The sequence below is a fragment of the Bartonella taylorii 8TBB genome (assembly GCF_902825155.1).
GTDB lineage: Bacteria > Pseudomonadota > Alphaproteobacteria > Rhizobiales > Rhizobiaceae > Bartonella > Bartonella taylorii_A.
The window spans coordinates 1-55,278 of the sequence record NZ_CADEAG010000010.1; the positions used below are offsets into that span (position 1 = coordinate 1).

General features: G+C 39.2%; 39 protein-coding genes, 1 tRNA gene and 1 riboswitch. Of the genes, 21 read left to right on the plus strand and 19 right to left on the minus strand.

Annotated elements, in window-relative coordinates; all coding sequences use genetic code 11:
- The first annotated feature begins 302 nt into the window (after positions 1-302).
- From J7R13_RS07480 to J7R13_RS07490, 3 genes are all read left to right on the plus strand, one after another.
- Positions 303-701 carry a Fur family transcriptional regulator gene (locus J7R13_RS07480; RefSeq protein ID WP_208438136.1) on the plus strand — a complete coding sequence of 133 codons (399 nt, stop codon included), beginning with the start codon at positions 303-305 and terminating at the stop codon, positions 699-701.
- 153 nt (positions 702-854) lie between these two features.
- A complete protein-coding gene (locus J7R13_RS07485) occupies positions 855-1,952 on the plus strand; it encodes an HlyD family secretion protein (protein WP_208438137.1) in 1,098 nt (365 codons plus the stop codon).
- 21 nt (positions 1,953-1,973) lie between these two features.
- The gene (locus J7R13_RS07490; protein ID WP_208432875.1) at positions 1,974-3,545 is read left to right on the plus strand and encodes a DHA2 family efflux MFS transporter permease subunit; all 1,572 of its coding nucleotides are present in this window, start codon (positions 1,974-1,976) and stop codon (positions 3,543-3,545) included.
- Positions 3,546-3,911: 366 nt separating this feature from the next.
- On the opposite strand, the gene J7R13_RS07495 is transcribed toward J7R13_RS07490, so the two are convergent.
- The 3 genes from J7R13_RS07495 to trhO form a co-directional block, all read right to left on the minus strand.
- Positions 3,912-4,496 (minus strand): GNAT family N-acetyltransferase, encoded by a 585-nt coding sequence (locus J7R13_RS07495; protein WP_208432874.1) that lies wholly within the window; start codon positions 4,494-4,496, stop codon positions 3,912-3,914.
- A 42-nt stretch (positions 4,497-4,538) separates the two neighbouring features.
- A complete protein-coding gene (locus J7R13_RS07500; protein ID WP_208438138.1) occupies positions 4,539-5,672 on the minus strand; it encodes a type III PLP-dependent enzyme in 1,134 nt (377 codons plus the stop codon).
- A gap of 1,051 nt (positions 5,673-6,723) precedes the next feature.
- The gene (gene trhO, locus J7R13_RS07505; protein WP_208438139.1) at positions 6,724-7,641 is read right to left on the minus strand and encodes an oxygen-dependent tRNA uridine(34) hydroxylase TrhO; all 918 of its coding nucleotides are present in this window, start codon (positions 7,639-7,641) and stop codon (positions 6,724-6,726) included.
- Between the two features lie 111 nt (positions 7,642-7,752).
- On the opposite strand from trhO, the gene eda reads away from it, so the two are divergent.
- The gene (gene eda, locus J7R13_RS07510; RefSeq protein ID WP_004861107.1) at positions 7,753-8,418 is read left to right on the plus strand and encodes a bifunctional 4-hydroxy-2-oxoglutarate aldolase/2-dehydro-3-deoxy-phosphogluconate aldolase; all 666 of its coding nucleotides are present in this window, start codon (positions 7,753-7,755) and stop codon (positions 8,416-8,418) included.
- Here the strand turns inward: eda and J7R13_RS07515 are convergent.
- On the minus strand, positions 8,388-9,218 hold the full coding sequence (locus J7R13_RS07515) for a ferredoxin--NADP reductase (protein ID WP_208438140.1): 831 nt from the start codon (positions 9,216-9,218) through the stop codon (positions 8,388-8,390). The genes eda and J7R13_RS07515 overlap by 31 nt on opposite strands.
- 329 nt (positions 9,219-9,547) lie before the next feature.
- On the opposite strand from J7R13_RS07515, the gene alr reads away from it, so the two are divergent.
- Positions 9,548-10,666, plus strand: coding sequence for an alanine racemase (gene alr / locus J7R13_RS07520; protein WP_208438141.1), 1,119 nt, complete (start codon positions 9,548-9,550; stop codon positions 10,664-10,666).
- A gap of 179 nt (positions 10,667-10,845) precedes the next feature.
- Here the strand turns inward: alr and gcvP are convergent, their stop codons facing one another.
- Genes gcvP through gcvT form a run of 3 tightly spaced genes read right to left on the minus strand, consistent with a single transcriptional unit; the run spans position 10,846 to position 15,139 of the window.
- Positions 10,846-13,641: an aminomethyl-transferring glycine dehydrogenase gene (gcvP, locus tag J7R13_RS07525; protein WP_208438165.1), complete on the minus strand. Its 2,796-nt coding sequence runs from the start codon at positions 13,639-13,641 to the stop codon at positions 10,846-10,848.
- A gap of 5 nt (positions 13,642-13,646) precedes the next feature.
- Positions 13,647-14,015, minus strand: a complete 369-nt coding sequence (gcvH, locus tag J7R13_RS07530; protein ID WP_004861099.1) for a glycine cleavage system protein GcvH — start codon at positions 14,013-14,015, stop codon at positions 13,647-13,649.
- Positions 14,016-14,020: 5 nt separating this feature from the next.
- The gene (gcvT, locus tag J7R13_RS07535) at positions 14,021-15,139 is read right to left on the minus strand and encodes a glycine cleavage system aminomethyltransferase GcvT (protein WP_208438142.1); all 1,119 of its coding nucleotides are present in this window, start codon (positions 15,137-15,139) and stop codon (positions 14,021-14,023) included.
- Positions 15,140-15,276: 137 nt separating this feature from the next.
- Positions 15,277-15,376, minus strand: a riboswitch (glycine riboswitch).
- A gap of 473 nt (positions 15,377-15,849) precedes the next feature.
- Here gcvT and J7R13_RS07540 point away from each other — a divergent pair.
- From J7R13_RS07540 to J7R13_RS07555, 4 genes are all read left to right on the plus strand, one after another.
- Entirely contained in the window at positions 15,850-16,512 is a 663-nt protein-coding gene (locus tag J7R13_RS07540) for an LON peptidase substrate-binding domain-containing protein (protein ID WP_208438143.1), read from the plus strand.
- 31 nt (positions 16,513-16,543) lie between these two features.
- The gene (locus tag J7R13_RS07545; protein ID WP_208434452.1) at positions 16,544-16,750 is read left to right on the plus strand and encodes a Trm112 family protein; all 207 of its coding nucleotides are present in this window, start codon (positions 16,544-16,546) and stop codon (positions 16,748-16,750) included.
- A gap of 835 nt (positions 16,751-17,585) precedes the next feature.
- A complete protein-coding gene (locus J7R13_RS07550; RefSeq protein ID WP_208438144.1) occupies positions 17,586-17,942 on the plus strand; it encodes a helix-turn-helix domain-containing protein in 357 nt (118 codons plus the stop codon).
- 416 nt (positions 17,943-18,358) lie between these two features.
- Positions 18,359-19,390, plus strand: coding sequence for an aspartate-semialdehyde dehydrogenase (locus J7R13_RS07555; protein WP_208438145.1), 1,032 nt, complete (start codon positions 18,359-18,361; stop codon positions 19,388-19,390).
- A gap of 87 nt (positions 19,391-19,477) precedes the next feature.
- Here J7R13_RS07555 and J7R13_RS07560 read toward each other — a convergent pair whose 3' ends face one another.
- A complete protein-coding gene (locus J7R13_RS07560) occupies positions 19,478-20,104 on the minus strand; it encodes an SH3 domain-containing protein (RefSeq protein WP_208438146.1) in 627 nt (208 codons plus the stop codon).
- Positions 20,105-20,619: 515 nt separating this feature from the next.
- Between J7R13_RS07560 and J7R13_RS07565 the strand changes: the two genes are divergently transcribed.
- Genes J7R13_RS07565 through J7R13_RS07575 form a run of 3 tightly spaced genes read left to right on the plus strand, consistent with a single transcriptional unit; the run spans position 20,620 to position 23,148 of the window.
- A complete protein-coding gene (locus J7R13_RS07565; RefSeq protein WP_208438147.1) occupies positions 20,620-21,438 on the plus strand; it encodes a MetQ/NlpA family ABC transporter substrate-binding protein in 819 nt (272 codons plus the stop codon).
- A gap of 23 nt (positions 21,439-21,461) precedes the next feature.
- Positions 21,462-22,496 (plus strand): methionine ABC transporter ATP-binding protein, encoded by a 1,035-nt coding sequence (locus J7R13_RS07570; RefSeq protein WP_006590382.1) that lies wholly within the window; start codon positions 21,462-21,464, stop codon positions 22,494-22,496.
- Positions 22,489-23,148, plus strand: a complete 660-nt coding sequence (locus J7R13_RS07575; RefSeq protein WP_208438148.1) for a methionine ABC transporter permease — start codon at positions 22,489-22,491, stop codon at positions 23,146-23,148. The genes J7R13_RS07570 and J7R13_RS07575 overlap by 8 nt, the downstream gene beginning before the upstream one ends.
- A gap of 197 nt (positions 23,149-23,345) precedes the next feature.
- Here the strand turns inward: J7R13_RS07575 and J7R13_RS07580 are convergent, their stop codons facing one another.
- Positions 23,346-23,825 carry a MaoC family dehydratase gene (locus tag J7R13_RS07580; protein WP_004861063.1) on the minus strand — a complete coding sequence of 160 codons (480 nt, stop codon included), beginning with the start codon at positions 23,823-23,825 and terminating at the stop codon, positions 23,346-23,348.
- A 164-nt stretch (positions 23,826-23,989) separates the two neighbouring features.
- On the opposite strand from J7R13_RS07580, the gene J7R13_RS07585 reads away from it, so the two are divergent.
- A complete protein-coding gene (locus J7R13_RS07585; RefSeq protein WP_208438149.1) occupies positions 23,990-25,324 on the plus strand; it encodes an NAD(P)H-dependent oxidoreductase in 1,335 nt (444 codons plus the stop codon).
- Between the two features lie 232 nt (positions 25,325-25,556).
- Here J7R13_RS07585 and J7R13_RS07590 read toward each other — a convergent pair whose 3' ends face one another.
- Positions 25,557-25,904 (minus strand): hypothetical protein, encoded by a 348-nt coding sequence (locus J7R13_RS07590; protein ID WP_208438150.1) that lies wholly within the window; start codon positions 25,902-25,904, stop codon positions 25,557-25,559.
- Positions 25,905-26,611: 707 nt separating this feature from the next.
- Here J7R13_RS07590 and J7R13_RS07595 point away from each other — a divergent pair.
- From J7R13_RS07595 to J7R13_RS07605, 3 genes are read left to right on the plus strand one after another with little or no spacing between them, the layout of a single operon-like run.
- Positions 26,612-27,355, plus strand: coding sequence for a creatininase family protein (locus J7R13_RS07595; RefSeq protein WP_208438151.1), 744 nt, complete (start codon positions 26,612-26,614; stop codon positions 27,353-27,355).
- A gap of 12 nt (positions 27,356-27,367) precedes the next feature.
- Positions 27,368-28,396, plus strand: a complete 1,029-nt coding sequence (locus tag J7R13_RS07600; protein ID WP_208438152.1) for a CobW family GTP-binding protein — start codon at positions 27,368-27,370, stop codon at positions 28,394-28,396.
- A gap of 10 nt (positions 28,397-28,406) precedes the next feature.
- Complete coding sequence (locus tag J7R13_RS07605) at positions 28,407-29,378, plus strand: WD40 repeat domain-containing protein (protein ID WP_208438153.1); 972 nt, start codon at positions 28,407-28,409, stop codon at positions 29,376-29,378.
- 706 nt (positions 29,379-30,084) lie between these two features.
- Here the strand turns inward: J7R13_RS07605 and J7R13_RS07610 are convergent.
- The 9 genes from J7R13_RS07610 to J7R13_RS07645 form a co-directional block, all read right to left on the minus strand.
- A complete protein-coding gene (locus tag J7R13_RS07610; RefSeq protein ID WP_208438154.1) occupies positions 30,085-33,339 on the minus strand; it encodes an autotransporter outer membrane beta-barrel domain-containing protein in 3,255 nt (1,084 codons plus the stop codon).
- A gap of 165 nt (positions 33,340-33,504) precedes the next feature.
- Positions 33,505-36,081, minus strand: coding sequence for an autotransporter outer membrane beta-barrel domain-containing protein (locus J7R13_RS07615; RefSeq protein WP_208438155.1), 2,577 nt, complete (start codon positions 36,079-36,081; stop codon positions 33,505-33,507).
- A gap of 231 nt (positions 36,082-36,312) precedes the next feature.
- A complete protein-coding gene (locus J7R13_RS09700; protein ID WP_246786318.1) occupies positions 36,313-36,780 on the minus strand; it encodes an autotransporter outer membrane beta-barrel domain-containing protein in 468 nt (155 codons plus the stop codon).
- A 104-nt stretch (positions 36,781-36,884) separates the two neighbouring features.
- Positions 36,885-37,805, minus strand: a complete 921-nt coding sequence (locus tag J7R13_RS09705) for a hypothetical protein (RefSeq protein WP_246786320.1) — start codon at positions 37,803-37,805, stop codon at positions 36,885-36,887.
- Entirely contained in the window at positions 37,766-38,035 is a 270-nt protein-coding gene (locus J7R13_RS07625; RefSeq protein WP_208438156.1) for a hypothetical protein, read from the minus strand. The genes J7R13_RS09705 and J7R13_RS07625 overlap by 40 nt, the downstream gene beginning before the upstream one ends.
- 148 nt (positions 38,036-38,183) lie before the next feature.
- A complete protein-coding gene (locus tag J7R13_RS07630) occupies positions 38,184-38,366 on the minus strand; it encodes a hypothetical protein (RefSeq protein ID WP_208438157.1) in 183 nt (60 codons plus the stop codon).
- 249 nt (positions 38,367-38,615) lie between these two features.
- A complete protein-coding gene (locus tag J7R13_RS07635) occupies positions 38,616-41,429 on the minus strand; it encodes an autotransporter outer membrane beta-barrel domain-containing protein (protein ID WP_208438158.1) in 2,814 nt (937 codons plus the stop codon).
- Positions 41,430-41,785: 356 nt separating this feature from the next.
- The gene (locus J7R13_RS07640) at positions 41,786-45,037 is read right to left on the minus strand and encodes an autotransporter outer membrane beta-barrel domain-containing protein (protein ID WP_208438159.1); all 3,252 of its coding nucleotides are present in this window, start codon (positions 45,035-45,037) and stop codon (positions 41,786-41,788) included.
- Between the two features lie 677 nt (positions 45,038-45,714).
- Entirely contained in the window at positions 45,715-51,027 is a 5,313-nt protein-coding gene (locus J7R13_RS07645) for an autotransporter family protein (protein ID WP_208438160.1), read from the minus strand.
- Between the two features lie 194 nt (positions 51,028-51,221).
- Between J7R13_RS07645 and J7R13_RS07650 the strand changes: the two genes are divergently transcribed.
- From J7R13_RS07650 to J7R13_RS07670, 5 genes are all read left to right on the plus strand, one after another.
- Complete coding sequence (locus J7R13_RS07650) at positions 51,222-52,157, plus strand: siderophore ABC transporter substrate-binding protein (RefSeq protein WP_208438161.1); 936 nt, start codon at positions 51,222-51,224, stop codon at positions 52,155-52,157.
- 94 nt (positions 52,158-52,251) lie between these two features.
- Positions 52,252-53,208 carry an ABC transporter permease gene (locus J7R13_RS07655; protein ID WP_208438162.1) on the plus strand — a complete coding sequence of 319 codons (957 nt, stop codon included), beginning with the start codon at positions 52,252-52,254 and terminating at the stop codon, positions 53,206-53,208.
- Positions 53,201-54,151, plus strand: a complete 951-nt coding sequence (locus tag J7R13_RS07660) for an iron chelate uptake ABC transporter family permease subunit (protein WP_208438163.1) — start codon at positions 53,201-53,203, stop codon at positions 54,149-54,151. The genes J7R13_RS07655 and J7R13_RS07660 overlap by 8 nt, the downstream gene beginning before the upstream one ends.
- Positions 54,148-54,906, plus strand: coding sequence for an iron ABC transporter ATP-binding protein (locus J7R13_RS07665; protein ID WP_208438164.1), 759 nt, complete (start codon positions 54,148-54,150; stop codon positions 54,904-54,906). The genes J7R13_RS07660 and J7R13_RS07665 overlap by 4 nt, the downstream gene beginning before the upstream one ends.
- 88 nt (positions 54,907-54,994) lie before the next feature.
- Positions 54,995-55,068: transfer RNA gene (locus tag J7R13_RS07670), tRNA-Gln, on the plus strand.
- The last annotated feature ends 210 nt before the right edge of the window (positions 55,069-55,278 follow it).

Below are 55,278 nucleotides of genomic sequence, written 5' to 3' on the forward strand. Positions count from 1 at the left end.
CAATCGCTGCGTATATGGTAAATCTTAATTCAAATACAAGGACAAAACCAACCATCGCAAGCAGAAACTGCCCTCGTTACTCCTCGCTATATAGACCTCTTTCCCATAAAGAGTCAATATCATTTTTGCCTATTTTTAAAAAATAAATACCACCGTTATAACGTGTATATACCAAAAAATGCAGCAAAATATTTGAAAAATATAAAAACTTCATTACTAAAGAGAACACATATTCTATATTCACCATTGCACAAATATCTCACACACTTTATGCTCTTCCGTGGAGCAAAAGGAAGGTGTCAATGTCATCTAAACTTACGCGTAACCAAACATTGGTTCTGAACACTTTAAAGAATGCACAAGGACCTCTAAGTGCCTATGCGATTCTTGATCATTTACGCGAAGAAGGATTTCGTGCACCTCTCCAAGTTTATCGTGCATTAGAAAAACTTGTCCAATTAAAATGTATTCATCGTCTTGAAAGTGTGAATGCTTTTATGGTCTGTCTACATCCTGAAAATTGTCAACACGAACTCACAACTTTCATCATTTGCAAAAACTGTGGCAAAGTAAACGAAATACAAGATAGAACGATTGTATCCAGCCTTAAACAAATGGTTCAAGCGGTTGACTTTCAAGCACACAGAAGCACCCTAGAAATACGAGGCATTTGTAAAAAATGCGTATGCGCAACAGGCTAATATTCCTACACTTGCAAGTTTATATGTTTAGCATTATGTAGTATTATTTGCTCATTGCATAAAAAATTCTTACTCCCCTGCTGCATATATCGCTTTCTTGTTCTTGTGTAGCGATGAGGTCATTTTATTCATTGAATTGAAAGTATAGAATCCATGTCCAGATCTGAAGCAAAGATTTCAACAAATAAGTCCTTTAATAAGATAAAAAAAAAGAAAGTCATTAATGCTCTTCTTATCGTCTTTGCACTTTTTGTACTTTGGTTTAGTTATAAGTGGATAACACAATGGCGTTATATGCTCACAACAGATGACGCTTATGTGCAAGGAGACATAACCGCCATTGCGCCTAAATTAAGTGGGTATATCAAAGAGATTTTTATTAAAGCCAACCAAACAGTAAAAAAAGACGATGTCTTATTTCACTTAGATAATGGCGATTATCAAATAGCCTTGAAACAGACAGAAGCCCGTCTCAACACACAACAAAAAACTCTTCTCCGTATTGATGCGCAAATTACAGCTGCTCACAGTGCTTTAGATGATTCGCAAGCACAAAAAGCTGCTGCTTCAGCCATAGCAACCCATGCACAACTAACTTTAAAACGCACCACAGAACTTAAAGCGAGTCGTTATGCCCCTCAATCCGATGTTGATGATGCCAAATCAGCTTATGAACAAGCCATTGCGAATGTTCACCGTGCAGATGCACAAATAGCTGCGGCACGTGCGAATATCCAAGTTCTACAAGCGCAACGCAGTGAAACGGAAAGCCAAACAAAGAGCTTAGAACTCACGCGTGAAAAAGCACAACGTGATCTTGATTCAACCATTATCCGAGCTCCGTTTGATGGCGTTATTGGAAATTTAACCGCAAAAGCGGGGGATTTTGTTATGAATGGCCAACGTCTTGCGGCATTAGTTCCCATACATGCACTTTATATTGAAGCGAACTATAAAGAAACACAGTTACAAAATATTCATGCTGGACAAACTGCTTATATTGCTGTTGACGCCTTCAAAAAAGACGCGTTTACAGGTACAGTGCTTTCTATTGCCCCTGCAACAGGATCTGTTTTTTCTCTCTTGCCCCCACAAAATGCCACTGGCAATTTCACCAAGATTGTCCAACGCATTCCTGTACGTATCTCTATTCCAGAAAAAATATTAAAAACCGGACGTATTCGAGCAGGAATGAGTGTTTCAGTAGAGATTGACACTCGTACAAAGCCGCAGGATAAAAATCTCCTATAACAAAAAGCAAATGACCTTACTATGACATCTCCCATACCAGAATCTACACATTCTCAAGAGCGTACAGAAATCCGTAAAATCGTAGTTTTCATTGCTATGGCCTTTGGCATGTTCATGGCTATTTTGGATATCCAAATCGTTTCTTCCTCTTTAGCGGAAATTCAGGCTGGTCTTTCAGCAAGCTCTGAAGAGATTTCATGGGTTCAAACTTCCTATCTCATCGCTGAAGTCATCATGTTGCCCCTTTCTGGCTTCTTAGGAAGATTGCTCTCAACACGCGTTTTCTTTAGCATATCAGCTGTAGGGTTTACGATTACCTCTGTCCTTTGTGCAACAGCAACATCTATTGAAGAGATGATTGTGTACCGAGCACTCCAAGGTTTTATTGGAGGAGGAATTATCCCCAGCGTTTTTGTCGCCTCTTACATACTTTTTCCTCCTTCCAAACGCCCAATTGTTACGCCTATCGTAGGACTGGTAGCAACGTTAGCGCCCACTATTGGTCCAACAGTGGGAGGCTATCTTTGTCATATCTTATCATGGCACTGGCTCTTTCTCATCAATGTACCCTGCGGGATTATTATCTCAATTCTCGCTTGGAAATTGATTGATTTTGATAAAGCTAATCCCTCTTTAATGGCTAAATTTGACTGGCTAGGCCTCATTTCTATGGCTGTTTTTCTGGGGACTTTGGAGTATATTCTAGAAGAAGGTGCGCGTCATGATTGGTTAAATGACGATCTCATTCTAACTTTGTTCGTTATCATGATCTTTTCTGCAAGCTTATTCTTCTGGCGCGCTTTTACTGCTAAAGAACCCATCGTTGATCTCTCAGCTTTTTCTAATTTCAATTTTTCAACCGCAGCAGTTTTTTCTTTTATGCTTGGAATCGGTCTTTATGGACTCACATATCTTTATCCTGTCTATTTGAGCCAAATCCGTCATTATGATGCACTCATGATTGGAGAAACATTGTTTCTTTCAGGATTCGTCATGCTATTAACTGCACCCCTTGCCGGATTTCTTTCAGCACGAATTGATGCACGTTTGATGATGGCGATAGGACTTTTTGGCTTTGCATTAGGAACTTGGATGGCTAGCTCTATCACAGACAACTGGGATTTTTGGGAGCTCTTTTGTCCTCAAGTTTTCCGTGGCGCTTCTATTATGTTATGCATGGTCCCTGTTAATGACATTGCACTCGGATCACTGCCAACAGACCGAATGCAAAATGCCTCTGGACTTTTTAATCTTACACGTAATCTTGGCGGTGCCGTGGGACTTGCTATTATCAGCACCCTTATAACAAAACGCACAGACCTGCATTATGAACGAATAGCCGAAACAGTCCAACACGGAAATAACCAAGCAACCGAAATGCTTTCAAGCCTTACTATGTACTTTAACTCCACAACTTTTGATCCGCATACTCTTGCTCTCTTCCAACTTTTTAATATGGCACGCGTCCAAGCAATGGTTATGGCTTTTAGCGATATTTTCCTTATAATAACCATTATCTTTGGCGTCTTGACATCCCTGACTGTTTTTCTCAAAAAAACACCACCTCTCACCGATGCTCCTGCAAACCACTGAGCTTAACTGTATGAAAGTCGAAGAGTATTTTTCTTTTCAAACGTTCCGTATCCCCTAAACATGTTAGAACAAAACTTTACATTGAATCATTGTCTCTAAACGCAATCTTGCAAAATGCAAAACTTGCTATACTTCCGATAATACCCATCATAAATTTTATCAAAATCGTTTTAAAATTAAGAAAGTTATTGGTACTCTCAGTGGATAACAAAAATTATTACAGAAAATAAATTCAAGATAAAAGAGAAACCATACTACGATATAAATCTATTCTAAAACCTTATATCATATAAAAACACCTGACCACAAACAAAGATGATGTGTAAAGCCTTCAATTTTTGAAAAAAGAACGAAGAGAAGAGAGCTTTAAGCCACTTTATGACACTGAAAACGGCTCAAACCTTCCCGCTCTCCGCTAGGGGCCAAAACACCATGACATTCGGAAAGATACTTTGGTATCAATTCCAACGCTTGAAAACGATGTTTTTCATAAGGACCGGGCATCGCCAAATTTTCTGTTAAGCTGTTTGAAAAACCAAAACGCTGATAAAACTCAGTATCACCGACAAGTAAGATAGCGCCGTAACCCTGTTTTTTCGCCGTTTCAATTGCATGCTGCATAAGAAACGATCCTATTCCCACACCGGAACACTTCGCTGAAACAGCCAGAGGCCCCAAAAGCAAAGCCTGCTGTGTTCCATTTTTCCCTTTGTTAAATCGAACATGCCAAAGACGTACACTGCCCACAAGCTCTCCAAGCGCATTTTTGACAACAAAAGAGAGTCCACACGCAGCCAACTGTCCACGACGCAAAGTTTCTGAAGACTTACGCTTACGCCCCTTCCCTAGAGCTAAATCAAGTAAGCGTTCGCGATGTGGTTTATCAATGTTTTGTTCACCTGAAAGTGTAAAAAATGCGCCATCTTTGGTTTGAAAATGTATCATATTCATCTTTATCACACGCCCCACTCTATCTTCATCATAAAGAAAAATTCAAATCACGTAGGAGCGCAAAGGCTCAAAACCATTAAAGGCAACAGATGCATAAGTTGCCGTGTAAGCACCAGTACCATGGATCAACAACTCATCCCCTATCGTAAGAGACAAAGGTAACATATAAGGTGTTTTTTCATAAAGAACATCTGCTGAATCGCATGTTGGACCCGCTAAAATACAAGGCTCCATTGCCTTATCACCATGAGGTGTTTCAATAGGATAGCGAATTGCTTCATCCATAGTTTCAGCAAGACCATTAAATTTTCCAACATCAAGATAAACCCATCGGACATTATCATTGTCTGCTTTTTTAGATATCAGAACAACTTCTGTACGAATAACGCCAGCATTACCGACCATCCCACGCCCAGGTTCGATAATGGTCTCAGGAATACGATTGCCAAAATATTTCTTTAATGAATCAAAAACAGCCGTACCATAAGCTTGTTCTGTAGGAACATCTTTCAAATAACGCGTTGGAAAACCACCCCCCATATTAACCAACTTCAATGAAATTCCCTCTTGCTCCAAATACCTAAAAACTGTAGCCGCGTCCGATAAAGCACGATCCCATGCGCTAAGATCTGTCTGCTGAGACCCTACATGAAAAGAAACGCCATACGCTTGCAAGCCTAATTGATGTGCCCGACGTAAAACATCAACCGCCATAGCAGGAACACAGCCAAATTTGCGTGACAATGGCCACTCTGCACCTTTTCCATCGGTAAGAACGCGGCAAAAAACACGAGCTCCTGGAGCAGCACGCGCAATTTTTTCTACTTCTTCAACACAATCAACCGCATAAAGTGAAATACCCAATGCGTATGCATGCGCAATATCACGCTCTTTTTTAATAGTATTCCCAAAAGAAATACGATCACACGTCGCCCCCGCTTTTAAAGCCATTTCAATTTCTGCAACAGAAGCCGCATCAAAAGACGAGCCTAAAGAAGCAAGCAAACTTAAAATCTCAGAAGCTGGATTTGCCTTTATCGCGTAGAAAATACGAGACTGTGGAAGAGCTTTTTCAAAATTTAAATAATTTTCACGGACAACATCAAGGTCAACAACCAAGCATGGACCATCAAAACAATGTGTTGCAAGAAAATCGCGAATACGTTGCGTCGCCATCTATCAATTCTCCTAGGGAAAAAAATCCCTACCCTACGCCTAGACAGCATAGAGCCGCCAACAGCCAAAGTACAAAATACACACAATGACTATCCCCATTCTGATTACTGAAATAACCAGAAATTAGCATTGCATACAGCGAAAAAACAGCGCGCAAACCGCGTTGCTTTACTTTATCTGCCTTTTTGATTGGAGTTGAGAAACCACTTCCGCACTGAAGGCAATGAGGTGTGCCTCTATAGTTATCCCAGCATTTGGACAGCTGGAAGACACCAGAAAGGCCCGCACCGTCGTTGCTTCAAGATGTCCTCACTCTTTCGGTTGGCCGTAAGAGTGACTGGAGCGGTTAGTTCCAGGTACCGTACCGGTTAATCTCACCATTTGAGAACCAGCGGACACCCACAGGCACGTGCGACTTTGGGCAAGACTCCATATAAAACGAATTCTTATTCATTTCAATCATTTTTTTTATTTTAAACATTTTTTAATTTTTAACGATAAGATGATGTAAAAAAGCAACAATGCCCTCATGCAAATAAGTCACCTTATCCGCTTTAACGGGGTGTAACCTTCACGAAATCCCCACACCATTATGTTACTAATTCACAATCTTGCTTTAAAAGAATCTCTTTACTTGAGCGCCCTTGTTTCCCCCAATACCACCTAGAAAGTATAACGCAAGATCTATGAAATATGACAATCTTTACGTTATGAAATTAATAGCACATTAATCGTATGTTTCAGTCTATTTTAAAACAGCTTTTCAAATCACACGTTCGCCTTGAGGCTATCTCCCTCATTGGACTACCATAGCACTGTTTTTACTGTTTCAGAATTAAAAGTATTTGAAATAACTGAGTATTATAACATCAAGAATATCGGCTCAAAACGCATAGTGCTAATATATTTATAAATAAATTGCTTAATTTTTTACACAAAACAAAAAACCAAGCAAAAATCAGCTTTATAAAATACTTTCCCACCGCCTCCGAAAACTTTTCTCTCTTAACAAGAAAAAAACTAAAGTTTTAAGCCCTAAAATACAATGCCTTTAAGACTCTTGATGAGAATCAATCGCACGCAATTTTGTTAATTGAAACTGCTTATGACGTTCGCGAAAACGCTGCCTATCAGCGTCACTTTTCGTATTATAACAAGCATCACACGAAACACCCTCCTCATAATGAACCGATAATTTGCTTTCAGCATTAAGAGGAGAACGACATGCATGACATAATTCGCGCCCGCATTCCTCAAGACCATGTTTAACAGAAACACGCTCATCAAAAACAAAACACTCGCCCCACCACAAACTTTTTTCCTTTGGAATTTTTTCCAAATATTTCAGAATCCCACCTTTTAAATGGTAAACCTGATCATAACCAAGATCACGCACATAAGCTGTTGATTTTTCGCAACGAATCCCACCTGTACAGAACATGGCAATTTTCTTTTTCTTCTTTAAATCAGCTTCGTGCTTGAGCACCCACTCAGGAAATTCCCGAAATGTCTTAATACGCGGATCAATCGCTCCTTGAAAACTTCCGAGCGCATATTCATAATCATTACGCGTATCAATGAGGATTGTCTCTTCATCTTGAATAAGGGCATTCCAATCTTCAGGATCGACATAAGTACCAACAGCCTTTAACGGATTAACGCCTTCAACCCCCATTGTGACAATCTCTTTTTTCAACCGCACTTTCATGCGATGAAAAGGCATTTTTGATGCCCATGAATATTTAATCTCCGGCGTTTGGAATGCGGGCTCAGCTATAATAAAACTGACCAACGCTTCAATCGCAGCACAAGATCCTGCAACAGTTCCATTGATTCCTTCTTGTGCTAAAAGCAGTGTCCCTTTGATACCCTTTGCTTGACATAAATCTAGCAAAGGTTTCTGTAATTGACAATAATGCTTCAAATCAGCGAAGCAATAAAGTGCAGCAACTTTAAAATTCTTTTCCATAAGTCTCGCCATAACGCGCGTTTCATTCAATTTCAAGATCTATTCATCTACTCTTTAACATATTGTGCTTAATCACACTATACTAACAACACACTCCTAGAGAAAAAAACCATGTGCCAAAAAATAAATCACCTTTTAACACTTCTCCAAGCACAAACTGTCATACCTGTTTTGCACATTGACGATCTTCAAATTGCTGTACCCTTAGCACGCGCTCTTGTTAAAGGTGGATTGAAAAGAATGGAGATCACATTGCGAACATCCAATGCATACGATGCAATAAACGCAATTACACAAGAAGTGCCGCAAGCAATTGTTGGAGCAGGAACAATTCTCAACACTATACATTATGAACAAGCCGAACGCGCAGGAGCAAAATTTATCGTAAGCCCTGGATTATCAGACGAATTGATCGATTGTGCAAAAAACAGTGAAATCCCCCTTCTCCCCGGTGCAATAACACCAAGTGAATTAATGCAAGCATGGAATAAAGGCTATTCATATTTTAAATTTTTCCCTGCTGAAGCGGGGGGAGGCATGGATTTTATCCAAGCCTTAGCAGCCCCTTTCTCTGAAATCAGATTTTGCCCAACAGGCGGCATTACACAAAAAAATGCAGCTCAATGGCTCCAACTTTCTAACGTCTTCTGCGTTGGCGGTTCTTGGATAGCTCCCAAACAGCTTATTACAGCAAATGATTGGGATGCAATCAGCGCATTAGCACATATAGCAGCACAGCTCCCCTCTTATCCGACAAAAGCACGTTCCACAACATAAGTCGCTGGTGCATTATTTGCACCTTCAACAAGACCAAAGGATTCACACATCCTTGCACAATCTTTCAGCATTGCCATCGAACCACAAATCATCACACGATCTTCATCAGGATGAATTCTTGGCAAACCTGTCGTTTCAAAAAAAGTGCCACTTTCCATAACCGTCGTAATGCGACCCATATGTTCGGAAGGTTCACGAGTGGTCATAGGATAAAATTTCAACTGTTGTATATATTCACTAATCAACGGATCTTGTTGTAAAGAAACAATAAGATCTTTTGCGTAAGCAAGCTCATCTCGCTCACGGGTTGTTTGAATAAGAACCACTTCTGAAAATTTTTCATAAGTTTCAGGATCACGAATAAGGCTTGCAAAGGGAGCAACTCCCGTCCCTGTTGAAAGCAGATAAAGACGTTTTCCAGGAATAAGAGCATCAAGAACCAATGTTCCAGTAGATTTCTTACGCATGAGAACAGTATCACCAATTTTAATTTTTTGGAGATGTTCGGTTAATGGCCCTCCCGGAACTTTGATCGAAAAAAACTCAAGCTGTTCATCCCAAAATGGACTTGCTATCGAATAAGCACGATAAATTGGCTTTTCTGCGTTTGGCAAACCAATCATAACAAATTCACCGGAACGAAAACGAAAACTTTCTGGACGATTCAGACGAAATTTAAACAAACGGTCTGTATAATGATAAACTTCTTGGACGGTAAGCGCGAATACATTTTCAGGAATTGGAAAGTTTGATGCAACGTTGCTAATGTTCAACTGATCCTTTGTGGCAGACGTATTCATAAAACTCTTCCTTATCTCTTTCTTGAACATGGACTCAAGATTCCCAAAATGATATAATGCTTGTGCAATCATCTGCCAATATTTCTCTTAAAACATAAACCTTTATTTAACAGACATTTAACCTCCTCTAGAAAACAACTTTCCTCATTGTATCTAGAGTAAAGCATTTTACCTCAAAAGATTGCTTTCATGACACATAATCCAATATAAATTGTTAATAATGTTAACAATAACCGACCATACACACATCCTTTCCATATATCATAGAAACCTATATGAAATCACCAAAGGGAACTTCGTGTCTCACTGACTCGAGAGAGGATTGTAAAATGAACAAATCCGTTAATGATGAAGCAAACGCATTACTTCCTTATACAGCTGTAGCAACCATCGATGTGCGTGCTATTGTTGCAAATTACACAGCTTTAACAAAACGTGTTGCTCCCATTGAATGTTCTGCGGTTGTAAAAGCGGATGCCTATGGGTTAGGTGCTGACAAAATTGCCCCTGCACTCTATCAAGCTGGTTGCCGCACTTTTTTTGTAGCTCAAATCGAAGAAGCACTCCAATTAAAAAATATTTTACCAGAAAATGTCACACTTGCTCTCCTTAACGAACTTCCACACAATACAGAAGAGCTTATAGCTCAAGCAGGAATTATCCCTGTTCTAAACTCTTGGGATACACTTGAAAGCTGGCAAACACTTTGTCAAAAAAAGGATAAAAAGTTTCCCGCAATTGTTCAAATCGATACCAGTATGAACCGATTAGGACTTGATAAAAAAGAATTACAAAAACTTATCAAAAAACCTACAATTTTTGAAAAAGCAGAAATAAAATATATTCTCAGTCACCTTGCAAATGGAGATAATGCTACAGATTCATACAATTATACACAATTGGCTACTTTCAAAACCATACTTGCACAATTGCCTACCTGTAAAGTTTCATTTGCCAATTCTGGAGGCATTTTTCTTGGAAACGATTTCTATTTTGACCTTGTTCGCCCAGGCATTGCACTTTACGGTGTCGACCCTCACGGAAAATACCCAACACCTCTTAAACCTGTTTTAAAACTTGAAGCCCAAGTTTTACAAAGCCGCTTTATTGACGCAGGAGTACCTATTGGTTATGGAGGAAGCTTCATTACCCGCAGACCGAGCACTCTTGCAACCATTTCTATCGGCTATGCAGATGGTTGGCCACGTATTCTTTCGAATAAGAGTGCAGTTTATTTCAATGGGCAAAAACTTCCTATTGTTGGACGCATTTCTATGGATTCCACTATCGTGGATGCTACCGATCTTGATAAAAAACCTCAAAGAGGCGATTGGGTGGAACTTATTGGCCCCCATCAAACACTTGAAAAAGTATCGACAGATGCCAACACCATTCCTAACGAAATTCTGACATCTCTAGGGAAGCGCTATAAACGCATTTACATCTAAAACTCTCTAAAGAAACAAAGTGATAAAAATCATCAATGGCTTTCGGTACACCAGAAAAACAATACGAACTAGAAGAAAGCAATATCACTCATTATTACTAATCATATGGATTACTAATCATATGGACAAGGCAAAAGCCCACACAAAACGTGTAGGCTTTTTCCTTCATGTAAATAAATTTAATACGTATTCCCCAATGGTGGGCAAGAACAAATAAGCATTCTATCTCCCGAAACATTATCAATACGCGAAACAGGAGGCCAATATTTATTTGCTGGATCAAGATGAGGATTGGGAAAAGCCGCCTCTTGTCGTGAATAAGGTCGCATCCAAGCATCATCTAAAGTATCCACCAATGTATGTGGTGCATTTACCAAAGGATTATCTTCTTTAGGCCAAACACCGCTACCGACTTTCTGAGCTTCTTCAGCAATAGAAAGCAAAGCATCACAAAAACGATCAATTTCTGCTTTTGGTTCTGATTCCGTTGGTTCAATCATCAAAGTTCCAGCAACAGGAAACGACATCGTCGGCGCATGAAACCCGTAATCGATCAAACGTTTTGCAATATCATCAACACTCACCCCATACTGCTCTTTCAGCACGCGAGTATCCACAATACATTCATGTGCAACACGCCCATACTTGCCCCGATAAAGAATGGAATAAGCTTTTGAAAGACGCGCAGCGATATAATTGGCATTCAAAATTGCTGTTTGTGTTGCATATTTCAAGCCATCGGCGCCCATCATCCGAATATACATCCACGTAATAACAAGAATAGATGCACTTCCATAAGGAGCTGCTGAAACCGCATGTGTTGACCCATCTTCTTCATGACCTGGTAAAAAGGGCTTCAAATGTGTTGCCACACCAATTGGCCCCATACCAGGACCACCACCACCATGGGGAATGGCGAATGTTTTGTGAAGATTCATATGACAAACATCCGCCCCAATATCTGCTGGACGAGCAAGCCCAACAAGCGCATTGAGATTAGCACCATCAAAATAAACTTGCCCACCATTTTCGTGGATAATAGAGCAAATCTCTTTAATGTTTTCTTCATAAACGCCATGAGTTGAAGGATAGGTGATCATGAGAGCTGCCAATTTATCCTTATGCAATTGTGCCTTCATTTTGAGATCATCAACATCAACATCACCATCACTTAAGCATTTCACCACAATGACTTCCATACCCGCCATATGAGCTGAAGCTGGATTGGTACCGTGAGCAGAAGCAGGAATGAGACAAAGTGTGCGTTGATGGTCTCCCCGTGATTGGTGATATCGGCGGATCGCTAAAAGCCCCGCATATTCACCTTGTGCACCAGAATTTGGCTGGAAAGAAACTTGCGAAAACCCTGTGATTTCACACAACCACGCATTTAATTGGTTAATCATTTCCAAATACCCTACCACATCCTCTTTAGGTGTGAAGGGGTGTATATTAGCTACCGTAGGCCAACTCACAGGCATTAACTCAGCTGCTGCATTAAGTTTCATCGTACAAGAACCAAGCGGAATCATTGCCCGATCTAATGCTAAATCTTTGTCGGCCAAATGACGCAAAAAGCGCATCATATCCGTCTCTGAATGAACTGCATGAAAAAACGGCTGTGAAAGAAAAGCAGTATCACGCCTTTTCCCCATAAGCCTTGGAGAAACTTGATCAACTAATTGTGCACCAAAAAGCTGCGCTAAAGCATAAGCATCTTCTTGTGTTGATAATTCATCAAAATTGATCACAACTCGATCATCATCGAGAACACGAACAAGACGCCCACCTGCTTTCGCTTGACGCGCAATCTCTCGAGATTTTCCCTTAACAACAATGCTTACACAATCAAAAAAAGCTTCTCCTTCACAAAGAATACCCGCTGCCTCTAAACCAGCAACAAAGCGACACGTTAAATGATGAATTCGCTGAGCAATTTCCTGCAAGCCTTGCGGTCCATGCCAAACGGCATAAGCCGTTGCCATATTTGCCAACAAAGCCTGTGCTGTACAAATATTCGACGTAGCTTTATCACGCCGGATATGTTGCTCACGTGTCTGCAATGCCAAACGAAAACCAACGCGTCCTTTTGTGTCAACGGATTGACCTACAATACGTCCTGGAATGAGGCGGGTTAAAGCTTCGCTTACCGCGAGATAACCAGCATGGGGACCACCAAATCCCATAGGAACGCCATAACGTTGCATGGAACCTACAACAATATCAGCCCCCCATTGCGCTGGTGGTTCCATCAGGGTAAGTGCCAAAGGATCAGCAACAACGATCACCAGAGCCCCTTTTGCCTTTGCCTCTTTAATGACGTCAGTGTAATCGTTAAAAGAGCCTTTTGTATCTGGCCAAGACAAAACAATCGCAGCTGTATCAGAACAAATTTCGCTCTTTTCGCTTATATGAATCCCTTGTGTTTCAGCACGCGTTTGTGCAACACTTAATGTCTGGGGATGCAAAAGACTTTGAACTGAAATTTTTGTCTTTTTCTCACGCGCAAAACGCACAGCCAGCGCGTTGGCTTCAGCTAAAGCTGTTGCTTCATCAAGAAGTGAAGCAGCTGCAACAGGCAAACCAGTGAGTTCACTCACCAATGTCTGAAAATAAAATAAAAGCTCCAAACGACCTTGGCTAATTTCTGCCTGATAGGGTGTATAAGCGGTGTACCAAGCTGGATTTTCAAAAAGATTCCGCAAAATAACGGGAGGCACATAGGTTCCATGATATCCCTGCCCAATAAAACTTTTGTGCACATGGTTACGTTCCATCATCTTGGATAATTCTTCCAAGGCTTGCCCTTCACTTGCAGCCTTTGGGAGATTAAGCGAACGCCCCAAATGGATAGAATGCGGAACAGCTTGAGAAACCAGTGTGTCAACACAATCTAGCTCTAAAACATCAAGCATTTTTTGTGTTTCATGAGAACGAAGTCCAATATGGCGAGAAAAAAAATGACGCTCCAACATAGCACTCATCCAATCAGTGCTTTATAAGCAGCCTCATCCAGCAACCCTTCAAGTTGCGTTGCATCCTGCAATGTCATTTTCCAGAGCCAACCTTCTTTTTCAGCCTTTTGGTTGACCAGTTCAGGATTATTTGCCAATGCCTCATTCATTTCAACCACTTCACCATCAAGAGGAGCATAAACATCTGAAGCCGCTTTCACTGATTCTACAACAGCAGCAGAATCCCCCTTAGAAAGCTGCGTCCCCTTCTTTGGCAAATCAACAAAAACCAAATCCCCTAACTGTTCTTGAGCATAATGTGTAATCCCAACAGTAACCACTTGTCCTTCAACACTGAGCCATTCATGATCTTGTGTAAAATAAGTTTTAGACATAAAAATTATCCTTTAAAATAACGTTGTTCAACAAAAGGAAGTGAATGGACAGACAGTGCAATCTTTTTGCCACGCAACTCCGTAAAGACTTCCGTTCCTTCCACTTTCCAATCAACAGGAACATATCCCATCGCAACAGGACCATCAAAAGAAGGACCAAAACCACCTGACGTCACCACGCCAATTTGCTTTCCCTCATCATCGAAAAGTACCGCACCCGCACGAATAGGCTGACGGGTTTGCGGTTTTAATCCAACACGACAACGAGAAGGCCCTTTCTGAAGAGCTTCAAGAAAAGCCTTTGCTCCATAAAATTGTGCTTTTTCTCGCACATTTTTGGGAACAGCCCATGTCAATGCAGCATCAATAGGTGTAGTATCGGGCGTAATATCATTTCCATGTAAACACAATCCTGCTTCTAGCCGAAGACTATCACGCGCCGCAAGACCAACCCATTCAACACGAAAATCTCTCAACAATTTTTCAGCCAATGCATGGGCTTGCCCTATGGGAAGAGCAATTTCAAAACCATCTTCTCCCGTATAACCAGAACGCGTTATAAACCAATCTTGTTGTGGCTCAAATCCTTGCATAAACAACAGTTCATTACCAGGCACCCCAGCATCAGCCATAACAGCTGCCGCTTGTGGACCTTGGAGAGCAAGCAATACCCTCTCAAGAGCAATGACTTGGCAATCAAAACCAACAACACGCCTCTCAAGCTCCGCAAGATCGGCTTGTGCATTTCCAGCATTGGCGACCAGCATAAAACGGTTTTCTGCCAATCGAGTAATGATAAGGTCATCAAGGATACCAGCCTGCTCATTAAGCAAATAATTATACCGTGATTGACCAATCTTTAACAACGCTGCATCAACAGGGAGAGCGTACGATAAATATTCTGCTGCTTGCGCACCCTCAACGGTAATCAATTTCATATGAGAAATATCAAAAAGGCCTGCATGTGCACGCGTATGAAGATGCTCCTTCAAGACTCCAAGAGGATAGGTCAACGGCATTTTCCAACCAGCAAAAGCACCAAACTTCGCTCCAGCCTTTTCATGCAATTCGTGTAAAGGAAGCATTTTTAAAGAAGATGTTTCAAATTCTTGTGATGTACCCATAATATCTCCAAAGCTGCGCTAACGCCCACAGAATATGGACGTCTCTGCACCCTTCTGTTACAAACCTGAGAGACTCGCGAAAAGAGTTTTCGCTTACACCTTCGGCGCGGACCTTTCCGACTTTCCAGATCTGCCTTGCTCCTTTTACGGTCCTTAGAGCCTGAGAGATTATGGGCTATTTTCCCCTTCGGCGGCAGGTGCGAAAGTTTGCAGTCTGCACTCTCCCGCAAAAGAATGAAAGAAACGATAACGCCCTTTCCGACATATTTCAGTCTATATCCTATCTTTGTCATACTGTCATTAGTAAAGTGATGAGAACACTCTATATTTTTAAACTTGCATAAACTGTTTTAAAAGACTTATAATGAGGGTCTTTTGAACATTATGAAAATCGTAAGTGGCCTTGCTTAAAAAATAAGGAGAAAAATTGCAAAGGCCATAAACAGAAACACGTTTTGAAAAAATACAAAATTTCGTGCGCTTAACGTGCGCTTAAAAGGATCACAAAGCAACATTTTCCCTTGCGCGATCCAACCCAAACTACGGAGTTTTATATCCTTTAAGAGTAAAAATTTCAGATATTTTATAAATATAGTCTTAACACACAAAAGGTTGATTTTTCTTCTTTATCAATTTTTTGTCTCTCAATAGTGTCATAAATTACAGCTATTATATACCAAACTTCATCGAACAAAGGTTATAAAATACTCATGAAAGCTGGTAATATCCATTACAATTGTGAAAATGATCTACCAAAGCAAATTGCCCTTTTTCCCGTAGAAGGTGCACTCTTATTGCCAGGTGGTTTTTTGTCGCTCAACATTTTTGAACCAGAAGCACTCGAAATGGTTGAAAATGTTATGATATCCAATCGTTTGCTCGGAATCATTCAACCACTTTCATCGAATACAGACCGCTTCACCTCACCACTTTATAAAATAGGCTGTATAGGGCGCATTACAAACTACAACGAAACGGGAAATGGGCAGCTTTTCATTATACTACAAGGCGTTTGTCGCTTCACCTTAGAACAGGAGTTGGTGAACGCAAAACCTTATCGAACTGCTCTCATCCGATCAAACATAGAAGACTTACAAGAACCTGATATGGTAGAAAACATTAATCGAGAAAACCTCCTCAACATTGTTGAGCAATATCTCGTCATACATGAAATAGAATATAATTGGAACAGTATCATACAAGCCCCCACGCCTCTATTGGTTAATGCTTTTTCAGCCCTCATCCCTTTTACACCAGAAGAAAAACAAGCTCTACTCGAAGCTCCAGATATTGGAAATCGTGCCCAAACTCTTCTGGCTTTAACTGAACGCTCCCTCATGAAACAAACAGGGGCACTTTACCATTTAAACTAATAAACCCATTTAAACTAATAAATGTTGAAACATGAAAAAAATGACTACCGACCCTAAAATGCTTGAATTGCTCGTCTGCCCACTCACAGGGGAATCGCTTTCTTTAAACCGAGAAACACAAGAATTAATTTCACACAAAGCAAAACTCGCCTATCCTATTCGCGACGGCGTTCCCATTATGCTTGCCTCAGAAGCCCGTCCTTTGCAGCACAATGAAAAAGCAATGCATAAAAAATAAACAGCTTTCACTCAATTTTTTCTGTAGCACCTGTTATCAATTAATTCTCCGTTAAGAGATATTCTTCATTCACGAATTTTTAATATTCGCTTATTCCAGTAAAGCCGTTCTAGAAGAAGTTCGCACCATCATCTATTTACCAACTCCCAATGTTACCCCTATCGCATGATAGACGGTCCATAAAAAGCATACTACTTTCTTTTTAAAACGTTTTTATCCACATATTGCTTCCCTCTTATGACAGGGAAAAACATTTTTTGCTTCTAAATGGAAAGATACACCCCCATTAAAGAAATAAACCCCAAGCACAAGCAATAGTTTAATCACAGCGTAACGCATTTAATTGCCATAGATGTGCTTTTGGAAAGTCTACGCATTGATATGAATAAATCTATCATTTTAGCCCATATTTTTATTTGGAAAGGTGTGCCAAAACTTACAAATAAGCATTTAAAAACGCTCTTTCTTTAATCAACAAGAATGAACAGAAAATTGATCAAAATCTCATCAAAACAGAGAGAAGCATTGCAATGGTTGAATGGTAATTTGAGAAAAACCAATGAACAAAACTTTCTTAATTTTTGTTGACGATTCAAAGAAAATACCCTACGAATGATTTTGTGTTTTTGATCGTATACGCAACGATCAATAGGGTCTGGAAGCCCGAAAAACTCAAACATTAAAAATGAATCCGCTTTGCGGGTGTCCCGGAGTTCCGGGGGTTCTTGTTATGTCCAAGTGCTCTAAGCACTAAAAGCAAGAAGCTGTTTGAGTTCAGCACTTCCAGACCCCGGAATACTAATGCGAGGGCGCTCGCACCCAGAGGGGGACTAAAGTGCAAGCTAAAAATCGACATTTTAATGACATTGCTGTAGGCAAAAAAATTCGCTTCAGAAGAAATATCGTAGGGCTTTCTCAAAAACAATTGGGCGACCATTTAGGCGTAACTTTCCAACAAATAAAAAAATATGAGAAAGGAATAAAACCCGTTGGAGCAGGACTTTTGCAAGAAATTGCCGAAATACTGGATGTTCCACTTTCCTTCTTTTACGCTGATATCTCAACAAAAAAAGATGCCCTATATAATTATGATGAAAGAATAGCAAGTAAAACGGAGTACCTGCTTTTGAATGGTTTTAGAAGTCTTGCCTCTGGAAAACAGAGAGCAATCTTGCGATTGATTTTTGACTAAAGTGAAAACACCACCTTATTTTATAATTTTGCTGAGCATTTCTTAAACGAACGCCTTTAATAACCTTTAATGAAATATAAAAACTTCACCCACACAAGCAATGCGTGATGCAATTGTTGCAAAACGCAAACATCTCAAGGGAAACAATTGACAGAAGATAAGCACTTCACTAGATTGAACCGCTGTCAAGGAGATGTTCATACGGCTTGGCATAAAATATTCAAGCTTTCTTAACTCTTAAAGACCAAGAGGATGGTACATTCAAAAGTGAACCGACTCGTACTGTTGTAGGTCAGGATTGGTGTACATGAAAATGAAACCTCTGAGACCAACAATATGATTTAATATTCCTGGACAACTCGCCCTTTCATAGGGTTCGCCTAGGGAAAAAATAGAGAAGAACAGGAGTATGAAAAATGAGTTTTAAAGTTGCAGTTGTCGGCGCGACTGGGAACGTTGGTCGTGAAATGCTCACAATTCTCGAAGAACGTGGTTTTCCTGCCCGTGAAGTGGTCCCTTTAGCGTCACGACGCTCATTAGGACAAAATGTTTCTTATGGTGACAAAACTTTAAAAGTAAAAGCACTTGATACTTATGATTTTTCTGACACAGAGCTTTGCCTCATGTCAGCGGGAGGAAGCATTTCTAAAGAATATGCTCCTAAAATCGCTGCTGCCGGCTGCGTGGTCATCGATAATTCATCCACGTGGCGTTATGATGCAAATGTCCCGTTAATTGTACCTGAAGTGAATGCACACGCTGTTGATGGTTTTTCCAAACGTAATATTATAGCAAATCCTAATTGTTCAACAATTCAACTTGTCTTAGCTTTAAAACCTCTCCATGAAGCTGCAATCATTAAACGCGTTGTTGTATCCACTTATCAATCGGTTTCTGGAGCTGGTAAAGAAGGAATGGATGAACTCTTTGAACAATCACGAGCGGTTTTTGTTGCAGATCCAGTCTCATCAAAAAAATTTACCAAACGTATTGCCTTTAACGTCATTCCCCATATCGATGTATTCATGGAAGATGGCTATACCAAAGAAGAATGGAAAATGACGGTTGAGACGAAGAAAATCCTTGACCCTAAGATCAAACTAACAGCCACTGCTGTTCGAGTACCTGTCTTTATCGGTCATGCTGAAGCTGTAAATGCTGAATTTGAAAAACCACTAAGCGCCCATGAAGCACAAGCCATTCTGCGCGATGCTCCTGGCTGCCAAGTTATCGATAAACATGAAGATGGCGGCTATATAACACCCTACGAAGGGACTGGAGAAGATGATACCTTTATTAGCCGTATTCGTGAAGATATTACGGTCGAAAATGGTTTAGCTTTCTGGGTTGTTGCTGACAATTTAAGAAAAGGAGCAGCATTGAATGCCATTCAAATTGCTGAATTGCTCATTTCTCGTAATTTGGTAAAGCCTAAGGCAGCACCCTAAAAAAGTGGCAGCCTGAAGCGTTTTTTCCACTTCATGCTGCCGTACTTTTCCTATCCCTCTTCCAAGAACAGTGAATTTTCTTTATACTTATGGAGCAGGATAAGTCACAACACGGTAGCGCGTTTCATTACGTTCAAAATTTTTGAAATTGACATCATTGGGAAAAAAAGGGTTATAAGCCGTTACGTGCTTTACAGATACACCTTGTGCTTTTGGTGATGGGTTCAAAATTGTACGCTCATCCCTTTTTCTTACACCTGTAGAATCGATAATCATATCTGTTCTGTACAATTTTTGCATGTTTTTCCGTGTTTTTTGAGGCGCCCTCATAGATTTGGAATGAGGAGCAGCCTGCTTCACTTTCCCTTTTTGTGTTTTTACCATAGAGTGCGGCTTCATGCGCATATGTGCAAAAGAAATCATAGGAACATCGTTAACATTTACATAACGTGCCGAAGCCCAACCATCCCTTCCATTATAACGAAGAGAACACCAAGTTTTATTGGAGAGACACCCATGAATTTGCACTTTCCCTCCCGTTGGAACGGTAGCAATAGCTTTGTAAGCTTTCGCTGGTCCTGTACGTAAAACCGCCTTACCCGATGCTACACGAGCAACTGTTCCAGCTACCGCATGAGAAACAGTCATTCCAAGCCCCAATCCACCTATAGCTAACAAAATCATTGTGGTTGATAAAAAGTTCTTTTTTAACATTATTTTTCTTCCTCTCCAGAGTATGAAAGGCAAAATATTTGTTATTGCAAAAATTTGCCACGTTTCAGTCAAATAGTGATAAATTCTTGTGTCACCTTCAAAAATCCATCACATTTAGAGAACAGCTCTCTTACTTTGTCCCCTACCGCCCTATACACTGGGCTATTGTTTTGATTGCGCAATATTCGACGCATAGATTTACTGCTAAAATATCATCTGATTGCTTGGCTATTCAGCCAATCATCACTTAAAGAAGTTTTGAAAGCACTATTAGTTCCCCAAACAAATAACTGCGATACAAGAATTATTATCTAAATTGAGAAATAATACTGCGAGGGCAGTATGTTGTTTTTCAAAGAATGCTTACAGTATAGGAAAAAATAACATTATTTTTTAAACAAAAATGATTGAATATTCTATAAAGCTTTTATAAGCTTAAATTCTCTTAAAATAGTACAGAATTATATTTTCTTCCCTCAACAAGTCTCTTGGAAAAGAAAAAAGGATAAACATACATGACATTAAAGAAATTATCTCGGAATGCCACCATCGGATTCCTCCTTCCTCTCTTTGCACTTTTCTTGTCTGTTCCCTTTTCCATGGCAGCAGACAAATCAAAAATCAAACTCGGTGTTATGGAAGGGCATGAAGCAACTATTTGGAAAGTTGCTGGCGAACAAGCTAAAAAAGCGGGTTTAGAGATTGAACTTGTTTATTTTTCTGATTACACTTTGCCTAACGATGCGGTTAATGCAGGAGAGATTGATGCGAATGCTTTTCAACACTCCCCTTATCTTAAAAATCAAATTGAACAGCGTGGCTACAAACTTTCAACTGTGGGGTACACATTTATTGCTCCCATTGGTATTTATTCACACAAAATCAAAGATTTAAAAGAACTGCGTGATGGCGCACATGTTGGTATTCCTAACGACCCATCAAATGGTGGAAGAGCCTTACTTCTTCTCAATTCTTTAAATCTCATTAAGTTAAAAGATCCTCACGATATTCTGGCTTCTCCGCTTGATATTATTGAAAACCCTAAAAACTTGCAAATTCGTGAATTAGATGCCGGTATGTTAGGACGAGCGGTTGATGATTTTGATATTGCAATTGTAAACACAAATTGGGCTTTGGTTTCTGGATTAGACCTACAAAAAGACGCGATAGCATGGGAAAAAGCAGAAAATAATCCTTATAATAATATCATTGTTGTGCGCACCAGCGATAAAGATGAGCCATGGGTCAAAAAATTAGTTGCTGCTTACAATAACGAGACTGTCCGTGCGAAAATCAAAGAAATTTTCGGGCCAGCCGCGCAAACATCTTGGTAATTACGCCAAATTGGTAGTTATGAATGGAAAAACCCGCTCTGATCTCCTTAAAAAACGTCAGCCGTTATTTTAACAAGACGGCTGGCATTCCGGCTGTTGACAATTTATCTCTCAATATCCACGCAGGTGAAATTCTTGGTATTATTGGTCGTAGTGGAGCAGGAAAATCAACACTTATTCGCTGCTTAAATGGACTAGAGAGAATTGACGCAGGGTCTATTTTTTTTGAAGGCGTAGATGTTTCAAATCTGTCAGAAACACAATGGGCGCCTTACCGCCAACGTATTGGAATGATTTTTCAACATTTCAATCTTTTATCATCACAAAATATTCTTAATAACATCGCATTACCACTTAAATTAAGTGGTATAAACAAAAAACAGCGCTACAAACGTGCCCTTGAACTCATCGAATTGGTCGGCTTATGTGGTAAAGAGCACTGTTATCCGGCAGAATTGTCAGGAGGGCAAAAACAACGCGTTGGCATTGCACGCTCTTTAGCTGCTAATCCTAAAATATTGTTATCAGATGAAGCAACCTCTGCTCTGGACCCTGAAACAACACAATCTATTCTGGAACTTCTTGCTGATATTAACAATCGTCTAAATCTCACTATTGTACTCATTACCCACGAAATGGAAGTTGTACGCACTATTGCACATCGCGTTGTTGTCCTCAATCAAGGACGCATTATGGAACAAGGACGTGTGAAAGACATTTTCACCTCTCCGCAAGAGGAAACAACCATTGCCATGCTCAAACTTGTTACTCCACAACTTCCTGAAAAATTTGCAAAAAATCTTAAACCAATAGGCCAAGAAGCTGTTATTGAAATCAATATTGCAGGTGAAATTGCCCAACAACCTTTTCTCAATCTTTTGGAAGATGAAATCGGTTTAAGAGCACGTATTCTGCATGGTGGTATTGATACAGTACAAGGAGAAACCATCGGGCGACTATTCTTAGGTCTCCCAACAAAAGATAAAGAAGCTTTAGAAAAAGCTGTTCAGTGGTTGACAGAAAAAGGACAATATTGCGAGGTTTTAGGTTATGTTTAATGTTCTCTCTCGTGAACTCCCCAACGCTGTTTTTGATACAATCTTGATGACGATAAGTGCTTCTTTGATGGCGCTTATTATAGGACTTCCCCTTGGCCTTCTCCTTTACACAACCGCACGTGGAGGAATTTTTGCCTCCTGTCTTATCAATCGCCCTTTGAGTATCCTCATTGATAGTATTCGCGCCATTCCCTTTATTATTCTCGCATTTTATCTTCTTCCTGTCACCCGTATGGTTGTAGGAAGAGGTGTGGGAATGCCTTCCGTGATCTTTGTACTCACCATCTCAGCTATTCCTTTTTATGCACGAATGGCAGAACTCTCTTTTAAAACCGTTGAAAACGGTCTCATTGAAGCTGTTCGTTCTATGGGAGCAAGCCGTCTTCAAATTATTAGGCATGTTCTTATTCCTGAAGCGCTCCCTAGCCTGATCACAGGTTTTACAGTCATGATTATTTCTCTTATAGGAGCCACTTCGCTTGCTGGATATCTCGGCGGAGGCGGTTTAGGCGACATGGCAATTCGCTATGGCTATCAACGCTATAATACCTCCATCATGACATGTGTCATCATCCTTTTGATCATTCTTAATGTTATTACCCAGTGGTCTTCCGATAAAATTGTGCAGAGATTAGATAAGAAAAGACATTAAAATTTAACAATTTGAGTTTTTCCAAACCAACATAATGAACAGTGAAAATAATTTAGGTGCTATGAAAGACCACCATGATTATCAGCATTGTAATAGCTCTATTATGACAAGTATCATCATACTTTTTTGTTCTTATATATCAAGGGACTTCTAATAAAACTGTGTAGAAACTTGATAAAATAACGTACTAAAATAATTTAGAAATTCTCAGATTTTTCGCCAACCATAGCAACAATAAGCCACTGAGCAATGAGAGCTGGTTTTTTTAAGTTTTCAATTTCCACCGTAACGCCATAATGAAAAACAACTCGGCCAGAAGGTCGAATCTCGGCATCATTTAAAACAAAACGAGCACGTACCTGTGCACCTGTTTTCACAGGGCTCATAAAACGCACTTTATCAAAACCATAATTAATCCCCATTGTTGCACCTTCCAACTCTGGAAGTGCCTCGTAAGCTAACGTAGACAAAAGTGATAAGGTTAAAAAACCATGTGCAATAGTACCACCAAAAGGTGTATTTCTAGCCTTTTCCTCATCTACGTGGATCCATTGATGATCATCTGTCGCTTGTGCAAATTGATTAATCATATCTTGCGTAACAAGACGCCATTGAGATAAGCCTACTTCTTTCCCAATAAAATTGACGACATCTTGTACTGCTATTTTTTGCTGCATAATGCTATTCCTATTTTATTTGATAAAAGTACCGCAACCCTCTTGCTTTTATAAAACCCATTGATTAGAGCATCAAGAAAAGATTAGCTATCTTAGAGAGCAAATGCGCCTTATGAATAAGAAAACACTCTTTTAACAAGGTAATTTTCAAATAGGAAAAAATAATGGCAAGCAATGTGAGCTTAACAGGTTTAGCGCGGGATCTGAAGCAGCGTGCAGAAACCCACCCACCCATCCGTGTTGGACTCATTGGTTGTGGTGAAATGGGGACAGATTTGCTATCAAGTATTGCACATATGGATGGCATAGTAGTCGCAGCCGTTGCCACCAGGACACCGTCACGTATTTTTGATGCCGCCGCGCTAGCCTACGGCGAAGGTGGGCATGCACGAGAAGTTGAAAACACTCATGCCCTAACGCGAAGCATTGCACAAGGTCTGATTGCAGCGACAGATGATCTTGATCTTGTTTTACGCCATGAACAAATTGATATTATTGTTGATGCAACAGGCTATCCCGAAGCTGGAGCCGAAATTGGTTTCAAAGCACTTGAAAACAACAAACACCTTGTCATGATGAATGTTGAAGCAGATGTTACAATTGGCACTTATCTAAAACATGAAGCAGAAAAACGAGGTCTTGTTTATACACTTGGTGCCGGTGATGAACCTACGTCCTGCATGGAACTCATCGAATTTGTTTCAGCCCTTGGGCATAAGATTGTTGCGGCTGGTAAAGGAAAAAATAATCCTCTACTCTTTGATGCCACACCTGACACTTACGAAGAAGAAGCATTAAGACGTAATATGAATGTCCGTATGTTAGTTGAATTTATTGATGGTTCCAAAACAATGGTTGAAATGGCTGCTATTGCCAATGCAACAGGGCTTCTCCCCGATTGCCCAGGAATGCATGGACCACAAGCAGCACTTCAAAATTTAAACAAAGTGCTTATTCCAAAACAGGATGGTGGTATTTTGGAGAAATGTGGCGTTGTAGACTATTCAATAGGCCAAGGAGTTTCCCCAGGTGTTTTTGTCATTGCAGAAATAGCACATCCACGTCTCCGCGAACGTATGGAAGATTTAAAAATTGGTCAGGGACCTTACTTCACCTTTCATCGTCCCTATCATTTAACAGCAATGGAAGTTCCTTTAACCTGTGCACGTGTTATGCTGTATGGCAAAGAAGATATGGCTCCACTTAACACCCCCGTGGTAGAAGTCTGTGCTGTTGCTAAAAAAGATTTATATCCTGGTGATCAGTTGGACTTTATTGGTCTTTACAGTTATCGTGCTTGGATAATGAATCTTGCAGAAGCACGTGCTCATCAAGCTATTCCCTGTGGTCTTTTAGAAAAAGCGACAGTGACAGCTAAAATCAAAAAGAATGAACTCATAACAGCACATAACACTGCTATTCGAGAAGACCAGTGGATTGCAAAACTTCGCAAAAAACAAGACCTTTTACTTAATTGCCTCCCCCTTGTTGAAGCATAAAAAAAGCCTTATTATCTTTTTACTATATAAAATAGCTATAAACTGTACAAGAGAGCTCAGATTCTTAGCTTGCTGAAAAGATATATCGAGAAAATGGTTTTGAACTTTTCCTGATCTATATCGGCAGAGCATCTTATCTTGCCTTCAAGAAAATAACCTATCAGTCCCCTTGTCCAATGCTGCACAAATCGCCTTCAAACATAAGCCTTTCAAAAATAATAAATTGATGAAACTACGCAATATCAAACAATAACGCCACAATAGATACCACAACGCCAAGTATATCGGCTACAGCGAAAGAAGCTAATAGTGAAACAACGCTAACACTACCCCAAAACATGTCGAAGTAAGATACCCTCTCAACTTTCCCAAAAGCTAACCCGCCTTGTTCCCTAGTATTTTGGAACACGGCCATATCTACAGCCTTAGAAACTGTATCCCTCACTGGTGCAATAACAAGAATCTCCTCTCGAAGTTGAACTTCAATAATGCTCGCATTCCCCTCTATGTTTTGTGTAAAACAAAGAATAAACGCTGTAAAAACACACAAATACAGACGATTTTTAAATAACTTAAACATAGCTTTCTTTGCTCCTCTTTTCTTTACTGAAAAAGTAAAAAAATATTCAAAGCTATATGTATTTTAACATATATAATACAATACGATATGTTATATAATACATTATGTATTTCATGTAAAGATACAAAAACATAATTAAAAAAGAAAAGAAACTATAAACTATAAAGAAATCTAACAAAGAACTGCATTTCTGAAGTAATAATGCAAACAAAACAAGTTATTTTGAAAAAAATCAGAACACCATGAAAGACCTATATTGAAAAGAACTTAAGCATATAAATCAAGTTTATATTATAAAAATACTACAGAATAAAAATAAATTCTCTTACTCATCTATGCAGAAAAATGGATATTCCTAGATTCATCTGAGTTTGAGTTTTTAAGAGACAAGTGAGAAGATTTATTTTCATGATGTGATATAGAGTATTTAATATCTCTCAATATGTACTTTTAAAAACAGCAGCATTCATCAGAAAACCTCACAAAATATACCTACTCTTTGAATATTTATAATCTCATATTATATCAAAAATTGAGGTCATTTTTCTCAATGAGATCTTCACCGTTTTTAACAAATTCCTCACTTGTGTTGTACACATATTTGATGCAAAATGCTCTTGTTTGCGTTTTTCCTATATAGCTTAAAATCGGGAAAAATGACTTTACAATTTCATATTGATTAACTTTTCTTTTTGACAAATAAGTTTATGATATCCGATACACCTTTCCTCGCTCTTTTGCCCTTGGGCGCGCACGAATATCACGGAAATCATCTTCCTTTTGAAACCGATTGGATTATTGCTGAAGCTTTTGCAAAAGCACTCACTTTACAAACACAAGAGCAATTTCATATAGCGCTCTTACCGGTGGAAAAAATTGGCTATTCGGTGGAACATATGGACGTTACTGGTACACAAACCCTCACTTTTTCCGAAGCCATAGAACGCTGGATAAACATAGGTGAAAGCTGCTATCATAAAGGGATTAAACGCATTCTCCTTCTTAACGCGCACGGAGGAAATTCACCTTTAATGAGCATTGTCATCACCGAACTACGAAGACGTTTTTCAATGCTCGCAGTAGCGACAAGTTGGACTCGTTTTGGCTTACCAGAAGGCTTGATGAAACCATCTCAACACCATCTTGATATCCATGGAGGATTTATTGAAACCTCCTTAATGCTTTATTTAGCACCAGAAAAAGTACATATGGAAAAAGCAGAAAATTTCCATAATAAGCAATCTGATATGATTGCCAATTATCGCTATTTACGCGCCTATGGTCCTCATGCCTTTGGGTGGACAATGCGGGATCTGAACACACAAGGAGCAGTAGGCAATGCAAGTGAAGCAACACCGCAAGCAGGTGAAGCAATTTTTTCTCATGTTCTTTGCGGACTTCGTGATTTACTTGATGATATCAACCTGTTTAAAATAAACGCATTACAATAAAAGGCGTAAACCATGGAAAAAAAACAAAAAACGCTCAACAAAATCCCCGTTACGGTTCTTACAGGCTATCTTGGCTCAGGAAAAACCACTCTTCTCAATCGCATTCTCAGCGAAAACCATGGCAAACGTTATGCCGTCATTGTCAATGAATTTGGTGAAATTGGCATCGACAATGACCTTATTGTTGAATCAGACGAAGAAATTTACGAAATGAATAATGGTTGTATTTGCTGTACCGTGCGTGGCGATCTTATTCGTATTTTGGAAAGTCTGATGCAACGCTCTCATCGATTTGATGCCATTATTTTAGAAACAACAGGACTTGCTGATCCCATTCCTGTTGCGCAAACTTTCTTTATGGATGATACTGTTCATGAAAAAACTGCTCTCGACAGTGTCATCGCAGTCGTTGATGCAAAACATTTTCCACTCCAGCTTAAAAAAAGCCGTGAAGCTGAAGATCAAATTGCCTTCTCTGATATCATTTTGTTAAATAAAATTGATCTTGTTAGTGCAGAAGAACGTGCACACGCACAATCGCTTATTCTTGCAATTAACCCTCGAGCCACACTTTATACAACAGAACGCGCCAATATCCCTCTTAACGAACTCTTAGACCGTGGTGCATTTGACCTACAACGCACACTAGACAACGATCCCCATTTTCTCGACCACCAACATTCAAATCATGTGTGTGGTCCCGATTGCAATCATCATCATGAACACCACCATACTTCCACCATTCATGATATTACGATAACTTCCATAAGTTTAAAAACAGGTGCTCTTCAGCCAGAAAAATTTTTCCCTTGGATCCAACAAGTAACTCAGCAACAAGGCCCTGATATTTTGCGTTTAAAGGGTATTATTGCCTTTCAAGGAGACGATGATCGTTATGTCATTCAAGGCATACATATGCTTCTTGAAGGACAGCATCAACGTCCATGGCGTAAAGATGAAAAACGTGAAAGTCGACTTGTTTTTATTGGTCGCAACCTTGATCCCAAAAAACTTAAAACTGGTTTTGAAAATTGTGCATAAGTGAGTGACAATGCCAAGCATTACCCATTATGATCTCCAAAGTTATTGCCTTTCTTGCGGCTTTATTGAAAACAAACCAACCTTCGTCTCCGTAGAAGGTTTAATTGTTTTTTTAGAATCCCCCCCAAAAACCATTAAAGTTCACCAAGGAATAATTTCAAGCCATTTTGCACATGATAACACAGCTATCATCACAGGTGGAGAAGATGGAAAGGTCTGTCAAACAACAGCAGATGGTCGTACAGAATTGCTAAGCAAACAAGAAAGCAAATGGATAAACAACGTTGCTTTTGGACCACAGAAAGTTTTTGCCTTTTCCTCCTCACGTCGAACATTGGCAAATGTTGGTAACGGACTACAAGAACTCCTCCATGAACGGTGTGTAGAAGGGCTTGCTTTCGCTCCAAAAGGTTTACGACTTGCTGTTGCCCATTACAATGGTGTGACCCTTCATTGGTTATCAACACAAACAACACCAACTACACTGGTATGGAAAGGAGCACATTTTGGTGTCACTTTCTCACCAGACAACCGCTATGTCATTTCTACTATGCAAGAAAACTCTCTCCATGGCTGGCGTCTCATTGATAATCAACATTTACGCATGAGTGGCTATCCGAGCAAAGTCAAAAAATGGTCTTGGAGTGCAAAAGGAAAATGGCTAGCAACATCAGGCGCATCAGCAGCCATTGTTTGGCCCTTTCATGCGAAAGATGGTCCCATGGGGAAAGCACCATTGGAACTCGGCACACGAGCAAATGCGCTTGTCAACACCGTCGCATGTCATCCAAATAAAGAAATTGTAGCAATAGGCTTCAATGATGGAATGATTTTGTGTGCATATTTTCACGATGGAAAAGAAGTCCTTCTAAAAGGTTGTGGAACAAGCGCCATCTCAGCTCTAAACTGGGATCAAACGGGTCACAACCTCGCCTTTGGAAGCGAAAGCGGTGAATGCGGTATTATCAACATCATTCTTTAAGAAAAGCACCAACAATAGCTATCATCGCAGATAAAAATAGCTGTACAATTCTCCAGAAATAATTGAGCACCAAAACTCTCTTTCTCTCTAAAGAAAAACTAAACACATCAAATAAGAAAATGTCTGAGCTATTTACCCTTGAACGTTGCTATCTTATCCAGCCAAGAATAGAAGGATCCCACCCTAAACAAACCATAAGCGAATAACCCGTTCCTATAAAACCCGTATCATGCTACAGTCTTTCATAAAAAGCATAACCCCTTAACACTCTTTTGTTTAAGATCAGCTCAAAAAAGTGGAAGAAAAATTTCATAATGCTTGAAAATAAGCCAGTAAAAAAACGCGTAAAAGAGCTTTTCAAAAAAATCTTTGAAAAAACATCAAACATTATTCCAATCACAACGCCAGCACTTATTTCTCAAAATTTCTGGTTATAAACGTTCTCTTTTCCAACACTGTTATTTGAAAATGATGATTGCGACACGCAGTGCCTTGACATCTACAATTTGCAAAAAAGAAAAAACATAACTATAGAAACACAGTAAAGTATATCTTTTAAAACATCTTCAGCATAACTTTACTTAAAATTCCCTTCCCCCTTACTTAAAATACCAGTATTGCTCAAAAAAACAGCTAATTTTCAATTACAAATCAAAGAAAACCCATATTATGACCTTTTTCACCAATGAAAGATACATCTGCCTTGTCAAAAAAGGTGCCGCAAACCAGCAGAAAAGCTTATTCCTGAAAACCCTGCTTTTGTCAGTCTATGCTGATAATTTATATCTCCATGAAGTACAAATTTCGCAGATAATTTGGCACTGAAACCAAGTCCTGCTTCTAAAGAAGAACCAAAATCACCTAACTGAAAATCTTTTTTAAAAGAGACAAACTGTCTCTCTCCAAAACTATGCATAAGATAAAGCTTACTATAGAAAGAAATAACACGTCCCTTTTCAGAGCCCGCAAACATCTTAGTCAAACGCCCACCAAAACGCGCCGTCCATTGATCAAACTTTCCCATATCAACATCAAGATCATCAACATCACGCACGCGATTAAACTGAAGATGTTGATAAACAAGCTGAAGCTGCGGATCAAAAACAACACCATTATGCCCTATTGTAAATGTTTTACCACTTATCAAAGAAGTACTAAGCTGCTTACCCTTTAATGTTGCTGCCTTACCTCGTGCAAGAGTGAAAACATCACCTCTAAACAGACCGTAAGATAACAGCCCATCCATATAAAAACCCGTATCATGGTGCAGACTTCCATAAGCAGAAACAGACCATTTATCAAATGGACTCTTTTTACTTTGTTCAACTTTTAGAGGATGTAGAGAAAGGTTTCCATAAGTTCCCGTAACCCCAAAGAATGTACGACTGTATAAACTCTCAATTTCTTTCAGCAAAACACCTGCTTCCAGCGCAGTATAATCAAGTTCGGCTCCATAGCCATATTCAAAAGCAGAAAGATTTGAAGCATAATGGTGACTTCCACCATAACCACGAATAAAAAATGCTGAGTTCTCATCGCTTTTCAAAGAGCTTTGAGAAACACTTCGCATTGCCTCCAATTTCTTATTTTGAGTAGTAAGATCCAACAAACCAGCATGGAATAAAGCATTTGGTAAAAGGAGATAAGTTGGCAATTGCGGAACCACAGCTCTAATTCCCAGTTCTGGCTGAATATCAGGCCTAATAGGAACAGGCGGAGTAGGAGAAGGATCTGTAGGTATAGGATCACTTGGATCAGACGCAGAAGGCGTAGGTGAAACAAAAGGAGACGGAGGAGTGGGTGCTGGATCCTGAGGTGCAGGTTCACTCGGATCAGATGTCACTGACGGAATAAGTGTCGGTGGAATAGGCACAGATGGATTGGAAGACGGATCTGCAGGTATAGAGTCACTTGGATCAGAGGGCACTAACGGAGTAGGTGTTGGTGAAACAGGTGTAGGTAATGGAGTGGGCACAGAATCTGTAGATGAAGGATCTACCGGAGTAGAGGGCGCAGAAGATAAAGGTGGAATAGGTAAAGTCTTAGAAGAATCTTGTTTAGGATTAACATAGATACCTTCAAGGCGAAAATCCCAAAAATCTCCATTGCCTGCAACTAATCTATTCCTAGGATCTGCTTTTCCAAAAGAAGAACCTGGTCCATAGCCACGAAGACGATATTGATAAGGCAAGCCGTTTATTGCAATATAATTGCCCATTAGTTGAAAAGAATCTTCACGCGCATCCCCAGAAACTTGAACAACTGAAACACTTCTGCTTCCTTTATTACGCACTTCCTTTTCTGATTTTTTGAAAAAACCTTCCACTTGGAGAAGCGTAGTCTCCCCCGAGATATTACCATAAATCAAAATACGATCAACTTTTTGCGTATCAAATGAACCATCGTCATTCAAAAATACACCGAGCTTAATCCGAGAATTACCCCGTGCACTATATGCATCCTTATACACTAGTCTGTATAATGCTATCAGCCTGCCTATTTCACTTATATCATCTATATCATCTATAACCGTTTTTTTTCCAATGCGCAGCGTTTGATAACCTTTGGATATATATTTATCGAAAACAATAGTACTGTCTGAGAGACTTATAGATGAGACAGATGTATCTATAGAAATATCTTCCTGTGAATCTTCGTCTCTACTTTGGATGAGATAATATTTACTTTGGGTAAGATACCATGTCGAGCCACGTGTTAACTCCAAATCAACAGTAGATGTATCTTCAACACGAATATCCCCTGCAAGCGTAGAGTCACTAGCTTTTACGGTTATAAAAGAATCGGATTGAGCTTTTAATAACAAATCACCAGAGATTCTGGTTCTTTCCGATAATTCAAGAGTAGCTTCAGCTCCATAGCCATCAGGACCAGTACTATAAATAGCGATACCATCAGGAACCCTAAAAGTTGTATTTGACAAATAAGCTGATGCAGTTCCCAGAACGATTCTTTTTGTTTCTGAACGTTTTTTATCATCTAGCTTCAACAAATTAGCCCATACTTCTGGTTCTAATGTATTAAAATACAAACCATACGCCCCCTCTCCCTGCACAGAAACATCAGAGTTTTTAATCGTAATACTGGTCTTTTTAAACTTATCTGATGAATTATAATTTTCAATCAACTTGTCATTATCATCTGCATAACCTGAAAAGTTTGTAATCAAAAAACCATGCATATCGGTAAGTTGAATAGTACTATACCCCAAAGTCACTTCACCACCTTGAAATATCTTAAAAGCTGCTGATAACGTATCCACACCTGTGCCACCAGCCGTATGCATACTGTGCTTTTTTCCTTTCCCATTAACTGTCATGACACTAAGAAAAATTTCTCCCCCGAGCTGTGATTCAAATGAGCCCCCTCCCTCAAAATTGACCCTACCCCCTACCATTGTGACCTTCGCATCATTATTGCTAAAAATACTTATATTCTCCTGTCTTGAATCTCCTGGACCAATATTTACATTATTTAACACAACATTCGCGCCTCTCCCTTCTGCATAAATAGCGCGCGAAGTTCCTTCAATCTTCCCTCCTTTCATCCTAATAATGCCATTTTTAGCTTGAAGACTTGGTGCATTTTTAAAATTTGAATTGTCCAAAAAAAGCATACCACCATCTTCTACAGAAACACCATATACAGATATCGTATCTGAATTATCACCCATAACAGTTATCTGAGATGCATTAACAATTGTGCCTTGCTTTCCTACAGATATAGCAGAAACCGATTGATCTTCAGAGGTAATGGGAAGCTGATAGGTTTTATCTTTCAGTTCGTGCTCTTTACCATCACTACATGTATAAAATTGAGCCTTTGAATCACACGAAACTCTAGAAGAGTTAGAATTCGCACTAACAACCACGATTGAAAAAAAAGAAACAGCAGCTGTTGTAAGAGAAAATAAAAACTTATAACTTTTAAATATATTAACCATAACTCTATTGCAATCCCTATCCACCCTTATATAAAAGCAGATAACATCTGCAATAACACTAATTTAAGCACTCTAATAATGAGAATTATAAAACTTAAACATCTTATTTATACTTCACACAACGTTCTATACTTTTATAAAACTTACCTTATAATTTATGTTTATCTAAAAACGGTAGCGAAAACCGCCAGAAAAACTGGTTCCTGAGAAACCAGCTTTGCTAAGCTGATGCTGATAGGTTACATCTCCATAAAATGCAAATTTTGGTGATAATTGTGCATTAAACTCTAACCCAGCGTCTAAAGAAGAACCAAAAGCACCCAACTGGAATTTATCTCCAAAATGCACAAATCGCTTTTCTCCAAAACCACGAGCAAGATGAAGCTTCCCACTAAAAGAAACAACCTGCCTAGTTTTTGATGCAGCAAAAGTCTTGGTTAAACGCCCTCCAAAACGCACCATCCATTGGCCATGTTTTCCTATCTCAATATCAAAACCATCGGTATCAGATGTTCTAGCAAACTGTAGATTCTGATAAATAAGCTGAACTCGTGGATCAAAAATAAGACCTTCATACCCTGTCATAAACGCTTTACCAGAAGTCAATGAAGCGCTCAGAGAATTTCCTTTTAATGTCGCCGTCTTTCCCCTTGCAAGGGTAAAGACATCACCCTTAAACAAGCCATAAGAAAATAAAGCATCTAGATAAAAACCGGTATCATGCTGCAAACTACCATATGCTACAATTGACCATTTATTGAATGTGCTTTTTTTACTGTCTATAACATTGTGAGGCTGTAGAGAAATTCCCCCATAAGCCCCCATAATTCCAAAGTTTTTGGTATAATTTGCACTCTCAATTGCTTTTAAAAAAAGACCTACCCCTACAGCACTATAATCAAAATTACCCCCATAGCCATATTCAAGGGCAGACAAATCTGAAACATATTTATAATTTCCACCATAACCCCGAATAAAAAAAGCAGGATTTTTACTATTTTTCGAAAAATCTCCGCTAGCAATGCGCAGTTCTTCCAGCTGCTTGTTTTGATTGCTAATATCCATCAAGCCAGCACGAAACAAAGCATTGGACAAAAGAAGATATGTCGGAATTTGTGGTACAACCGCACTAACCATCACCTCAGGATCACGTACAACAAAATCATGATCTGCAGAAAAATTCTGAGCAACGCTTGAATCAACGGAACGAGGTTTACGGCGACGAGAAACCGTCTTTTTTAGATTAGAAGGAGACTGCTGAGAACCCCGATTGATATACTCACCTTCAAGACGAAAATCCCAAAAGCCTCCTGTACCTTTAATCAATCTATGCTCATCTTTCGACTTCCCTGGCGCATAAGCACGAAGACGGTATATATAAGGCAACCCTTTCACTACTGCATACCCCCCTAAGAGTTTAAAGGAATCTTCTGCCGCATCTCCGTAAACTTGAACAATCGAAATACTTTGATCATTTTTACTACTTTTCTCTCTCCCATTTGGATACGCCAAAATACCTCGCACATACACCCCAGTTGTACCATAAACATTACCATAGATAAAAATTTTATCAGTTTTGCTCCTTGCCTTTGACATATCATGACTTAAATATGCATTTACGTATAGCTGTGCCTTTCCTTTCGCAGCATAAACGTAATCTAAAAGGTCCTCACCTAATTTTCCGATGTGAAGTGTTTGACACTCGCCATTTTTTGGTCTCTCAAAAACAATCGAACTATCAGAAAGCCTAATCCAAGAAATAGATGAATCCCAAGAATCCGGCTTCTTTCGGTCACCTTTTCTTTCTGGTTTCAAAACCCATCGCGAATTATGAGACAACTCAATACCAGCATAAGAACCACTATCAACGTGCGTACCCCCCACGAGAAAAGAAGCATCAACATCAATTCCCACATACGAATTATTTTTAACCTCTAATAACCGATTAGCAACAACACGTGACCCATCCGATATAGTGATATAAGGAAATCTTCTAGCATCATCACTATAAATAGCCGTACCATCCGGAACTTTTAAAACGCTATCCTTAAATTGAATCTCCCCTAACTTAACAAGCAGTTCTCCCGCCTTATATTCATCCTCTAAGGAGTTTCCTTGAAAATAGAGACCAAAAGCTCCATGCCCTCCAATCGTGATATTTGAATTTTCAAAAACAATTCCAGACATATTCTGCAATTTCTGAAAATCTATTGAAGACCCATTGCGAGAAAAAACTGCCGGCGCACTTTCACCTACCAAGCCATAGACATTGCTGACATCAATCTTACTACTCTTAACAATAAGAAAAGCACCTTGCTTCACACCAAAAACTGCGTGCGTTATGCTATCATCTTGAGTATCTGCTTTCTTACCATTTCCAGTAACAGAAACAGCATCCAAAACGGTTGCTACATCTTGGGGTGTAAACATTTCCGATGTAATCGCACCGGATTTTTTCAACTGTAAAATCTCACCAGTATCTGAATTTACTTCCTTTTTCTGCTCAATGACAACAGTACTAGACTGTTTCGTAATAAGAGTATTAATAGAATTTATACCAGCATGATCTGTATGAGACTCGTCATGATCTTTAAGTTTCCCAAGAGCACTACATGGATACGATTTAAAAAGGGAATTACACGAACGCTCACCCTGCGCATAAGCAGTTACATGAGGTGAAAAGAAAAAAACAGATGCTGTAAGAGTACACAGATATATGTGGCACTTTGTAATTCTAGCCATAATTCACCACAAACTTTCTTTTATAAACACAAATTTTATAGGAAACTAAAAAGACACTCTGTAAATATATACATTATGGATTATTAATTTAAATTGTTTTGTGTCATATGTAAAGTAAAAATCAAAAAAAAAACACAATAAAATCACACTTCGTCTTGTCTCTTTCACAGAAAAATATAAAGGGAGAAATGCAATTAAAAATGATAGCTTAATCCACTAGAAAAATGCGTTTCAGAGAAACAGCCTTGGTAAATTTATGCTGTAGATCAGATTACTATGAAATGTAATTTTTGAAGAGAGGTGTGCATAAACACCAAATCCAGTTTCTAGAGAAGAACCAAAATCACCTAATAGAAAAGTATCTCCAAAATATACAAATTGTTCATTATCAAAATTGCGAATAAAATGAAATTGACTATAGAAAGAAAGAACACGTGCTTTTTCAATCACTGCAAGTGTCTTGGTTAAGCGTCCACCAACACGCATCATCCAGTAATCTGGTTTTCGCATATCAATATCAAAACCATCAACACCATGTGTCTTACGAAACCGAAGATGTTGATAAACAAATTGTATCTGCCGATCCAAAACAAAACTTTCATACCCTATCCTAAATGCTTTACCAGTGGCTAAAGAACCGCTTAGAGAATTTTCCCCCGTCTTACTCCGTGCAAGGGTAAAAACATTTCCACTAAACAAACCATAAGATTAAGAGACTATCTATATAAAAACCTGTATCATGCTGCACACTTGTGCCGTAACGGACCATTTATCAAATATACTTTTTTGGCTTTGTTCAACATCTAAAGGTTGTAAGGATAATTTACCATATGTCCCCATAACCCCAAAAAAGTAGTACTGTATACGCTCTCGATATTTTTCAGCAAAGCGCCAACCTCCATGGCGTTATAATCAAGCTCACCTCCATAACCATATTCAAGCGCTGATAAATTTGAATCATAACGATAACTTCCGCTCTGACCACGTAGAAAAAAGGCAGGATTTTTATCGATTTTTAACGACTGATGAAAAACAGTCCGCAGTGCTTCCAACTGCTTATTTTGATTACTAATATCCATCCATCCCGTATGGAATAAAGTATTTGGTAAAAAGATATAAGTTGGTATCTGTGAGATGACAGCCCTTACATTTTGTTTAAAATGAGGAGAAAGCTCAGAAGCAAGAAAAACCTTAGAGATAAGAGAAACATAGTCTAGATTGGATAGAGTAGCATCACCCTTGGGTGCAACCGCAACAGATGCAGCAACAACACCATCAAGCGCAGGAGAATGTTTCTCTGAAGCATCAATCTCAGTGGCAATAGGTGTAACGGATTCAATAACCATAGGATTAGATGCGGCAGAATTCGGACGAGCATCAGAAGAACGACTTAGAATCTTCGATTCAGCGTTAGCAGTTCCAACAGATGAAATAACACGAGACCAAGGTGTAGCGGAAAATGGAAGGATACTTAGATCATCAGATTTAATGACAATAGGTACACCGGATTTAGTAACCTTAGGAGCATCAGATGTAACTGAAAGTAGAATACTATTTAGGACCTCAGTTTCAGTGACAGAATCTGCAACGGATGGAATAACATGAAAACGGTGTGCAGTAGAAAAATCAAGAATATAAAGCAAATCCTTATAATCAGAAGAAGTGGGCTGAATCACTTCACTCTCTAAGCGGAAATCCCAAAATGCTTCTTCACCCTTAAGCACTCCTTGAGATGAATCCGCTCTCCTAAAGAAGAACTTAGACCATAAGCACGAAGACAATATTGATAAGGTGAACCTCGCAGCATAACATAACAACCATTCAACTGAAAAGAATCTTTATCCGCTGTTCCATAAACTTGAATAATAGAAATCCCCTTGCTATTTTCGTGCTCCCTCGTATAGTCCCCTCGACTCCTCAGAGCATCTTGCACATGTGCTATCGTTTGTCCCATCAACATCACCATGAACCAAAAGCCTATCTGTTTTTTGCTCGTGAAGAGCCCCCCTTTATCCAAATATGTATTGAGATAAAGATGCGCATTGCCTTGCGCATGATAAACCTTGCTTGATCCTTTTCCAACGAGAAGTGTTTTGTAAGTATCACCCGTTTTTAATTTTTAAAAAAAGAGAGCTATCAGCAAGATCTAGCGATGAAATAGATGAATAATCACCTAATTGAGAAGCAGAAGAAGCAGGATCTTGCAATTTTTCATATTTTGGTCGCGATAAAGTCCATTTTGAATTATTTTTTAATTGTAGCGTAGCAGTAGAATTTTTATCCACATGAAATCCCCTACAAGAATAGAAGCATCAGCTGTAATCTTTACAGTAGAATTTTCCTCAGCCCTCAGCAATAAATCTCCAAGAACTGTTGAGCCTTTTGAGAGCTTAATAGAACTCTCAAATTAGCGACTATAAACAGCTGTACTTTCTGGAACCATAAAAATTGTCCTTGTCAAATGGACATCCTCTCACCCAAGCAGAACTGTTTCCCCCCCATCAAATGCTGCCCCCCCCAAAAGCACAGTTATACTAGAAACTGTAGCGAACTCCCCCCGAAAAACTAGCCCCAGAAAAACCAGCCTTCGTTAGCTTATGTTGATAAATCATATCAGCCTGAAGCAAAAAGTTTCCGGACAACCGCGCATTAAAGCCTAATCCAACCTCTAGGGAAGAACCAAACCCTCCTAACTGGAAAGTGTCTTTGAAACGCACAGATTGTCTTTCTCCAAAGCCATGAGAAAAATAAAGCTTGCCATAAAACGCCAGAGAATTCATTCCTTCAAATTCTCTAGGAATCTTGACCAAACGTCCACCAACACGTGCTACCCACTGTTCAAGTTTGCCCATCTCAATGTCAAAATTGTCAACATCACGGGCCTTACTAAACTGGAGATGTTGATAAACAACCTGGACCTGCGGATCAAAGACAAAACCTTCATATCCCGTGGCAAATGTCTGACCCCCAGTCAACGAAACGCTTAAAGGGTTGCCCTTCAATGTCGCTGTCTTGCCTCGTGCAGATGTAAGAACATCACCTTTTAAAAAACCATAGGAGAAAAGACCATCTACGTAGAAGCCGCTATCATGCTGCATACTGCCATATGCTGTACCAGTCCATTTATCAAAGACACTCTCTTGGCTTTTTTTAACCTTCAAAGGTTTTAGAAAAAGCTTTCCATAAGATCCCATGACACCTAAGGAGATGACGCTAGCAGCATTTTCAATTGTTTTTGACAAAATACCTGCCTCTACACCATTATAGTTAAGATTGCCTCCATAACCATACTCACGCGCAGACAAATCTGAAGCATAACTGTAACGTCCACCATAACCACGCAAATATAAAGCAGGGTTTTCGTGAACTTCTAGCATCCCACTGGATGTAGTTCGTAATATTTCCAATTGCTTGTTCTGATTACTGATATCCATCAAACCGGCATGGAATATGCTATTGGGCAAGAGTAGATAAGTCGGAACTTGCGGAACAACAGATCTTACGGCTCGTCCAGAATGAGAAACGGATTCAATCTCAGAAGAAGAAACTAACTTAACCCCAGAAGAAGAGAGAAGAGTTGTAGGTCGAGAATCAGCAGATTTCACAAACTGACTCTCTAGCCGAAAGTCCCAAAATTTTCCATCACCTCCAACTAATCTTTGAGAAGAATTCGCCTCTCCTAAATCAGAACCTTGACCATAAGCACGGAGTCTATACTGATAAGGCGAATTGTTCAGCGTAACATAACCACCATTCAGCCTAAAAGAATATGCCTTTGCTTCTCCAGAAACTTGAATAATCGAAATTCCTTGATCATTCCCACCACTCCCCGTAGCTCCCCCTGGACTTCCTGAAATAGCATGCACATGTACTGTTGTTTGACCGGAAACATTACCATGAATTAAAACACGATCGGTCCGTTGATTTTCTATAGCTCCCCCCTCATTCAAATACGTATTTAGATAAATATGCGAATCACGTTCCGCCGTATAAACAGTATCTGATCCTTTTCCAATGCGGAGTGTTTGATAACTACCAATCTCGCTAGAGTTTGGTTTTTCAAAAACAATAGAACTACCAATAAGATGTATAAATGAAATCGATGAATCACCTATAGAGTCAGAATCTTGCAAATTTTTATTTTTCGGTCGCGTTAAAGTCCATTTTGATCCTCTCTTCAACTGAAATTCAGCATCAGAACTCTCGTCAATACGCACCCCCCCTACAAGTGTAGAAGCCCTATCAACTGAAACTTTCACAAAAGAACCATCCTCAACCTTCAGCAATAAATCTCCAGAAAGTGTAGACTTCCCATGTACTCTAAAAAGACCACCAGATTTTTTGCTATAAATAGCCACACTATTTGGAACCATAAAGCTGGTATCATTTAAAGAAATATCCCCGCGCTTTAATACGTCTCCTTTCGGCAAGTCTCCAAAGAACCTCTCCGATCCAAAGTAATTATAAGCATTACTTTTATTATAATTCTTTTCTGGGATATCAAACTGACTATATTGGCGCTCTTGCTTATCAAAAAGTTGGATGCCATAAGATCTATTACCCTCCACTAAAACAGTGGAATCGGATACACTAATACGGCCAGCAATTCCAGAAAGTGAAACGCCATGGGCATCAGAAACCTTAACGCTATTTTTTTCAAGACTGATATAATCCTCATATCCGGATATCTGGAAAGCCCAATTTTCACTATTGTTATTTACATTCGTTGCCTGATCACCCTTTTGGGTAAGAAAAACCTGATATAACGAGACAATTCCTAAATTTTTTGCTTGAACTCCAACACCATTTGTAAAGTTAATCGCTCCGTTTCTTATATAAACCATTCCGCGATTATTTGCTTGAACTCCGACACCATTTGTAAAGTTAATCGCTCCGTCTTCTATAGAAACCGTTCCATAATTATTTGCTTGAGCTCCGACACCATTTGTAGAGTTAATCTCTCCCGTTTTTATCAAAACCTTTCCCTTATTACTGGCCACTACACCATACTTCCAAGAGCCTTTATCCAAACTACCACTATTCGAAGCCCCCTTAATAGTTATGGACTTTCCTAAAATTCTCGTGCCCTCCCCAGATGCTTCTATAGCACCCTCTTCAGCATTATTTTCATCAGTTTTTTGATAAGTTTTGTTAGAAATGTCATGACTTTTACCATCATTGCACCGATAAAATGAGCCATTTCCATTACATGAAAAATTATTCTCACCATTTTGCGCCTTATCATTAACAGCAGAAGCTTGTACTTGAGCATCTACATTGGGCACAAAAAAAAGAACAACTGTTGTAAAAACACATAATGAGAGATGATTTTTAAATATCTTGTTCATAGTTTCGCCATAATCTTCCCCCGCTCATTAAAAAACGCATTCTCTCAAAATACCTTGAAGACGAGCAACACGTTTAATACATTTTGATAGAATGCTTTGTAATTAATTAATATATTTCGTAGTTTATGTAAATGCCTAATGTAAAAATAACAATCGAAAATTGTAATTTTTATAAAGAACTTATGAATATACAGCTAAAAATGATGTGAAATTCTTTAAAAAAGTAGTTATCAATAACAGCTTTAGTAAATTTATACAAATAGGATAAATCACCATAAAATAGGAAATTTTGAAGGAAATGAAAAAGCCACAAGCTCTGCTTGTGGCTTTAAAAAATTGTCCCAAAACATGAAAAACTAGAACTGATAGCGCAGACCACCAGAAAAATTGGTACCAGAAAAACCAGCTTTGGTAAGCTTGTGCTGATAGATCAGATCACCGTGAAGCGCAAACTTTTGAGACAATTGAGCATTAAAACCTAATCCCGTCTCTAGTGAAGAACCAAAAGCTCCCAACTGGAAAGCATCTTTGAAATGCACAGATTGCTTTCCCTCAAAACCATGCGCAAGATGAAGCTTCCCATAGAAAGAAACAGCCCGCACCTCATCCGTTGCCGCAAGAGTCTTGGTTAAACGCCCACCAACACGTGCTACCCATTGATCAAGTTTTCCCATATCAATATCAAAGTTATCAATATCACGAGTCTTATTAAACTGAAGACGTTGATAAACAACTTGAACCTGCGGATCAAAAATAAGTCCTTTATCCCCTATCATAAACGCTTTACCAGAAGTCAATGAAGCGCTTAACGGATTCCCCTTTAATCCCGCCGTCTTCCCACGTGCAGACGTGAGGACATCACCCTTGAACAAACCATAGGAGAGAAGACCATCTACATAGAATCCCGCACTATGCTGCATGCTGCCATATATCGTAGCAGTCCATTTATCAAATGCACTCTTTTGGCTTTGTTCAACATTCAAAGGCTGCAAAGTAAATCTCTCGTAAGACCCTATCAACCCAAAAGAAGTAGCACCATATGCATTTTCAATTGTTTGCAACAAAATGCCTGCCTCTATGGCATTAGAATTAAGTTCACCTCCATAACCATATTCAAGCGCGGAAAGATTTGAAACATAACGGTGATTCCCACCATAACCACGCACAAAAAAGGCAGGATTTTCACGAATTTCTAACATGCCATTGGAAGCTGTTCTCAAAGCTTCTAACCGATTGTTTTGATTACTAATATTCATCAAACCTGCATGAAATAAAGCATTTGGCAAAAGCAAATAAGTTGGTACTTGTGGAACTACAGCCTTAACTCCTGGTTCAGGATAAGGCCTTGGGGCTGGTCCTGGAGAAGGCTCTGGACTAGGTACAGGGCTGGGAAGCTCTGGACTAGGTTCAGGCTTAGGACCGGGAGCTGGTTCAGGCTTATCAGAATCAATATACCTGTTCTCGAGGCGGAAATCCCAAAAGTCTCCATCACCTGCAACCAATCTTTGATCAGAATTTGCCTTCCCTAAATCAGATTCTGGACCATAAGCATAGAGTTTATATTGATAAGGTAAACCATGCAGCGCAACATACTTACCCTTCAGTTGAAAAGAATCTTCCTTTGCTTTTCCAGAAACCTGAATAATAGAAATCCCCTCGCTATTTCCACCACTTCCCGTAGATCCGCCTGGACTTCCTGAAACACTACGCACATGCACTGTTGTTCTTCCAGACACATCACCATGGATTAAAAGCCTATCCGTTTTCTGATTTGCGAGAGCCCCCCCTTCATTTAAATATGTGTTAAGATAAATATGCGCACCGTCCTGTGTTCTATAAACTGCACCCTCCCCTTTTCCAATGCGAAGCGTTTGATAAGTGTAATCCTGAGAGGCTTTCAATTTTTCAAACATGATCGAACTATCATTCATAAGGCTGACAAGTGAAACAGAGGAAACACCCATAGAACTGGGTTCATGTAATTCTCTTTGTTGTAAAATCCACTTTGAATTATCACCTAAATAAAGTTCGGCAGTAGAGTCCGCATCAACATAAGCCCTCCCATCAAGAACAGAAGAAACAGCCAAAACTGTCACAGAAGCACCCTTATCAGCTTTTAATAATGGCCCCCCTGAAAGAGTACTATTTACTACACTAACAACACCCTTAGCAAGGTTGGTAGCGTAAATAGCTGCATCATCTTTAACCGAAAACACCGTTTCATTTAAATTAACAATCTCTCCTACAGAACTCGTGGCTTCATCGGAAAGCTCCGCTTCGTTTAAACCAACAACTTCCTCTATAATTTCACTATCTTCAACCAGAAGCTCTGTTTCAAGGGCTGGTTCGCTCAAATTAGTAACCCTCATTATGGGTGGAGTTCTTTCCTCCTCTGATGAATCTTTTTTGTTAAGATCACCTTCTTCCCGCTGCTTCGCTCCCTTAAAATAGATACCGTAAGATTCATCACCCTCCAGTGTAATAGAAGAAGAATTAATATTGATCTCTTTAATTGTGTTCGATAAATTTCCAACTTTAGATTCAGATCGTAATGGTACAAAATTTAAAGTATTGACTGAATCTTCTAATAATATGCCATGAGCATCAGTAACATTAACAGATCCACTAAAATCAATAGCCCCCCCGAGATCCACGAGAAAAACCGCATGGTCTTCTCCTTTACTGCCCTTTCCAGTAATTTTAACATTCTCGAGATTTACTTTTCCACCTAACATCGAAGAAATCCCATGGCTGTTCATAAAATCAACTGATCCACCTGACATCCAAACTTCTGAATGCTCATAACTTAAAAGACTTGCGATCCCATTAGCGGTCTTAATTTCTGTATCTTCTAAAAGAACAAACGAATTGTCTGCTGCATCAACACCCTCATGACTTTCCTCAATCTTTCCATTTTTTACCTCAATCACTCCACCACTCGCACGAAGGGCCATAACTGAGCCTTTGAGAATCGGATCTTCCAAAACAATCTTACCGTTCTCTAATACATGCACACCCACTAGAAAAGTTTTATCAGCAACTTGACTACTAACCGTTACATTCTTCCCACTAACTTTCGTACCTATTCCTTTCACCGTTATAGCAGTAGGATCAGAAGGATATTTAGAAACGTTCTCATTCGTAATTTTATAAGATTTATTATCAATTTTAGGCTCTCCGCAATTATCGCATACATAATATAATCCACTATAGTAATAAAACGCAGGCTTCAGCCCTCTTCCATCAGAGTCTGCATCTCTAACAGAATTATCTACATTTTTCTTATGCCCACTCTGTCCAATCTCTCCACTAAGCTTATGATAGTCACTCCCCCCACGAATACCTTCATCGTTATTTCCAACTCGAATCAGATTAGAGGGATAATTATTCTGCCCACTCTCTCCACTAAGAGGAGGCTTATGCACATTACTTCCACCAAGATGAGAACCAGAAATAACACGAATACCGTTAATCGGAGTAACAGTTATAACATAAGGTTGACCGACCTCCTCTGTAGCCGCATAAACTTCTATTCCATTTTGGAGTAAAGAAAAGATAGCCGTTGTAAAAGTACATAAATATACATGACTTCTAAATATTTTAATCATAGTTCCCTCGAAACTTTTCTTCCCCTCTCATTGAAAACAAAAGCACTCTCGAAAACACCTCGGTGAACACCTCAAAATAGAAAAAGGTGAAACCAAAAGGATGCATCTACTGCTCATTTGACCCATGCAATAAATTATCCAAATAAACTCGGCTGAAGATCTACGCCCAACACAACCACTACTTATAAGAGAATAATTATTTAATGCACTTTATAGGCGTATAATGCATTATGCATTTAGTGTAAAGTAAAAATAAAATCATAGCGTGTAATTAATTAAAAACACAATCTATCCTTGTGTACTTTAAAAATTGACCAAAAACATGCGTGAAAGAATTATCTAAATCAGTAAAAATAAATTCTGAAAACTAGCGTTAAGAAACATCAAGTATTATAGCAGATAAATTAAAACAGCATAAAGCAGGATACTGTACATTAATACTGAGCTCTAGACCCTTAAAGAACCTCTAAAGATCAGTCGTTGTATCATATCATTGTCAAAATATTTGCTTAACATAAAAATATTTTTTCACGCATAAAACAAAAAGAGAAAATATTATAACTTTTTTTGTTCATACCAAAAAAGGCAAAAAATTCTCCATAGCAACGCAAATCGTTACTAAGCAAAAAGGCAGCACATTGTGCTGCCTTTCATAGAAAGGTATATATTATCTTATCTTAAAACTGATAGCGAACTCCCCCAGAAAAACTAGCCCCAGAGAAACCAGCCTTCGTTAGCTTATGTTGATAAATCATATCAGCGTGAAGCGCAAAGTTTCCGGACAAGCGCACATTAAAGCCTAATCCAGCTTCTAGGGAAGAACCAAACCCTCCTAACTGGAAAGTGTCTTTGAAACGCACAGATTGTCTTTCTCCAAAGCCATGAGAAAAATAAAGCTTGCCATAGAACGCTAGAGAATTCATTCCTTCAAATTCTCTAGGAATCTTGACCAAACGTCCACCAACACGTGCTACCCACTGTTCAAGTTTGCCCATCTCAATGTCAAAATTGTCAACATCACGGGCCTTACTAAACTGGAGATGTTGATAAACAACCTGTACCTGCGGATCAAAGACAAAGCCTTTATATCCCGTGGCAAATGTCTGACCCCCAGTCAACGAAACGCTTAAAGGGCTACCCCTCAATGCCGCTGTCTTGCCTCGTGCAGATGTAAGAACATCACCTTTTAAAAAACCATAGGAGAGAAGACCATCTACATAGAAACCACTACCATGCTGCATACTGCCATATGCCGTACCAGTCCATTTATCAAAAGAACTCTTTTGGCTTTGATCAACATTTTGAGGCTGGAGAGAAAGTTTGCCATAAGACCCCATAACCCCAAAGGATATGGTACTATCAACACTTTCAATTGTTTGTAGTAAGACACCTGCCTCTACACCATTATAGTTAAGATCGCCTCCATAACCATACTCACGCGCAGACAAATCTGAAGCATAACGGTAACGTCCACCATAACCACGCAAATATAAAGCAGGGTTTTCACGAATTCCCACCATTCCACTAGAAATAGTCCGCAGTGCCTCCAACTGCTTGTTTTGATTACTGATATCCATCAAACCGGCATGGAATATGCTATTAGGCAAGAGTAGATAAGTCGGAACCTGTGGAACAACAGCCTTAACTCCTATCTCAGGACGATGCTGACGACCTGGACGAAATTCAGGACGAAGACCAAGATTCAGTGCAGGTTTAGGATCAATATATCCATTCTCGAGACGGAAATCCCAAAATTCTCCTCCACCTTCAACTAATCTTTGAGCCGCGCTTGCCTTCCCTAATTCAGATCCTGGACCATAAGCACGGAGCACATACTTATAAGGTGAATTTTCCAGCGCGACATAACCACCGTCTAACTGAAAGGAATCCTTCTCTGCTTTCCCAGAAACCTGAATAATTGAGATACCTTTGTTATTGCCCTCAACCCCTGTACCTCCCCCTGGGCTTCCTGAAACAGCATGTACATGTACCATTGTCTCTCCAGAAACATCACCATGGATCAAAACACGATCCGTTTTTTGATCCTGAAGAGCACCTCCCTTATTCAGATATGTATTGAGATAAAGATGTGCATCATCTACCCAATAAACCTCATCTACTCCTTTTCCAATAAAGAGTGTTTGATATTGATACTCACCGGATGCTGAAAATACAAATTTAATAGCGCTATCTCTAAGTTTTATAGATGAAATACACGAATCTGAACCTGAACAAGCTGAGCTTGAAACTTGCTGATGCTCATGCCGACTTCCTGTCAAAAACCACACCGATCCCTTCGCTAAATTAAAATGGGCATGAGAACTATTATCGATGCGCGCACCACCTTTAATTATAGAGTTATCAACCCCAACCAACAAGCGAGAGTTATTTTCAGATCTTAACAACAAATCGCCAGAAAGAGTTGCTTTCTCTTCTATAGAAACATAACCAGCAGAGTTATTACCATAAATAGCTACACTCTTTGGAACTTCAAAATTCGTTTTTTTCAATAAAACGGGCTCCAGCGGGAAGTTGGTGTGTTTTTTTCCCCATAAGGGTAGAAACTTTTGCCCTACTCTATCAAAGTATATACCATAGGACCTATCACCTTCCATTTTAACAGTAGAAGACTCTATAACAGCAAATCCCTCAGGGACCGTAGAGGGACTGACATCAGCAGATCTCCTTCTCCTAGAAGAAGCCACCTCAACAACGTCATCGGTATCATCATTATCAGTATCTCTAATCCACAAACCATGGGCATCAGTAGCAACATTCCCATTAATAAAATTAACAGAGCCATTCCTGCTTAGCAGAAAAGCTGCACGCCCAAACCCCTCTGTAGAATCCGATGTTCCTTTTTTCGCAGTAATATCCACTTTATTTAATTGAATACGCCCCCTTGACTCCGACCTAACTGCAACTCCCTCTGTAAGAGCAATCGCTCCAGAATCCATGGTTATCTCACCACCATTACTCGCCAGACCAGCTACAGCCAAATCCCCCACCACATTAATTTTCGTATTACTTAAATTAATAGACGAAGCATTCCCTACCAGAACACCTATATAGTGAGCATTGATTTCCCCATCAGTCATCCTAACTTTTCCACCTGTTTGAGCCTCAAGCCCAATTAAGGAAGATTTAACTGTTGATTTCTTGTCCAAAACAACCTCTGCACCTCCGTCTGCAAGTACAGCACTTACAGGTTGTAATCCAGTAAGATCAGCATTATTTCTACTATCGGAGAAACCCGCACCAATGATGGTTGCTCCCTCCACATGAACAACTGTATTTTCTCTATTTGCACGAACAAGATGTTGATTACTATCACTTGCTTTCAGCGTAAGTCCTTTTATTGTATGTAACTTCCCATCACTGCACGAATAAGGAGTTTGGGATTTTTCCGTACCATCCTGTCTTACATCACAGACGGCAGAATCATTTTGCTCATCAGAACGCCCAACACCAGCTGAAACGATAGGTGCAGGTCCCTTAAGCACAGTACTAATAACAGAAGGTTCAGCAGGTAACGAAGAAGAAACTGCACCAGATGCCCCAGAGGAAGCAAGTAAAACACGCTCTCTAGCTCCAGAAGAACAAGATACCGTAGACGCAGAATTAGAATTTACAGCTTCGCTTCCTCTATTCACAAAATCAGCAAGCAAATCATCAGATCCACTTCCTGGTATATAATTCAAGAGAAATTCCAAAGGAACTCCATATTTTGCCAAAGCTTTCTCTAAAGCAGAATTATCTTCTATTGTCTCATTCTCACCAATATTTATCTTACTTTCTAAACGGAAATCCCAAACTTGCTCACTTTTTATCAATTTTTTATCAAAATACTGCATTTTCGGAGCAATCATTGGACCATAAGCGCGAAGGATATATTGATAAGGTAAACCTGGAATCGTGACATAAGCACTATTCAACTGAAAAGAACTTGCCTCTGCTTTTCCATAAACCTGAATAATTGAAAAACTCTGAGGAGCATTCCCACCATTCTCAAGTTGATCCTGATTTTGTTCTTCGCTTTCTGATCGTTTACGTCTATTTACGAAATCCTTCACAATCTCATCGTTCACATGTACCGTAGTTTTTCCAGAAATATCACCATGAATGAGAACTCTATCAGATATCTGAACATCATCCAAACCTTTAGAATTCAGGCCTGCATTAAAGGACATCCTAGCCTCTCCAACAGCACTATAAACCACGCCATCGCCTTTTCCAATGCGAAGCGTCTGATACTCATTCTCTTCTAGAGGCACGAATCCAATTGTAGAATTTAGAAGCTTTAAAGACGAAATACATGAATCTATACAATTCTCATTTGAGTTTCCCCCATCTTGATATCTACTTTTTACTAAATGCCACTCCGATCCATGGGTCAAAAAAAGATTTGCTTCAGCATCTTTATCAATACGAGCACCCCCTATAATGAAGGAATCATGAGCAAAAACATCCAGCTTAGAAGAAGAAACAGCTTTCAACAACAAGCTCCCAGAAAGAACTGCTCCCCCTTCTAAAACAACCATACCATTCAAACCATCATTGTAAACGCCCACACCGTCTAGAGATGCAAGAACAGTCTTTTTCAAAAGAACCGCATACCTCTCATCTCCACCACTTTGCTTTGGCACAATTTCTTCTTTCTTTCTAAAATATATACCAACAGAATTTTCACCATCCACTTCAATCTCTGAATCCTTGATACCAGCGCTAACTTTAAAGGCTTTATACGTTTCAGAAACCTGACTTTCAGACACAACCTTATTTATAACGGAGGTGACTTCACTGAAATTTTTTGCTCCAGCCGCATAAACTTGGGCAGCATCACCATTATCAGACACTTTAGACTGATCGGCACCACTATCAGACTGATCAGCACTACGAAAACCAATAGCAGCACCAGGAACATTATTAACTCCATCAGAAACTGCCAAAACAATGACATCAGAAGCATTAGAAAAATCATCAGCATTCTCAACCTTTTGAATCATTCCATCATTAAAGAAGATAAAGCCTCCTTTAGAGACTAAGATCCCCTCCTTAGGATAAACAACAGAAAATAATTCTGTAGAATTATCTTTCGAAAGCTCATCCTCTACTTCATCCTCTACTTCCCCCTTAATTCTAAGACTAACTGACTCTAGATTAACATGTCCTCCATCTTCTGCTATGGCTCCAGTCCCTTCTTCTGTAAAGTAAATCGACCCCGATTTCATCATTATTGTAGAGTTGCCAATACTGTGTAAACCATATTGAAACACATCAATAGTTGCATTCTTCAAAGAAATAGCCGAGAAACCAATAAGAGCTCCACTCTCCTCTGCAGCAGTATATAAACTACTACCCCCCTCAGAAGCAGCTAAAACACCTATATCAGATCGTCTGATCTCCCCATTTGTCATAGAAATCTGACCACCGTTTCGAGCCTCAAGCCCAGTAATAAAATCCCGAATATTTGTGCGAGACAGATTAATCCTCCCGTTCTCTTCTGAAAATACAGCACTTCCAAAACCATTGCTAAAATCACTATTATAAATTTCGGTATAACTTCTGAGATCATGGCCTCTAATAGATACATCGAGCACATCAATAATTGTATTTTTACCACGTGCATGTACAGCATTAACACCATACACATCTACTTTAATACTACTTCTTTTTATTGTATGATTTTTACCATCATCACAATAAACAGGAGGGTGATTCAACTTATAACTACTATCCTCACACTTAAAAGATCTCCGAAGAGAAATTTGAGAACTTGAGAGATCTGAGGAGCCTGAAAGACTCTTAGGGCTCGTGGGACTCGCAGGAAGAGATTCCGTAGAAGCAGGAGATCCCGCGCCACTGCCCTGAACAGAAGAAACTTCTATGGCTTCCCCGTTCCCCGCACAAACATATACACCTTGTAAAAAGAAGAGAACACTTGTTGTAAGTGCACACAAACAGGCACGTTTTTTAAATATGTTGATCATATATAGAACTTTCTAATATAACTTGCAAAAGCACTGTAATTAAGAGAGAATAAGGTAAACGCACTATTTGTAACATATATTAGCCTATTTTACAACATAATGTTATTTACTAGCATATCATTTTGTACATAAAAATGCCTAAGTTAAGTTTTTAAGTGTGTAAACCCTTGTAATATTTAAAGGATGAAATAACGATGATAAAATATATGAAATGGGTAATTTCTGTTTTAGTTGTTGCAATTTGCTTCACAACGTTTTCGTGGGCAGGTGTAAGTGCTGATACAAACGTAAAAATTAATCACGTTTCAGGCACAACTTCTGTTTCCACCTCTCCTCAAAAGGTTGTTGTATTTGACCTTGCAACGCTTGATAACATGAATCGCCTTGGCATCAAAGCAGTTGCCGGTGTTCCTGAAGGAAAGAAACCTGTATATCTGCAAGAGTTTGATGATGCACAATATGAAAAAATTGGCTCCCTCTTTGAACCGGATTACGAAAAAATTGCTACTCTTCAACCTGGCTTGATCATTATTTCTTCGCGGACTCAAGCGAAGTATAAAGATTTATCCAAAATCGCTCCGACTATTGATCTAACCGTAGGGAATGAAAACTCTCTTGAAGATATTAAACGAAATGTGTCTATTCTTGGAAAAATTTTTGGTAAAGAAAAAGAAGCCGAAAGAGAAATTGCAAAACTCGATGAAACTTTAGCAAAGGTTCGTGAGAGTACTAAAGGAAAAGGCACGGGGCTTGTTCTTATGACCTCTGGTGGAAAGATTAGTGCTTTGGGTCCAAAGTCGCGTTTTGATATTTTTCATTCATCATTTGGAATTGCTCCTGCAACCGATAAACTTACCGTGCAAAAACATGGACAACTCATTTCCCCTGAGTTTATTCTTGAAACCAATCCTGATTGGTTATTAGTCATTGATAGAGATGCGGCAATCGGACGAGAAGGACAATCTGCAGAACAACTGCTTGATAATGAACTTGTGAAACGCACAACAGCTGGCAAAAAAGACCAGATTATTTATCTGGATTCTTGGAGCTGGTATCGAGCAAGTGGCGGTCTAACTGGGCTTAACAAAACAGCGCAACAAATTAAAGAAGCCTTTACAAAGGGTAAATAAGCACGAAAATAACTTGCTTGTTATAAAAATAAAATTTAAGAGCAGAGGCTGTCTGTAGAGAGCCTTTGCTTCCTCTGTTGGAAAATGATTTGACGTGAAAAGTTACTGGATAGCCATAATAGTTCTTATCCTACTATCTATTCTTAGTATTTTTGTTGGTTATTCAGATGTAATGCCTTCTGATTTGTTATCAAACGATCCGCATGCTTGGCTTATTTTTTGGCAAACACGCCTTCCCCGTACAATTGCAGTACTTTTAGTGGGGGCGGCACTTGCCCTTTCAGGCATGATTATGCAACTACTTGCACGCAATCGCTTTGTCGAACCGTCGACCGCTGGAACTGTTGAATCCGCTTCTCTCGGCATTCTTTTTGTTATGATTTTCCTGCCCAATATCCCTGTGCTTGGAAAAATGATCGTCGCTACAATTTTTGCCATGACTGGTACACTACTTTTTATGTTTTTATTGCGACAAATTCCTTTAAAATCTGCCCTCATTGTGCCACTCACAGGAATTATGCTGGGATACGTTATTGGTTCCTTAACCAACGCTATTGCTGATCATGAAATGTTGCTTCCTTCTCTTCAAGCCTATTTATTTGGCAGCTTTGCCATGATTCTTGATGGGAAATATGAAATTTTATGGTTTTCTCTTCCTCTCTGCATTCTTGCTTATTTCACCGCTGACCGCTTTACAGTAGCTGGTCTGGGAGAAGATTTAACCAACAATCTTGGACTGAATTATCGTACTGTTATGTTTTTTGGTCTTTTTATTGTCGCATCGATCACCGCCGTTGTCGTCTGTACAGTTGGTCGAATTCCCTTCGTTGGACTGGTTATTCCAAACCTTGTTTCAAATTTTATGGGTGACAATATGCGCTATACTGCTCCTTGGGTTGCAATCAGTGGTGCAGGGTTGGTTTTGATCTGTGATCTCTTAGGGCGGATAATTCATCCTTCTCTTGAAATTCCCATCAGTACCATAATGGGGATTATCGGCAGCTTTATTTTTGTTATATTGCTTTTACGCTGGAGAAAGCGTCTTGGATAAAAAGAAAGAAACAGCACTTGTCCTCACAACGCTTATCGTAATGGCGTGTACCGTAATCATTCTTTATATAACATGGAATATCAACATCTATACGTGGACATTTCGTCTCACAAAACTTGTCTCTCTTCTTCTCATTGCGTACGCAATAAGTGTTTCTACTGTTTTATTTCAAACAGTCGTCAACAACCGTCTTCTTACACCTTCCATCATGGGATTTGACCAACTTTATATTTTAATAAAAACCATTACGATTTATTTTCTCGGCTCTCTTTCTTTGCCCTTTTTGAATGAAGAAGGACAGCTTATTTTTGAAGCCCTCATTCTCATTCTCTTTTCAATCAGCCTTTTTCGCTGGCTCTTTTCAGACAGCCTAAAAAGCCTTCACTTAACCCTCTTGATTGGTGTTATTTTAGGCGGTTTCTTTTTCAGTTTACGCATGTTCATGCAATTACAGTTAAATCCAGACCAAATGATGAATTTGACTGACATTATGTTTGCAAATTTTAATAAATTCAACACATCATTGATAAGCTTTGCCACAAGCATTGTCTTCATTGTGAGTCTGATTGGGTGGCGTTCACGTCACCTACTTGATATCCTTGCTTTGGGACGCGAGAACGCGCTCAATCTTGGTATTGATTATCATAAAAGCGCTACGGCTATCCTTATCTTGGTTTCTATTCTTGTATCCATTTCTACAGCACTCGTCGGTCCTGTCACCTTTTTTGGACTGTTAGTTGCCAACCTTTCCTATGAACTGTCTCCTCAAGCAAAACATGGTATCGTTGTACCAATTGCAATATTATTAGCTATAATTTGTTTGGTTGGTGGACAATTTATCTTAGAACAAATTTTCAATATGGCAGGACGCTTGAGTTTTATTATTGAATTTTGTGGTGGAACTGTTTTCTTAATGTTACTGATGAAAGGAAAACTAAAATGATTGAAATCAATCATCTTTCCAAGGCTTATGGAGCGAGGTTGATTATCGATAATTTATCCCTTCATCTTCCTAAAGGGGGGATCATTTCTCTCATTGGCCCCAATGGTTCTGGCAAATCAACACTTTTGATGTTAATAAGACGTCTTTTGCCACACCATAATGGTACAATTCATATCGATGGCATTGATATTGATAAAATACCCCATGATGTTTTGGCTCAAAAACTCTCAATTTTACGTCAAGATAATCCTTTGTCTTTTCGTTTAACCGTCTATGATTTAGTAAGTTTCGGTCGTTATCCGTATTCAAAAGGCTGGTATAATAATGCAGATAAACAATTTATTGACAGCGCACTACGATATCTCGGCTTACAAGATGTAAAAGATTGCTTTTTGGATGAACTTTCTGGTGGACAACGTCAACGCGCTTTTATAGCAATGGTCATCTGTCAAGATACTGATTATCTCCTGTTAGATGAACCATTAAACAATCTAGATATGAAACATGCTGTTTCCATGATGAAGCAATTACGCCGCACAGCCGATGAACTCAAAAAAACTATTCTTATTGTTATGCATGATATTAATTTTGCATCATCTTATTCAGACCTGATTGTTGCGCTTAAAAAGGGCAAAGCAGCTTATTGTGGAACACCACAAGAAGTTATGCAGCCAAAAATTCTTAAAGATATTTATGATGTGGATATTCAGATCAAAACAATCAATGGTGTGCCTATCGCCCTTTATTATCGATAAATTTCTTCCATTTAATCATAATCATAAGGACCATTTTTTACACTTGCGCACACTGTAAAATCTGCTAAATATGGCGGCAGCTGCGTACTGGGGAATAGTTTAATGGTAGAACAGCGGACTCTGACTCCGTCAATCTTGGTTCGAATCCAGGTTCCCCAGCCAAATTCAACAAAATCTGAGTGTAGCTTGCCAGCAGGTTTTGTATATTTTGACACTAGGTTTTGTACCAATTTATTTTTTTTCAAAGGATTTTTAAGGGGTTCTCAAAGGGTCTTCAAAGACCTTTCAAAGGGTATTTAAAGCCTCTTTTATGATCTGTTCCTAACAGCCTCTATTCTTCGCTGTTTTCTTTTCCCTTGTCTGGTGCTTCTA

Excerpts from the sequence above, each read along its gene's own strand:
- J7R13_RS07625 (WP_208438156.1), bottom strand. The coding sequence starts at position 38,035 with ATGGGACAAACGATAGCACATGTGCAAGATGCTCTGAGGAGTCGAGGG.
- gcvH (WP_004861099.1), bottom strand. The coding sequence starts at position 14,015 with ATGTCTAAAACTTATTTTACACAAGATCATGAATGGCTCAGTGTTGAA.
- trhO (WP_208438139.1), bottom strand. The coding sequence starts at position 7,641 with ATGGAAAAGAATTTTAAAGTTGCTGCACTTTATTGCTTCGCTGATTTG.
- J7R13_RS07610 (WP_208438154.1), bottom strand. The coding sequence starts at position 33,339 with ATGGTTAATATATTTAAAAGTTATAAGTTTTTATTTTCTCTTACAACA.
- J7R13_RS07540 (WP_208438143.1), top strand. The coding sequence starts at position 15,850 with ATGAAAGCTGGTAATATCCATTACAATTGTGAAAATGATCTACCAAAG.
- gcvP (WP_208438165.1), bottom strand. The coding sequence starts at position 13,641 with ATGTTGGAGCGTCATTTTTTTTCTCGCCATATTGGACTTCGTTCTCAT.
- J7R13_RS07500 (WP_208438138.1), bottom strand. The coding sequence starts at position 5,672 with ATGGCGACGCAACGTATTCGCGATTTTCTTGCAACACATTGTTTTGAT.
- J7R13_RS07575 (WP_208438148.1), top strand. The coding sequence starts at position 22,489 with ATGTTTAATGTTCTCTCTCGTGAACTCCCCAACGCTGTTTTTGATACA.
- J7R13_RS07555 (WP_208438145.1), top strand. The coding sequence starts at position 18,359 with ATGAGTTTTAAAGTTGCAGTTGTCGGCGCGACTGGGAACGTTGGTCGT.
- gcvT (WP_208438142.1), bottom strand. The coding sequence starts at position 15,139 with ATGGGTACATCACAAGAATTTGAAACATCTTCTTTAAAAATGCTTCCT.
- J7R13_RS07600 (WP_208438152.1), top strand. The coding sequence starts at position 27,368 with ATGGAAAAAAAACAAAAAACGCTCAACAAAATCCCCGTTACGGTTCTT.
- J7R13_RS07585 (WP_208438149.1), top strand. The coding sequence starts at position 23,990 with ATGGCAAGCAATGTGAGCTTAACAGGTTTAGCGCGGGATCTGAAGCAG.
- J7R13_RS07495 (WP_208432874.1), bottom strand. The coding sequence starts at position 4,496 with ATGAATATGATACATTTTCAAACCAAAGATGGCGCATTTTTTACACTT.
- J7R13_RS07645 (WP_208438160.1), bottom strand. The coding sequence starts at position 51,027 with ATGATCAACATATTTAAAAAACGTGCCTGTTTGTGTGCACTTACAACA.
- J7R13_RS07595 (WP_208438151.1), top strand. The coding sequence starts at position 26,612 with ATGATATCCGATACACCTTTCCTCGCTCTTTTGCCCTTGGGCGCGCAC.
- eda (WP_004861107.1), top strand. The coding sequence starts at position 7,753 with ATGTGCCAAAAAATAAATCACCTTTTAACACTTCTCCAAGCACAAACT.
- J7R13_RS07590 (WP_208438150.1), bottom strand. The coding sequence starts at position 25,904 with ATGTTTAAGTTATTTAAAAATCGTCTGTATTTGTGTGTTTTTACAGCG.
- J7R13_RS07490 (WP_208432875.1), top strand. The coding sequence starts at position 1,974 with ATGACATCTCCCATACCAGAATCTACACATTCTCAAGAGCGTACAGAA.
- J7R13_RS07515 (WP_208438140.1), bottom strand. The coding sequence starts at position 9,218 with ATGAATACGTCTGCCACAAAGGATCAGTTGAACATTAGCAACGTTGCA.
- J7R13_RS07615 (WP_208438155.1), bottom strand. The coding sequence starts at position 36,081 with ATGGCTAGAATTACAAAGTGCCACATATATCTGTGTACTCTTACAGCA.
- J7R13_RS07565 (WP_208438147.1), top strand. The coding sequence starts at position 20,620 with ATGACATTAAAGAAATTATCTCGGAATGCCACCATCGGATTCCTCCTT.
- J7R13_RS07650 (WP_208438161.1), top strand. The coding sequence starts at position 51,222 with ATGATAAAATATATGAAATGGGTAATTTCTGTTTTAGTTGTTGCAATT.
- J7R13_RS07605 (WP_208438153.1), top strand. The coding sequence starts at position 28,407 with ATGCCAAGCATTACCCATTATGATCTCCAAAGTTATTGCCTTTCTTGC.
- J7R13_RS07570 (WP_006590382.1), top strand. The coding sequence starts at position 21,462 with ATGGAAAAACCCGCTCTGATCTCCTTAAAAAACGTCAGCCGTTATTTT.
- J7R13_RS07485 (WP_208438137.1), top strand. The coding sequence starts at position 855 with ATGTCCAGATCTGAAGCAAAGATTTCAACAAATAAGTCCTTTAATAAG.
- J7R13_RS07635 (WP_208438158.1), bottom strand. The coding sequence starts at position 41,429 with ATGAACAAGATATTTAAAAATCATCTCTCATTATGTGTTTTTACAACA.
- alr (WP_208438141.1), top strand. The coding sequence starts at position 9,548 with ATGAACAAATCCGTTAATGATGAAGCAAACGCATTACTTCCTTATACA.
- J7R13_RS07480 (WP_208438136.1), top strand. The coding sequence starts at position 303 with ATGTCATCTAAACTTACGCGTAACCAAACATTGGTTCTGAACACTTTA.
- J7R13_RS07640 (WP_208438159.1), bottom strand. The coding sequence starts at position 45,037 with ATGATTAAAATATTTAGAAGTCATGTATATTTATGTACTTTTACAACG.
- J7R13_RS07560 (WP_208438146.1), bottom strand. The coding sequence starts at position 20,104 with ATGTTAAAAAAGAACTTTTTATCAACCACAATGATTTTGTTAGCTATA.
- J7R13_RS07580 (WP_004861063.1), bottom strand. The coding sequence starts at position 23,825 with ATGCAGCAAAAAATAGCAGTACAAGATGTCGTCAATTTTATTGGGAAA.
- J7R13_RS07665 (WP_208438164.1), top strand. The coding sequence starts at position 54,148 with ATGATTGAAATCAATCATCTTTCCAAGGCTTATGGAGCGAGGTTGATT.
- J7R13_RS07545 (WP_208434452.1), top strand. The coding sequence starts at position 16,544 with ATGAAAAAAATGACTACCGACCCTAAAATGCTTGAATTGCTCGTCTGC.